61 protein-coding genes and 1 tRNA gene (1 of these 62 only partly in view) are annotated in these 54952 nt (G+C 68.0%); 41 read left to right on the top strand and 21 right to left on the bottom strand.

From position 1 onward, the window contains the following. From hrcA to AL072_RS04910, 3 genes are all read left to right on the top strand, one after another. On the top strand, positions 1 to 403 hold the end of the coding sequence (hrcA, locus tag AL072_RS04920; RefSeq protein WP_045581274.1) for a heat-inducible transcriptional repressor HrcA. The gene continues 638 nt to the left of window position 1, outside the view; 403 of the gene's 1041 nt are visible here — the last part of the coding sequence; its start codon lies off the left edge, out of view; it ends in the stop codon at positions 401 to 403. Between the two features lie 49 nt (positions 404 to 452). Next, positions 453 to 1055, top strand: coding sequence for a nucleotide exchange factor GrpE (gene grpE / locus AL072_RS04915; protein WP_052709940.1), 603 nt, complete (start codon positions 453 to 455; stop codon positions 1053 to 1055). Positions 1056 to 1210: 155 nt separating this feature from the next. Then, positions 1211 to 1576 (top strand): response regulator, encoded by a 366-nt coding sequence (locus tag AL072_RS04910; RefSeq protein WP_045581275.1) that lies wholly within the window; start codon positions 1211 to 1213, stop codon positions 1574 to 1576. A 25-nt stretch (positions 1577 to 1601) separates the two neighbouring features. Here AL072_RS04910 and AL072_RS04905 read toward each other — a convergent pair whose 3' ends face one another. From AL072_RS04905 to AL072_RS04880, 6 genes are all read right to left on the bottom strand, one after another. Further along, complete coding sequence (locus AL072_RS04905) at positions 1602 to 2480, bottom strand: DUF1848 domain-containing protein (protein ID WP_045581276.1); 879 nt, start codon at positions 2478 to 2480, stop codon at positions 1602 to 1604. A gap of 54 nt (positions 2481 to 2534) precedes the next feature. Beyond that, positions 2535 to 3092: a NifU family protein gene (locus AL072_RS04900; RefSeq protein WP_045581277.1), complete on the bottom strand. Its 558-nt coding sequence runs from the start codon at positions 3090 to 3092 to the stop codon at positions 2535 to 2537. Positions 3093 to 3320: 228 nt separating this feature from the next. After that, a complete protein-coding gene (locus AL072_RS04895) occupies positions 3321 to 3851 on the bottom strand; it encodes a universal stress protein (RefSeq protein WP_045581278.1) in 531 nt (176 codons plus the stop codon). Between the two features lie 17 nt (positions 3852 to 3868). Then, positions 3869 to 4636, bottom strand: a complete 768-nt coding sequence (locus AL072_RS04890) for a TIGR02186 family protein (RefSeq protein WP_045581279.1) — start codon at positions 4634 to 4636, stop codon at positions 3869 to 3871. Further along, positions 4636 to 5553, bottom strand: coding sequence for a sulfite exporter TauE/SafE family protein (locus tag AL072_RS04885; protein ID WP_045581280.1), 918 nt, complete (start codon positions 5551 to 5553; stop codon positions 4636 to 4638). The genes AL072_RS04890 and AL072_RS04885 overlap by 1 nt, the downstream gene beginning before the upstream one ends. An 88-nt stretch (positions 5554 to 5641) precedes the next feature. Beyond that, positions 5642 to 6187 (bottom strand): hypothetical protein, encoded by a 546-nt coding sequence (locus AL072_RS04880; RefSeq protein ID WP_245636759.1) that lies wholly within the window; start codon positions 6185 to 6187, stop codon positions 5642 to 5644. Between the two features lie 107 nt (positions 6188 to 6294). Between AL072_RS04880 and AL072_RS04875 the strand changes: the two genes are divergently transcribed. Next, on the top strand, positions 6295 to 6774 hold the full coding sequence (locus AL072_RS04875) for a hypothetical protein (RefSeq protein ID WP_045581281.1): 480 nt from the start codon (positions 6295 to 6297) through the stop codon (positions 6772 to 6774). Between the two features lie 71 nt (positions 6775 to 6845). Here the strand turns inward: AL072_RS04875 and AL072_RS04870 are convergent, their stop codons facing one another. Next, positions 6846 to 7841, bottom strand: coding sequence for an adenosine kinase (locus AL072_RS04870; RefSeq protein WP_045581282.1), 996 nt, complete (start codon positions 7839 to 7841; stop codon positions 6846 to 6848). Between the two features lie 241 nt (positions 7842 to 8082). Here AL072_RS04870 and fabF point away from each other — a divergent pair, with 241 nt between their 5' ends. From fabF to AL072_RS04855, 3 genes are all read left to right on the top strand, one after another. Further along, positions 8083 to 9339, top strand: coding sequence for a beta-ketoacyl-ACP synthase II (fabF, locus tag AL072_RS04865; protein WP_045581283.1), 1257 nt, complete (start codon positions 8083 to 8085; stop codon positions 9337 to 9339). 99 nt (positions 9340 to 9438) lie between these two features. After that, positions 9439 to 10134, top strand: a complete 696-nt coding sequence (locus AL072_RS04860) for an EI24 domain-containing protein (protein WP_045581284.1) — start codon at positions 9439 to 9441, stop codon at positions 10132 to 10134. A 135-nt stretch (positions 10135 to 10269) separates the two neighbouring features. Then, the gene (locus AL072_RS04855) at positions 10270 to 11124 is read left to right on the top strand and encodes a bactofilin family protein (RefSeq protein ID WP_045581285.1); all 855 of its coding nucleotides are present in this window, start codon (positions 10270 to 10272) and stop codon (positions 11122 to 11124) included. A 107-nt stretch (positions 11125 to 11231) separates the two neighbouring features. Here AL072_RS04855 and nth read toward each other — a convergent pair whose 3' ends face one another. Next, a complete protein-coding gene (nth, locus tag AL072_RS04850; protein WP_045582485.1) occupies positions 11232 to 11867 on the bottom strand; it encodes an endonuclease III in 636 nt (211 codons plus the stop codon). A 261-nt stretch (positions 11868 to 12128) separates the two neighbouring features. On the opposite strand from nth, the gene AL072_RS04845 reads away from it, so the two are divergent. Then, on the top strand, positions 12129 to 12593 hold the full coding sequence (locus AL072_RS04845) for a hypothetical protein (protein ID WP_144428148.1): 465 nt from the start codon (positions 12129 to 12131) through the stop codon (positions 12591 to 12593). A 52-nt stretch (positions 12594 to 12645) separates the two neighbouring features. Then, on the top strand, positions 12646 to 13233 hold the full coding sequence (locus tag AL072_RS04840; RefSeq protein WP_082108853.1) for a DUF2244 domain-containing protein: 588 nt from the start codon (positions 12646 to 12648) through the stop codon (positions 13231 to 13233). A 73-nt stretch (positions 13234 to 13306) separates the two neighbouring features. Here AL072_RS04840 and AL072_RS04835 read toward each other — a convergent pair whose 3' ends face one another. After that, a complete protein-coding gene (locus tag AL072_RS04835) occupies positions 13307 to 15679 on the bottom strand; it encodes a mechanosensitive ion channel domain-containing protein (RefSeq protein ID WP_052709941.1) in 2373 nt (790 codons plus the stop codon). Between the two features lie 249 nt (positions 15680 to 15928). Here AL072_RS04835 and AL072_RS04830 point away from each other — a divergent pair, with 249 nt between their 5' ends. Further along, entirely contained in the window at positions 15929 to 16642 is a 714-nt protein-coding gene (locus AL072_RS04830) for a sulfite oxidase-like oxidoreductase (RefSeq protein WP_082108854.1), read from the top strand. 98 nt (positions 16643 to 16740) lie between these two features. Next, positions 16741 to 16817 (top strand) — tRNA-Arg (locus tag AL072_RS04825). A gap of 20 nt (positions 16818 to 16837) precedes the next feature. Here the strand turns inward: AL072_RS04825 and ybaK are convergent. From ybaK to apaG, 3 genes are all read right to left on the bottom strand, one after another. Then, positions 16838 to 17320 carry a Cys-tRNA(Pro) deacylase gene (gene ybaK, locus AL072_RS04820; RefSeq protein ID WP_200909781.1) on the bottom strand — a complete coding sequence of 161 codons (483 nt, stop codon included), beginning with the start codon at positions 17318 to 17320 and terminating at the stop codon, positions 16838 to 16840. 97 nt (positions 17321 to 17417) lie between these two features. After that, positions 17418 to 18083 (bottom strand): GTP cyclohydrolase I FolE, encoded by a 666-nt coding sequence (gene folE, locus AL072_RS04815; protein ID WP_245636758.1) that lies wholly within the window; start codon positions 18081 to 18083, stop codon positions 17418 to 17420. Between the two features lie 350 nt (positions 18084 to 18433). Beyond that, on the bottom strand, positions 18434 to 18826 hold the full coding sequence (gene apaG / locus AL072_RS04810; protein WP_045581288.1) for a Co2+/Mg2+ efflux protein ApaG: 393 nt from the start codon (positions 18824 to 18826) through the stop codon (positions 18434 to 18436). 456 nt (positions 18827 to 19282) lie between these two features. Here apaG and AL072_RS04805 point away from each other — a divergent pair, with 456 nt between their 5' ends. The 9 genes from AL072_RS04805 (at position 19283) to trmB (ending at position 28757) form a co-directional block, all read left to right on the top strand. Next, positions 19283 to 19954, top strand: a complete 672-nt coding sequence (locus AL072_RS04805) for a GNAT family N-acetyltransferase (RefSeq protein ID WP_045581289.1) — start codon at positions 19283 to 19285, stop codon at positions 19952 to 19954. Positions 19955 to 20134: 180 nt separating this feature from the next. Continuing rightward, positions 20135 to 21544 (top strand): tRNA (N6-isopentenyl adenosine(37)-C2)-methylthiotransferase MiaB, encoded by a 1410-nt coding sequence (gene miaB, locus AL072_RS04800; protein ID WP_082108855.1) that lies wholly within the window; start codon positions 20135 to 20137, stop codon positions 21542 to 21544. A 56-nt stretch (positions 21545 to 21600) separates the two neighbouring features. Beyond that, complete coding sequence (locus AL072_RS04795) at positions 21601 to 22647, top strand: PhoH family protein (protein WP_063840345.1); 1047 nt, start codon at positions 21601 to 21603, stop codon at positions 22645 to 22647. Then, the gene (gene ybeY, locus AL072_RS04790; RefSeq protein ID WP_045581291.1) at positions 22644 to 23150 is read left to right on the top strand and encodes an rRNA maturation RNase YbeY; all 507 of its coding nucleotides are present in this window, start codon (positions 22644 to 22646) and stop codon (positions 23148 to 23150) included. Before AL072_RS04795 ends, ybeY begins: the two co-directional genes overlap by 4 nt. Then, positions 23147 to 24103 carry a hemolysin family protein gene (locus AL072_RS04785; protein WP_045581292.1) on the top strand — a complete coding sequence of 319 codons (957 nt, stop codon included), beginning with the start codon at positions 23147 to 23149 and terminating at the stop codon, positions 24101 to 24103. The genes ybeY and AL072_RS04785 overlap by 4 nt, the downstream gene beginning before the upstream one ends. 167 nt (positions 24104 to 24270) lie before the next feature. Continuing rightward, the gene (gene lnt, locus AL072_RS04780; RefSeq protein ID WP_045581293.1) at positions 24271 to 25872 is read left to right on the top strand and encodes an apolipoprotein N-acyltransferase; all 1602 of its coding nucleotides are present in this window, start codon (positions 24271 to 24273) and stop codon (positions 25870 to 25872) included. Between the two features lie 129 nt (positions 25873 to 26001). Continuing rightward, positions 26002 to 26496, top strand: a complete 495-nt coding sequence (locus AL072_RS04775) for a helix-turn-helix domain-containing protein (RefSeq protein ID WP_045581294.1) — start codon at positions 26002 to 26004, stop codon at positions 26494 to 26496. A gap of 220 nt (positions 26497 to 26716) precedes the next feature. After that, complete coding sequence (gene metK, locus AL072_RS04770) at positions 26717 to 27898, top strand: methionine adenosyltransferase (RefSeq protein ID WP_425388576.1); 1182 nt, start codon at positions 26717 to 26719, stop codon at positions 27896 to 27898. A 124-nt stretch (positions 27899 to 28022) separates the two neighbouring features. Then, the gene (gene trmB, locus AL072_RS04765) at positions 28023 to 28757 is read left to right on the top strand and encodes a tRNA (guanine(46)-N(7))-methyltransferase TrmB (protein ID WP_045582491.1); all 735 of its coding nucleotides are present in this window, start codon (positions 28023 to 28025) and stop codon (positions 28755 to 28757) included. A 27-nt stretch (positions 28758 to 28784) separates the two neighbouring features. Here trmB and AL072_RS04760 read toward each other — a convergent pair whose 3' ends face one another. Further along, complete coding sequence (locus AL072_RS04760; protein WP_045581296.1) at positions 28785 to 29114, bottom strand: antibiotic biosynthesis monooxygenase family protein; 330 nt, start codon at positions 29112 to 29114, stop codon at positions 28785 to 28787. A 276-nt stretch (positions 29115 to 29390) separates the two neighbouring features. Here AL072_RS04760 and rimP point away from each other — a divergent pair, with 276 nt between their 5' ends. The 8 genes from rimP (at position 29391) to pnp (ending at position 39854) form a co-directional block, all read left to right on the top strand. Beyond that, complete coding sequence (rimP, locus tag AL072_RS04755; RefSeq protein WP_045581297.1) at positions 29391 to 29891, top strand: ribosome maturation factor RimP; 501 nt, start codon at positions 29391 to 29393, stop codon at positions 29889 to 29891. A gap of 117 nt (positions 29892 to 30008) precedes the next feature. Further along, positions 30009 to 31574, top strand: a complete 1566-nt coding sequence (gene nusA / locus AL072_RS04750; RefSeq protein WP_045581298.1) for a transcription termination factor NusA — start codon at positions 30009 to 30011, stop codon at positions 31572 to 31574. A 74-nt stretch (positions 31575 to 31648) separates the two neighbouring features. Continuing rightward, complete coding sequence (locus AL072_RS04745; protein ID WP_052709943.1) at positions 31649 to 32410, top strand: RNA-binding protein; 762 nt, start codon at positions 31649 to 31651, stop codon at positions 32408 to 32410. Positions 32411 to 32431: 21 nt separating this feature from the next. Continuing rightward, entirely contained in the window at positions 32432 to 35284 is a 2853-nt protein-coding gene (infB, locus tag AL072_RS04740; RefSeq protein WP_045581299.1) for a translation initiation factor IF-2, read from the top strand. A 241-nt stretch (positions 35285 to 35525) separates the two neighbouring features. Then, complete coding sequence (rbfA, locus tag AL072_RS04735; protein WP_045581300.1) at positions 35526 to 36164, top strand: 30S ribosome-binding factor RbfA; 639 nt, start codon at positions 35526 to 35528, stop codon at positions 36162 to 36164. After that, on the top strand, positions 36154 to 37092 hold the full coding sequence (gene truB, locus AL072_RS04730; protein WP_045581301.1) for a tRNA pseudouridine(55) synthase TruB: 939 nt from the start codon (positions 36154 to 36156) through the stop codon (positions 37090 to 37092). Before rbfA ends, truB begins: the two co-directional genes overlap by 11 nt. Positions 37093 to 37109: 17 nt before the next feature. Beyond that, positions 37110 to 37379, top strand: coding sequence for a 30S ribosomal protein S15 (rpsO, locus tag AL072_RS04725; protein ID WP_045581302.1), 270 nt, complete (start codon positions 37110 to 37112; stop codon positions 37377 to 37379). Between the two features lie 363 nt (positions 37380 to 37742). Further along, positions 37743 to 39854: a polyribonucleotide nucleotidyltransferase gene (gene pnp, locus AL072_RS04720; protein ID WP_045581303.1), complete on the top strand. Its 2112-nt coding sequence runs from the start codon at positions 37743 to 37745 to the stop codon at positions 39852 to 39854. A 79-nt stretch (positions 39855 to 39933) separates the two neighbouring features. Here the strand turns inward: pnp and AL072_RS04715 are convergent, their stop codons facing one another. Continuing rightward, on the bottom strand, positions 39934 to 40668 hold the full coding sequence (locus tag AL072_RS04715; RefSeq protein WP_045581304.1) for an SDR family oxidoreductase: 735 nt from the start codon (positions 40666 to 40668) through the stop codon (positions 39934 to 39936). 116 nt (positions 40669 to 40784) lie between these two features. On the opposite strand from AL072_RS04715, the gene AL072_RS04710 reads away from it, so the two are divergent. The 13 genes from AL072_RS04710 (at position 40785) to AL072_RS04650 (ending at position 50592) form a co-directional block, all read left to right on the top strand. Then, positions 40785 to 41474, top strand: coding sequence for a helix-turn-helix transcriptional regulator (locus AL072_RS04710; protein ID WP_045581305.1), 690 nt, complete (start codon positions 40785 to 40787; stop codon positions 41472 to 41474). 117 nt (positions 41475 to 41591) lie between these two features. Continuing rightward, positions 41592 to 41996, top strand: coding sequence for a VOC family protein (locus AL072_RS04705; RefSeq protein WP_045581306.1), 405 nt, complete (start codon positions 41592 to 41594; stop codon positions 41994 to 41996). Further along, complete coding sequence (locus AL072_RS04700; protein ID WP_045581307.1) at positions 41993 to 42439, top strand: EVE domain-containing protein; 447 nt, start codon at positions 41993 to 41995, stop codon at positions 42437 to 42439. Before AL072_RS04705 ends, AL072_RS04700 begins: the two co-directional genes overlap by 4 nt. 251 nt (positions 42440 to 42690) lie before the next feature. Next, on the top strand, positions 42691 to 43452 hold the full coding sequence (locus AL072_RS04695) for a heme ABC transporter permease (protein WP_045581308.1): 762 nt from the start codon (positions 42691 to 42693) through the stop codon (positions 43450 to 43452). Positions 43453 to 43457: 5 nt separating this feature from the next. Beyond that, positions 43458 to 43691 (top strand): heme exporter protein CcmD, encoded by a 234-nt coding sequence (ccmD, locus tag AL072_RS04690; protein ID WP_045581309.1) that lies wholly within the window; start codon positions 43458 to 43460, stop codon positions 43689 to 43691. Continuing rightward, on the top strand, positions 43688 to 44152 hold the full coding sequence (gene ccmE, locus AL072_RS04685) for a cytochrome c maturation protein CcmE (protein ID WP_045581310.1): 465 nt from the start codon (positions 43688 to 43690) through the stop codon (positions 44150 to 44152). Before ccmD ends, ccmE begins: the two co-directional genes overlap by 4 nt. A 7-nt stretch (positions 44153 to 44159) precedes the next feature. Then, the gene (locus AL072_RS04680) at positions 44160 to 46166 is read left to right on the top strand and encodes a heme lyase CcmF/NrfE family subunit (RefSeq protein WP_045581311.1); all 2007 of its coding nucleotides are present in this window, start codon (positions 44160 to 44162) and stop codon (positions 46164 to 46166) included. 13 nt (positions 46167 to 46179) lie between these two features. After that, on the top strand, positions 46180 to 46722 hold the full coding sequence (locus AL072_RS04675; RefSeq protein ID WP_045582493.1) for a DsbE family thiol:disulfide interchange protein: 543 nt from the start codon (positions 46180 to 46182) through the stop codon (positions 46720 to 46722). After that, on the top strand, positions 46722 to 47207 hold the full coding sequence (locus tag AL072_RS04670; protein WP_045581312.1) for a cytochrome c-type biogenesis protein: 486 nt from the start codon (positions 46722 to 46724) through the stop codon (positions 47205 to 47207). Before AL072_RS04675 ends, AL072_RS04670 begins: the two co-directional genes overlap by 1 nt. Then, complete coding sequence (ccmI, locus tag AL072_RS04665) at positions 47207 to 48601, top strand: c-type cytochrome biogenesis protein CcmI (RefSeq protein ID WP_045581313.1); 1395 nt, start codon at positions 47207 to 47209, stop codon at positions 48599 to 48601. Before AL072_RS04670 ends, ccmI begins: the two co-directional genes overlap by 1 nt. 29 nt (positions 48602 to 48630) lie before the next feature. Continuing rightward, positions 48631 to 49467: a shikimate 5-dehydrogenase gene (locus tag AL072_RS04660; protein WP_045581314.1), complete on the top strand. Its 837-nt coding sequence runs from the start codon at positions 48631 to 48633 to the stop codon at positions 49465 to 49467. Between the two features lie 125 nt (positions 49468 to 49592). Next, positions 49593 to 50168, top strand: coding sequence for a Smr/MutS family protein (locus AL072_RS04655; protein WP_045581315.1), 576 nt, complete (start codon positions 49593 to 49595; stop codon positions 50166 to 50168). A gap of 25 nt (positions 50169 to 50193) precedes the next feature. Further along, positions 50194 to 50592: a helix-turn-helix domain-containing protein gene (locus AL072_RS04650; protein WP_045581316.1), complete on the top strand. Its 399-nt coding sequence runs from the start codon at positions 50194 to 50196 to the stop codon at positions 50590 to 50592. Between the two features lie 147 nt (positions 50593 to 50739). On the opposite strand, the gene AL072_RS04645 is transcribed toward AL072_RS04650, so the two are convergent. The 7 genes from AL072_RS04645 to hisB form a co-directional block, all read right to left on the bottom strand. Further along, the gene (locus AL072_RS04645) at positions 50740 to 51108 is read right to left on the bottom strand and encodes a histidine triad nucleotide-binding protein (RefSeq protein WP_045581317.1); all 369 of its coding nucleotides are present in this window, start codon (positions 51106 to 51108) and stop codon (positions 50740 to 50742) included. Between the two features lie 33 nt (positions 51109 to 51141). Further along, positions 51142 to 51513: a phosphoribosyl-ATP diphosphatase gene (locus AL072_RS04640; protein WP_045581318.1), complete on the bottom strand. Its 372-nt coding sequence runs from the start codon at positions 51511 to 51513 to the stop codon at positions 51142 to 51144. Next, positions 51506 to 52291, bottom strand: a complete 786-nt coding sequence (gene hisF / locus AL072_RS04635; protein ID WP_045581319.1) for an imidazole glycerol phosphate synthase subunit HisF — start codon at positions 52289 to 52291, stop codon at positions 51506 to 51508. The genes AL072_RS04640 and hisF overlap by 8 nt, the downstream gene beginning before the upstream one ends. Next, on the bottom strand, positions 52291 to 53037 hold the full coding sequence (hisA, locus tag AL072_RS04630) for a 1-(5-phosphoribosyl)-5-[(5-phosphoribosylamino)methylideneamino]imidazole-4-carboxamide isomerase (RefSeq protein ID WP_045581320.1): 747 nt from the start codon (positions 53035 to 53037) through the stop codon (positions 52291 to 52293). The genes hisF and hisA overlap by 1 nt, the downstream gene beginning before the upstream one ends. A 31-nt stretch (positions 53038 to 53068) precedes the next feature. Beyond that, positions 53069 to 53611, bottom strand: coding sequence for a GNAT family N-acetyltransferase (locus AL072_RS04625; RefSeq protein WP_045581321.1), 543 nt, complete (start codon positions 53609 to 53611; stop codon positions 53069 to 53071). Between the two features lie 4 nt (positions 53612 to 53615). Next, positions 53616 to 54260 carry an imidazole glycerol phosphate synthase subunit HisH gene (hisH, locus tag AL072_RS04620; protein WP_045581322.1) on the bottom strand — a complete coding sequence of 215 codons (645 nt, stop codon included), beginning with the start codon at positions 54258 to 54260 and terminating at the stop codon, positions 53616 to 53618. A gap of 61 nt (positions 54261 to 54321) precedes the next feature. After that, on the bottom strand, positions 54322 to 54945 hold the full coding sequence (gene hisB / locus AL072_RS04615; protein WP_045582494.1) for an imidazoleglycerol-phosphate dehydratase HisB: 624 nt from the start codon (positions 54943 to 54945) through the stop codon (positions 54322 to 54324). Between the last annotated feature and the right edge of the window lie 7 nt (positions 54946 to 54952).

The following is a 54952-nucleotide window of genomic DNA, read 5'->3' as shown; positions in this document are numbered from 1 at the left end:
GTCGCGCAAGGTGGTCGCCGCCGGGCTGGCAACCTGGGCCGGCAGCGGCGGGTCGAACGCCGGCCAGCTGATCGTCCGCGGCCAGTCCCGGCTGTTGGAGGACGTCACCGCGCTGTCCGACCTGGAGCGCGTCCGCGGCCTGTTCGAGGCGCTGGAAACCAAGGAGACGATGCTGCGCATGCTGGACGCCACCGGGCGCGGCGACGGCGTGCAGATCTTCATCGGCGCGGAGAATGTGCTGTTCAACCACTCCGGCTGTTCGATGATCATCTCCCCCTTCCAGAATAGCCGCGAACGGGTGATCGGCGCCATCGGCGTCATCGGTCCGACCCGCATCAATTATGCCCGCATCATTCCGCTGGTGGACTACACCGCCAAGGTGGTCAGCCGCCTGATCGGCTGACCGCATCCATCCCCCCGCCTCACTCGACGAAGCAAGAATTGAGAAAACCATGAGCGAAGAGCAGAACAAGCCCGCCGACGCCGCAGTGGAGCCGACCGAGGCCACCGCCGAGACCGCTACGGCCCCGGAGAGCGCATCGCCGGAGGACCGCGTCGCCAAGCTGGAGACCGAGGTCGCCGGCCTGAAGGACCAGCTTCTGCGCGCCATGGCGGAGACGGAGAACACCCGCCGCCGTGCCCAGCGTGACCGCGAGGATGCCAGCAAGTTCGCCGTGTCGAGCTTCGCCAAGGAGTTGGTGACGGTCGCCGACAACCTGCGCCGCGCGCTGGACGCCGTCCCGGCCGAAGGCCGCGAGCAGGACGAGATGCTGAAGGGCCTCGCCGTCGGCGTCGAGGCGACCGAACGCCAGCTCCTCGCCGCCTTCGAGCGTGCGGGCATCAAGAAGATCGACCCGGCCGGCGAGCTGTTCGACCCGAACTTCCATCAGGTGATGTTCGAGATCGAGAACACCGGCAAGACCGCCGGCACCGTCGTCCAGGTGCTGCAGCCCGGCTACACGATCCACGGCCGCCTGCTGCGTGAGGCGATGGTCGGCGTCGCCAAGGGCGGCCCGAACGAGGCCGGCGGACAACACGTCGATACAAAGGCGTAATGACCGAACCCCGGCAAGGCTCCGGCACCGCTATCCGCGTGCCCGGGGCCTTGCCTGCGGTTCATGGGACCGGGGACGCTATCGGTTGACGGTCGGCGGGAAATTTCCTACGCCTACGATCCGATCCAATCGGCCGAGCAACCGGAGCCGTCCCAATGCCCAAGAGCGTCCTGACCGTCGACGATTCCAAGACCATCCGCGACATGGTCGGCTTCACGCTGAAGAATGCCGGCTATGAGGTGGCGGAGGCGTCGGACGGCAATGCCGGGCTGGCGTTGGCCAGCCAGCGCAAGTTCGATTGCATCATCACCGACCTGAACATGCCGGGCCTGGACGGGCTTGCCCTGACCCGTGCCATCCGCGCATCGGCCGTCAATCGCGCGACCCCCATCCTGCTGCTGACCACCGAGGCCGACCCCGGCAAGAAGACCGCCGGGCGCGAAGCCGGAGCCACCGGCTGGCTGGTCAAGCCCTTCAACCCCGAAAAGCTGGTCGAGACGGTTCGTAAGGTCTGCCCGTAAGGATGCGCGCTCCTGATCGGTGGGATCAGGAACTCCGCCGCGCCACCAGGAACTCCCCCTCCGGGTCGTGCGCGGCGAAGCGGCGCCGGGCCGTGGCACGGTCGGCGACGGCGTAACAATAGACGCAGCCATGCGGGCAGCTGTCGTAATCGCCGATATCGCGGCTTTCGGCACACAGGCAGCCGGGACGGTTGCCCTTCTCCCGTGCGGCGACGGGATACCCTGCGACATCGGACAGGCGAGCGGCGTGGATGCAGCGGGCCGCTGCCGTGCCGGGCGTGTCCGTCAGGTCGGGCTGGGTGCAGAGGGTGAGCGCCATCCCCTCCCCCGCCGCGATGGATGCGAGGTCGGACAGCAGGACGCGCTTCTCCCCGGCATCCGGATCGTGCCAGCCGATGCCGGCGGCGGCGAGGTTGCGGGCTGTCTTGCGGTAGGGCTGGAGGAAGGACACCGCCACCTCGTCGGTCATGCCATGCAGCCTGCGGGCGATGCGGGCGAAAATCTCCCGGTGCCATACGGGCGGTGTGGCGTCGGTCACGACGATGGGGTCGTAGCGCCAGACCGCGGCACGCGGCCCCCAGCGGTCGCGCACCCGCTCCATATGGCCGGCCGCCGTCTCCCACTCGGGAACCGAGCGTTCCAGCGCGGTGGGCAGGCCGGTGACGCTGTACTGCACGACGAAGGGAAAGCCCTGCTCCGCCACGCTGTCGAGCGCGCCGAGGAAGGGTCCGAGATTCTTGGTCCAGAAGACAAAGCCGTCGACCGCCGGACGGGTCAGGTCGATGCGGTATGTCTGGCCGCCATAGGGATTGACCATCCGGCAATGGCCGGCCTGGAGCCGGTTCAGGAACCAGCGTCCATAGAAGGCGGGAATGTCGGTCTTGTAGCTGGCGGAGATGATCATCACCCCAGCATGGGAATGCCGGCCCGCCCCATCAAGGGACGGGCCGGCACAGGGCTATTGGACCGAACGGACCTCGACCACTTCCGGGATGTAGTGGCGCAGCATGTTCTCGATGCCGTGCTTCAGCGTGGCGGTGGAGCTGGGGCAGCCGGAACAGGCCCCCTTCATCGCCAGGTAGACCACGCCCTTCTCGAAACCCTGGAAGGTGATGTCGCCGCCGTCCTGCGCCACCGACGGGCGGACGCGGGTGTCGAGCAGTTCCTTGATCTGCTCGACGATCTCCTCGTCGTCAGCGTTGGCCGCGGCGGCATGGCCGTCGCCGCCATCCTCCAGCAGGACCGGCCGGTCGGCGGTGAAATGCTCCATGATGACGCCGAGGATCGACGGCTTCAGCAGGAACCAGTCGCGCGCATCGGTCTTGCTGATGGTGATGAAGTCGGTCCCCAGGAACACGCCGACGACGCCCTCGATCTCGAACAGGCGCTGGGCGAGCGGTGAGCGGGCGGCATCCTCGCGGCTGGTGAAGTCGGCGGTGCCACGTCCGAGCACGTCACGCCCCGGCAGGAACTTGAGAGTCGCCGGGTTGGGCGTCTGCTCGGTCTGAATGAACATGGTCTGGTCCTCCTTCGGCGCCGGAACGAAACTGCCGGCGCGCCCGGGATTGGGCTGCGGAACGATCGGATGGAAATCTGGGCCGAATCGCCGGAGGTATCAAGGACCCGATCCGTATGGGTATTCGGCAGGTAAGGATACCCTGGCAGCTTCCGGCATGGAAATGGCGCACCCCGGCCGGACACAACGACCGGCGCCCGTCCATCCTTACCTGGTCGCTATCCTTACTTACGTGATCGCGTCCAGCGCCTCGTTGCTCAGCCCGCCGGGGACGATGGTCAACGGAATGTGCAGGCGGCCCAGGCCGCGGCCGGTGTAGTAGGAGATCAGCGGGCCGGGGCCTTCGGGATCAGTGCCGGCAGCCAGCACCAGGATGGAGATGCTCGGCTCCTCCCCGATCAGGGCCAGCACCTCCTCGGTGCGGTTGCCCTCGCGGACATAGAGCGCCGGCAGGGTGCCGGTCAGTTGGTTGACCTCCCGCGCCAGCTTCTGAAGCTTCTGTTCCGCCTCGGCGCGCTGTTCCTCGCGGATCAGGTTCTCCACCGCCAGCCAGTGCTGCATCTCGCCTTTCTCCAGCACGGTCAGCAGCGCCACCTTGCCACCCGACTTGCGGGCGCGCAGGCAGGCATAGCGCAGCGCCACCTTCAGCTCCGGGCTGTCGTCGACCACCACCAGGAAGATGCGCACCGGTTTCGCCGGCTGGGGAGCGGGGTTTTCCGGCGTCGGAGCCGGCGTCGGGAATTGCGTCGCGTCGGTCATCTCAAAACACCTCTCGGCTAGACCCGGCGGAAGGCGGCACCGGCCGCCCAGCCGGCCGCGATGGCGCCGACGACGGCCGCCACCCCGTAAACGACCGGGCGATTGCGGGCGAAGTCCGACACTTCGGCGCTGAACCCGATCTTCGACACCACCAGCGGCGTGGTCTGGGCGCTGACAACGTCGCCGTCCCGGATCAGCAGGGCTTCGACATTGTACAGCCCGGTCGGGACATTGGCGGGGAAATAGATGTTGGTGCGGAACAGCCGTTCGCCCAGGAAGGCGACCTGCCCCGACGCGATGGCGTAAAGCCCCTGTCGCTGCTTGTTGCGGATCAGCGCTGAGCGGAAGGCCGCCTGCTCGTCCGGCGGCAAGGCGGCATCGGCGGCCAGTTGCAGCTGCGGCAGGCCGAGCTGGTGGCGCTCCAGCACCGGACGGCCGACCAGCTGGTCGAGCGGCCGGCTGACCGCCACCGTGTAGAAGCCTGGAACCTGATCGAAACGCAGGCTGTCGGTGTTCATCCACATGCCGGCCACCCGTTCCTTGCGGCGGACGGTGGCGGAGCCGCGCGGGCCGGTGACGACGATGGCGACGTCGCCCGCCCCGTCGGTGGTGCCGAACAGCACGACCTCCGTCCCGGTGAAACCGGTGGTGATGGCGATCAGGTGGCTCGACAGGTCGGCGACCAGCTGCTGCGCCCACACCGTCGCCGCCACCGTCCCGCCCAGCAGCAGCCCGGCCAGCCCCGCGGCCCCCTGCACCAGACGGCGTTTGGCCAAGGCACCCATCACCGCATCCCCATCGTCAGGGTGAACAGGTCGTCGGGGCGGGAGAACAGGTCCCAAGCCAGCTTCAGCGCCACCGCCACCACGATCGTCGACAGCGCCAGCCGAGCGGTCTCGCCGCGCAGGCGGCTGCCGGCCCTGGTGCCGAACTGCGCGCCGATCACGCCGCCGACCAGCAGCAGAAGCGCCAGCATGGCGTCGACCGTCTGGTTGGTGGCGGCCTGCAGCAGGGTTGCCGCCGCGGTGGTGAAGATGATCTGGAACAGCGATGTTCCAGCCACCAGCCCCGCCGGCATGTTCAACAGGTAGATCATCGCCGGCACCAGCAGGAAGCCGCCGCCGATGCCCATGATCGCCACCAGCATGCCGCCGACCGCCCCGATCCCCGCCGGCAGCAGGGCGGAGATGTAGAGCTTGGAGCGCTGGAACCGCATCTTGAAGGGCAGGCCGTGCAGCCAGATATGGCGGTGCAGCTTGCCGCGCTTGGCGGTCGGGGCGCGGCGGCGCAGGATGGCGCGGCTGCTCTCCACCAGCATCATGCCGCCGATGGTGCCCAGGAAGAAGACGTAGGACAGGGTGATCGCGATGTCGATCTGGCCCAGCCGCTGGAGGATGCCGAAGATCCATACCCCTACCGCGGTGCCGACGACGCCGCCGGCCAGCATCACGACGCCCAGCTTGACGTCGACATTGCCGCGCCGCCAGTGCGCCAGGACGCCCGACACGCTGGCCGCGACCAGTTGGTTGGCCTGGGTGCCGACGGCGATGGCAGGGGGAACGCCGATGAAGATCAGCAGCGGCGTCATCAGGAAGCCGCCGCCGACCCCGAACATCCCCGACAGGAAACCCACCAGCCAGCCCATGCCGAGCACCAGCAGCGCGTTGACCGACATCTCGGCAATCGGCAGATAGACTTGCATGGGAAGCGTGTCGGTCGGCTGCGGCGGGTGCGGCAGCTTACCCGACGCGGCGCGCCCTTGAAAGCTGGAAGGGGAAAGCCGGAGCCGGTCAATGGACGGGGGCGTGGAAGTAGACCTTGTATCCGGCCTTTTGCGGAAAGGCATGGTCGGCCTCGCGCCGGGCCGCCGACAGGTCCGGCGCATGAACCAACACCCGGTTGCCATAGCGCCAGGCCGGATTGACCGGCCGGCCGGCCGCCCGCGCCGCGGTCGCATCGAATTCCACCTCGGCCCGGAATCTGCGCCGGCTGCTGCCGGGCTTGCCCAAGACGTGGAGGAAGACCGGCGGATCCCTGTCCAGCGCCTCGATCTGCCGCTGAATTTGCTGCACGCGTTGTTCGGCGGCACCAAGGCGGTTCTTCGCCTCCTCAAGCCGGCAATTCAGGTCGAGCAACGCTTCGGTATCGGCCTGGTGCCGCTCCTTCAGCGGCACCACCGACTGCCGGAGCCGGTCGAGCCCCGCCATGCGATCCCAGCCGCGCCGGATGCCGATCCAGCACAGGTGACACAGGACCGCCAGCGCAGCCACCAGCGGAACCGCCGAATCGAGAATGCTCCGCACTGTTTCCATCACCGCACCGTCCTTCCCCTTCATTCAATCGCTTCCATGCCGATGGCACGGCGGTTGCTAGCTGGAGACGGCGCAGCAAAGACCATGCCGGAGAGAACAATGGACGAACCAATTCAGCCGATGGCCGGACGATGAGCACCGGGGCTCCGCTGGTCCTGCTGCTGGAGATGGTGATTTCGCTGGCTTGCCTCAGCTGGATCACTGCATCGATCCTGCGGGCCGGAAAGCGGATGGCGGCCGTCCAGCGGCGCCGGCGCCAGTTGAACCGGGGCCGGAAGGAGCTGGCGCAGACCTCGGAGGTTCTGCGCCGCGACATATACCGTCAGGAAATCGAGCTGCGCCAGACGGAAGAGGCCATCTCCGTCCGCCAGGCGGAGGCGGCGGACCTGCAATCGCGGCTGAACGACCTGCGCCGTCAGGGGCCGCGGGAATACACGCTGCTGAACGAACGCTTCGGAGACCGTGACCAGCTGTGGCTTCTGACCATTCCGAAGCCGGAACGACCTGAACGCTGGGCGGTGGCGGCATCCGACAGCGGGACGGCGATGGCGCTCCTGTCCGGTCATGTCGCCGCCGTCGAGCGGCCGGTGCTGGACGGGCAACTCAACTGAACGTGACCGGCCGGCATTGCAAAACGCAACCCGGCCGGCAGCATCTTCGCGATCTGACGTGCGAAATGCAGTTACAGCACGCCCTTGCCCGCGACCAGGTCGCGCAGGTCCACCTCCGGCCGGGCGCCGACATGGCCGATGATCTCCGCCGCGGCGATCGCGCCCAGGCGGCCGCAGACCGCAGGCGCCAGGCCGCGGGTGTAGCCGAACAGGAAGCCTGCGGCATAGAGGTCACCGGCACCTGTGGTGTCCACCACCCGCTCCACCGGCTCGGCTCCCACCTCGACGACCTTGCCGTCGGCGACGATGACCGCGCCCTTCTCGCTGCGGGTCAGGGCGGCGGTCTTGCCCAGGCGCGTCACCGCGGCCAGCGCATCCTCGAACCGGTCGGTGCCGTAGAGCGCGCCGATCTCATGCTCGTTGGCGAAGAGGATGTCGACGTGGTTCTCCACCAAATCGACGAATTCGGCATGATGGCGGTGGACGCAGAAGCTGTCGGACAGCGACAGCGACACCTTGCGGCCGGCGGCATGCGCGATGGATGCGGCCTTGCGGAAGGCCTCCTTGGCGCGGGGAGGATCCCACAGGTAGCCTTCCAGATAGGTCACCTGCGAGCCGGCGATCACCGCCTCGTCGATGTCCTCAGGCCCCAGTTCCACGCAAGCGCCGAGATAGGTGTTCATGGAGCGCTGCGCGTCCGGCGTCACCAGGATCAGGCACCTTGCGGTCGGCGCCCCGGCCACCAGCGGCGCGCTGTCGAACGCGACGCCCGAGGCGCGGATGTCGTGGCGGAAGACGTCGCCCAACTGGTCCTTGGCGACCTTGCCGATATAGGCGCCGCGCCCGCCCAGCATGGCGATGCCCGCCATCGTGTTGCCGGCCGATCCGCCGGAGACCTCCACGCCCGGCCCCATGCGGCCGTACAGCTCCTCCGCCCGGGCGGCGTCGATCAAGGTCATCGCCCCCTTTTCGATGGTGTTGGCGGCGAGGAAGGCGTCGTCGGCGTGGGCGATCACGTCCACGATGGCGTTGCCGATGCCGGTGACGTCGTAGGCGGACGCGGCCATGGGCTCTCCTGACAGGTCTTGTGGTGAAGGCGATGTTGCGGCGCGAGTATAGCCGCGGCTGCGGGCTTCACAAGCGCGGCCCCTGGAATCACCCCCTTGCTCCGGTCTCCCTTGCGTTCGTGACATTGAACCCGACTTGTTTGTTGGCCGGCCGCGAGACCGGCGAGCCGATCCGACCGGACCGGCTGCGCGCCGCGACGGCTTTCCCTTCACAGGATGCAACGGCAAAGGACGCAATGGAATGAGACGAGTCGTGGTCACCGGCCTTGGCGCCGTCACTCCGCTCGGGGCCGGCGTGGGGCCGAGCTGGCGCGCCGTGCTGGACGGGAAAAGCGGCATCCGGGCGGTGGCGGGCGTCGATGCCGCCGATCTGCCCTGCCGCATCGCCGGACAGTTGCCCGGGACCGGGGACGCCCCCTTCGACGCCGACGCGGTAGTGCCGCCCAAGGACCAGCGCAAGATGGACCGCTTCATCCTGCTGGCGCTCGCCGCCGCGGAGGAGGCGGTGGCGGACGCCGGCTGGCGCCCCGCCGACACGGAGGCGCAGGAACGCACCGGCGTGCTGATCGGCTCCGGCATCGGCGGGTTGCCGGCACTGGCCGAAGGGGCGCTGTCCCTGCACGGGAAGGGACCGCGCCGCATCTCCCCCTTCTTCGTGCCGTCGACCCTGATCAATCTGGCCTCCGGCCATGTGTCGATCCGCTACGGCTTCCGCGGTCCGAACCATGCCGTCGTGACCGCCTGCGCGACAGGAGCCCACGCCATCGGCGACGCGGCACGGCTGATCATGATGGACGACGCCGACGTCATGCTGGCCGGCGGCAGCGAGGCGGCGATCTGCCGCCTGGGGCTGGCCGGATTCTGCGCCGCCCGCGCCATGTCCACCGGCTTCAACGACGATCCGGCCCGTGCGTCGCGCCCCTGGGACCGCGACCGCGATGGTTTCGTGATGGGCGAAGGTGCAGGGGTGCTGGTGCTGGAGGAGCTGGAGCACGCGAAACGGCGCGGCGCCACGATCCATGCCGAGGTCACCGGCTATGGCCTGTCGGGCGACGCCTACCACATCACGTCCCCGGCGGAGGACGGCGACGGTGCCTTCCGCGCCATGCGCGCCGCGTTGAAGCGGGCTGGCCTGTCGCCGGACGCCGTCGACTACGTCAATGCCCACGCCACCTCGACCCCTGCCGGCGACCCGGTGGAGATCGTCGCGGTCAAGCGGCTGTTCGGCCCCGCGGCGTCCAGCCTGTCGATGTCCTCAACCAAATCGGCGACCGGCCATCTGCTGGGTGCCGCCGGCGCAGTCGAGGCGATCTTTGCCATCCTGGCGCTGCGCGATCAGGTGGCGCCGCCGACCCTGAATCTGGAGGCGCCGTCGGAGGGCTGCGACCTCGACCTCGTGCCACTGCGGCCGAAGGAGCGGCGCATCCGCCATGTGCTGTCCAACAGCTTCGGCTTCGGCGGCACCAACGCGGCGCTGGTGTTCAGCCCGGTGGCGTGAGGGTGCTTTTTGGACGGTCGGGGGTGGAAGCGGGCAGCCGGTCACCGTAGATATGCGGGCGGCCTTTACCCCTTTCCCCCACCGTTTCACGGACCGCCGATGATACGCGCCCTCGTCCTCGCCTTTGCCCAGCTGTCCGATCCGCGCGTGCGCCGGGTGGTGTGGACCGGCATGTTCGTCTCCGCGCTCGCCTATGGGCTGCTGGCCGGCGGGGCCTGGTGGGCCCTGTCGGTGACGCCGCTGACCGGCTATGGCTGGCTCGACGGCATCATCGACCTGCTGGGCGGGCTGGGAGTGCTGCTTCTCGCCTGGCTGCTGTTCCCGGCCACCGTCGGCATGGTGTCGAGCTTCTTCCTGGACGAGGTGGTGGAACGGGTGGAGGTGCGGCATTACCCCACCCTGCCCGCCCCGCGCCGGGCCGGCTGGCTGGAGGAGCTGGCGACGGCGCTGCGCTTCCTGATCCTGGTGCTGGCCATCAACCTGCTGGCTCTGCCGATCTACCTGTTCGCGCCGGGCCTGAACCTGATCGTCTTCTACACCGTCAACGGCTATCTGCTGGGACGGGAGTATTTCGAGATGGTGGCCCATCGGCGGCTCGACCGCGCGTCGGCCCGGGCGCTGCGGCGGTCGCGACCGCTGAAACCTTTTTTGGCCGGAATCGCCATTGCCTTTCTTTCGTCGATCCCCTTCGTCAATTTGCTCGTCCCGGTCGTCGCCAGCGCCTTCATGGTTCATGTCCTACAGTCCATGTCGGCTCCCCTTGCGGCAGGCCGGACGACCGTGATACGCCGCTAGGCGGCACGGTCGCAGACGGCCTGCCAGAGACCAGCCCGCCAGAGACCCGTCTGCACGGCGGCGCCCTTCCGGCACCGGGCCTCTCGACTTCCGGCTCACTCCGCCACCCGTATGTCCTGATTGGGGGAACCGCTCATGCTGTTCGGACGAAAGACTCCGCCCGCCGCTCCCAAGGCCGACAGCCCCGCCCCACCGCCGCCGGGCGCCCGTCCGTACGGCACGGGCGATGCCGGCACCGTCTCGCCGCTCGCCTCGCTGAACACCCCGGCACCGGGCGCCGAACCGGTATCCGCCGTCACGGCCGGAGCAGCCGCACCCAGCATGGCCCACGCCCTGGCCGACGCGCAGCACGCCGCACCGGCTTATCCCGCTATGCCTTCCGCCTCGAAGGGACCCGATATGACCAGCATTCCCAAGCCTCCGACCGCGCCGTCCGTGCCCGGCGCCGGCTTCAAGACCGATGTGCCGCGCCGCGTGGTCGATATGCCGGGCTCGGCCCCGCGCCAGCCGTCCATGCCCATCGCCACCCCGTCGGCCGCACCGATGGCAGCCGCCCCCGCCCCTGCCCCGGCGGCTCCGCTCGCCCCGGCGATGCCGGAGCAGCGCCGCCTGACCGTCGGCCGCGACATTTCCCTGTCGGGCGAGATCGGCTCCTGCGACGTCCTGGTGGTTGAAGGCAACGTCGAGGCCAAGTTGCGCGAGGGCCGGTCGGTCGAGATCGCCGAGACCGGCCTGTTCAAGGGCTCGGTCGAGATCGAGGAGGCCGACATCGCCGGCCGGTTCGAGGGCGATATCTCCGTGCGCGGCCGCCTGACCGTGCGCTCCACCGGCAAGATCACCGGCTCGATCCGCTTCGGCGAACTGGCGGTGGATGCCGGCGGCCAGTTGATCGGCGATATCCAGCTCTACAGCACCGGTGTCAAGCCGGCCGCCGCGCCGGTTGCGGTTCCCTCCGCCGAGGCCCCGCTCGCCCCGGCGGAAGCCGTCTGAGCAAGGCCGACCCCGCTCGAACTACCCATCACGGAGAACGCCCGGCTGGCCCCCGCCACGCCGGGCGTTCTCCGTTCCGGTCACGCCAATCGGCGTCGGCCCTCCCGTCAGGCGATGATCTTGTCCTTGAAGGCGCAGAGATCGGCGACCGGGCAGATCGGGCAATCGGGCTTGCGCGCCTTGCAGACATAGCGGCCGTGCAGGATCAGCCAATGGTGGGCGTGGCGGCGGTAGAGCTTCGGCACCACTTTCAGAAGCTTGGCCTCCACCGCGTCGGGTGTCTTGCCCGGAGCGAGGCCGGTGCGGTTTCCGACGCGGAAGATGTGGGTATCGACCGCGATCGTCTCCTCTCCAAAGGCGACGTTCAGGACGACGTTGGCGGTCTTGCGGCCGACGCCGGGAAGCTGTTCCAGCGCCTCGCGGTCGCGCGGCACCTCGCCGCCATGCCGCTCGATCAGCAGCTCCGACAGCCGGATGACGTTCTTCGCCTTGGTGTTGAACAGGCCGATGGTCTTGATGTAGCGGCGAAGCCCCTCCTCGCCCAGCGCCACCATCTGCTGCGGTGTGGTGACGAACTGGAACAGCGGGCCGGTGGCCTTGTTCACCCCGATGTCGGTCGCCTGGGCCGACAGCACGACGGCGACCAGCAACGTGTAGGGATTGACGTATTCCAGCTCGCTCCGGGGCTCCGGATTGGCGGCGGACAGGCGGCGGAAGAATTCCTGGATCGCGGCGGGCTTCATGGCCACCAGCATAACCGCAACGCCCAGGCTTGCGCCAGTGGGTGAGCCTGCCTCCCGATTTGGATCGGCATGTCGCAGTTTGCGACAAAAACTGAAAGAATTCGCATAAATCCAACAGAAATCGACGCAGGAATACGGCTTTGCCGGCGCTTCCCCGGTGGCGTATGATTTGCTTACCGCCAAGACACCGTTTGAACGCCTGTAAATGAACCGCGAACTGTTTGCGGCGGCGGCGTTCGGATTGGATAAGGATGTGTGGAGATGACCGCGTCTTATCTTGTGGAAATACTGGATTGGGGACTGCACTTGCGATTGCAGGGCGCGCTGCCGGTGGAGGTGCGCGACAACATCGCCCGGCAGGTTGAAATCCAGTGTGCCAATCTGGCTGCCCGCTCCACGCCCTGGAGCAGCTTGGTCGAGTTCGACCATTTCGAAGCCGATGGGTTCCGACCCGAAATCGTCGTGGCGCTGATGAAACTGGCCCGTCGATGCGGCCATGTCCGCAGTGCCGTGGTAATGACCGACTGGCATTGGGCTTCGGTGATGGCCGAGACGATGATCGCCGCCGGCATCGACGATCAGGCGCGGATCTTCGTGCAGGCGACCGGTGGACCGGGAGAGGCACTGGCCGGCGAGCGACAGGCCGGCGATCTGGCCGGGCTGGACAGCGCCATGGCCTGGGTGCTGTACGGCGGCGCGGTGCCGATGGTGTCGAAGGCGGCATGACCCGCCTTCCTTGCCGTTTTCAGACAGGCACCGGTCGGTTAGAATAATCGCCATGCCCATCATCAGCCCAGAGAACAGTCCAGATTTGGATGCTCCGTCGGCCGTTCCCACGGCGGGTTCCACCGGAACCGGCGCGGTGCGCGTGTTCTTCGATGCCATCCTCCATCCGCACCGCAGCCTGGGACGCGGCGGTTTCCGGGTGCTGATGGCGGTGGTGGTGGCGATGAACATCATCATCGCCGGCATCTTCGTCGCCAACGGCGCCTGGCCGGTGGTGCCGTTCTGCGGCCTGGACGTGCTGGCCCTGTGGCTTGCCTTCCGCGTCAGCTACCGTTCGGCCCGGCAGTATGAGCGGGTCCGGCTGACCGACAGCGCCCTGACGGTGCAGCGGATCCATTGGAAGGTCCCGGAACGACGCTGGTCCTTCCATCCCTATTGGCTGCGCATCAGCCACGATGAACGTACCCAGCATGACCGCCGGGGCCCCGCCGCCGGTCAGGTCATGCTGAGTTCGCACGGCCAGTCGGTCGGCGTCGGGTCCTTCCTGTCCCCGGACGAACGCTCCGCCTTCGCCCATGCGCTGGGCGACGCCCTGCGCGCCTGGCGCCGGCCGTCCTGTCCGCCGGAACCGGTGGGCTGACGGTTCCGTTGCCATAACGGTGACGCCGGGTGGGCAATACCAGCGGTCATTGATGATGACCGCCGGTTCCCCGTCAGGATCCTTGGCTGAGCGCCTCCGCCAACGCGCGGTCCTGTGCCCGGTGGCCGGCCACCACCTGCATGTGCGGGAACGGAATCTCGATGCCCAGTTCGTCGAAGCGCTTCTTCATCCGCTTGTTGAATGCGCGCTGGACACCCCACTGCTTGATCGGGCGCGTCTTGAAGCGAGCGAGGATCACGATCGCGGAATCGGCGAACTTGTCGACACCCATCACCTCCAGCGGCGCAAGGATGTCGGGGGCGAATTCGGGATCCCCCTCCATTTCCTTGCCCAGCTCGACCAGCGCATCGATCACGTGGTCGGGATCCTCGTGATAGGCGACGCTGACGTTGAAGACGGCGAAGGAATAGTCTTTGGTCAGGTTCTTCACCGTCGTCACCGAGCTGAAGGGGATGGAATGCACTGCCCCTGCAGCATCGCGCAGCCGGATCGACCGGATGGAGATCGCCTCGCACACGCCGGAATGGCCGCCGCCGACATCGACCACATCGCCGACCGAGATCGAATCCTCGAACAGGATGAACAGGCCGGTGATGATGTCCTTGACCAGCGTCTGCGAGCCGAAACCGATGGCCAGACCGACGACACCGGCGCCGGCGAGCAGCGGAGCGATGTTGACGCCCAGTTCCGACAAGGTGATCAGCGACACCATCGTCACCAGCAGGATCAGGAAGGCATTGCGCAGCAACGGCAGCAGGGTGCGCATGCGGGCGCTGCGCTCGATCCTGGCGCCGTTCCTGTCGGTGCTGGTCAGGAAGTGCTCGATCAGCGCGCTCACCACCTCCCAGGCGACGATGGCACCCGCCAGCAGCAGGCCGATGGAGATGACGCTGCCGACGATGCGGCGACCGGCGGCGGATTCGACCAGCCCCAGCGTGTCGATGCCCCAGCCGTTCAGCGCCACGCCCAGGGCAACCAGCCAGATGATGGCCTTGCCGATGCGCTGGACGATGGGAAGATAGTGGAAGGCGCGGATGTGGAGTTGCGGCAGGTTGCCGGCAAGCTCGCGGTTCATGGTCAGTCCGCGGCGCAGAGCCCGGTTCAGCCCGCCCACCAGCAGCCGCGCCACCATCACCGCCAGAACGGTCACGGCGGTGCCGCGGGCCAGATACTCGAAGCCGCCATAGACGTTCAGCACCCAGACGCCCAGCGTCACCACGACATAGAGGATGGCAAGCACATGCCAGATCTCGGCGAAGCGGCGGCGCGCGGTGCGCAGGACCGCACCCTGCCCTTCGGCTTCGCGCCGGGCGGTCGCCAGCGGGTCGCCGTCGCCCGACAGCGGGTTGCCGCGCATCCAGTCGGCGACGCCGACGCGGTTCTGCAGGATCAGCGCGATCATCATGCCGGCGATCACCACGCCCAGCAGCTTCAGCAGCGCGCCGTAGGCGCCCAGCGGCAGGCCCAGCACATAGGCGCCTTCGGCCAGGAAATAGCCGTAGACCGCGACCGCGATCAGGCGCCGCGACCAGACATAACAGCGTTGCGCCCCGACATCGCTGGTCTGGACCAGCCGCAGGTTGCCCGCTTCCGGCGCGAACAGCATGCGCACCACGATCAGCAGGGCCTGGGTGATGACGGTGGCGTTCACCACCGCCAGCGCCACCAGCCGCACGCGCGGCGCCGGTTCGGTCACCGACAGGACGGTGTAGGCGACGACGATGAAGGCGACGATCGGCGCCAGCTCCAGCACCGCACGGCCCAGCAGCATCGGGATGCGCAGCAGGGCCGAACCGACATGGCGGGCGGCCAGCGCTTGGCGCGGCCGCCTCAGCAGCCACTCCACCCCGCCTGCGACCAGTGCGCCGACGCCCAGGATCATCGCCAGCTGGATGCCGATCTGAACCCAACGGTCGCGGGCGGTGTCGTCCTCCACCTGCCGCTGGACCCAGGACAAGGCGCCGGGCAGATCGGCGAAGACGTTGCCGACCTGCACGATCTGGCGGCTGACCACATCCATCCGCGCCGCCAGGAACGCCAGCGCATGGGCGCCGATGGTTTGCGGCAGCGCCGACTCACCCTCCGACTCCTTGGCCTCGGCCAAGCCGCGCTGGGCGGTGATCAGATTGCGCAGCTGGGTGACCAGCTGTGTCCGCGCATCCTGGTTCTCCAGCGTGCCGACCAGCGCTTCGAGCTGCTGGACGGTCGCCTCGTCCACCACCACCGGGGCCGCCCCCGCAGCGGGCACGGCCCCGCCTGCGGCAGGTGCCGGAACGGCGGCGGCGGGCGCGGGCGAGGCGGCCAGGGCGGAAGGTCCAGTCCCGGCGAGCAGGGCCGCGAGCAGCAGGACGGCCAGGCCGCCGGACAGGAACAGACGCCAGGCGCGTGCGACAGGGTTTGCGGCGGGCGTTGCGGACCGGATCATCGGCAATTCACTCGGCTGGTCTTGGGAAAACGGACGGCAAGGACAGGCGGATGCTTTGGACCGCCGGCCGGAACCCTGGCGCGGAACTGTGGCTCCAATATGCCGGGCTTCGGGAAGTTAGTTCTCCCGCTTCCGCTTGCCAACCCGGCCGTCTGTTCCTTTTTTAAGCGGAGCCAATGCCGGGACCGATAGCCACCGGGAAATGCCGGCCCAAAATCGCTGCCCCAAAATCGCTGTTAAGGATATGCCATGAGCGATACCCCCACCGGATCGGACCCGACCGCCATACCGGACGCGGCCCAGGATGTGGAACAGGAGGGTGCCGTCCGCGACAAGCTGGTCGCCACCAAGGAGCAATGGGCCCGGCAAGGCCGCGCCCTGACCGGACAGGCCGCCGACCCGGCGCGCGAGCGGCTGCCGCCCGGCCAGCGGCTGGTGACCGACTGGCCGGTGCTGGATCTCGGCATCACGCCGAAGCTGACGACCGGCAACTGGACCCTGACTGTGGACGGGCTGGTGGAGAACCCGCTGTCCTGGCGTTGGGAGGATTTCCAGGCCCAGCCGCAGGAACGGTTCGTCTCCGACATCCACTGCGTCACCACCTGGTCGCGCTATGACAACCGGTGGGAGGGGGTCAGCGCCCGCCGCCTGCTTGACCTCGCCCGTCCGAAGCCGGAGGCGAGCCACGTCGTCTTCCACTCCTTCGACGGCTACACCACCAACGTCGCGCTTTCCGACTTCGACGACGACGGCGTCCTGCTCGCCACGAGCTGGGAAGGCCAGCCGATCAGCCGCGACCATGGCGGGCCGGTGCGCGTCGTGCTGCCCCGGCTGTATTTCTGGAAGAGCGCGAAGTGGGTGAAGCGGATCGAGCTGCTGGCCGGCGACCGCAAGGGCTATTGGGAGGTCCGCGGCTACAACAACCACGCCGACCCGTGGCTGGAGGAACGCTATTCGGATTGACCGTCCCCTGTGCCCGTCCCCTGTGCCGCCCCCGGCAGCACTTGTCAGCAAAAGCCACTTCCGCCATCGGAACGAAACGGCTAAGGTGCGGCGCAAGTGGCCCCGTAGCTCATCAGGATAGAGCGCGAGTTTCCTAAACTTGAGGCAGCAGGTTCGAGTCCTGCCGGGGTCACCACTCGGTTTTCGCAGCGATGCCTAGTGAGCAACGATGGCGCAGACCATCGCTTTCGTCGCTCCGGCAAGATCGGCGGGCGCCAGCACGATCTGCAGGCCGCGCCGGCCGCCATTCACCACCATTTCCGCCAGGTCTGCGGCGCTCCGGTCGATGAAGGTCGGCAAGGCCTTCTTCTGGCCGAGCGGGCTGATGCCGCCGACCAGGAAACCGGTGGTCTTTTCCGCCAGCGCCGGGTCCGCGAGGTCGGCCTTCTTTGCCTTGGCCGCCGCGGCGATCGCCTTCAGGTCCAGCTTGGCCGCGACCGGGATGACGGCGCAGGCCAGCGCCTTGGGTTCCAGCTGGACGATCAGCGTCTTGTAGACGATGGCGGGGTCGAGCCCGAGCGCCTCGGCCGCATGCAGGCCGATGGCGTCGGCCGACGGGTCGTACTCATACTCCATCAGCCGAAAGGCGACGCCCGCCGCCTTCGCCGCATTGACCGCCGGTGTCACCTTCGCCGCCATGCCCAGCACCCGTCCGCCGATGAATCACGGCGGGAGCTTGGCAGGGCCGGTTGGGAGTGTAAAGCCTCCCCCGGCATCGGCAGCCCTGGATAAGGGATCACTCCATCCCGCGGGAAGACGGGTTGCCGATCATGGTCAGGAATTCACGGCGGGTCGAGGGGTCGGTGCGGAAGGCGCCGAGCATGCGGCTGGTCACCATGGTGACGCCGGTCTTGTGGATGCCGCGGGTGGTCATGCACTGGTGCTGCGCCTCGACCACCACGGCGACCCCCTCGGGCTGGAGGACCTCGTCGATGGTGTTGGCGATCTGGGCGGTCATCTTCTCCTGGATCTGCAGGCGCTTGCCATAGGCCTCGACCAGCCGCGCCAGCTTGGAGATGCCGACGACGCGGCGGCGCGGCAGATAGGCGACATGGGCCTTGCCGATGATCGGCACCATGTGGTGCTCGCAATAGGATTCCACCCGGATGTCGCGCAGCACGACCATCTCGTCGTAGCCGTCGGTCTCCTCGAAGGTGCGCGACAGGATCTCCACCGGATCGATGCCGTAGCCGGCGAAGAACTCCTCATAGGAGCGGACGACCCGGTCCGGAGTGCCGGCCAGCCCCTCGCGCGTCGGGTCGTCGCCGGCCCAACGGATCAGGGTGCGCACCGCCTCCTCCGCGTCCGCGCGGGACGGACGGACGACGGCGGGCGTCTCGGAGCGGGGCCGCCCGAGGCCGCGAAGCACGTTGTCGACGAGCGGGGTCTTGGTAGCCGTCACGGGAGACATCCTTTCCATACCTGGTCCATAACTGGTCGGCATCCTGCGCAGGTCGGCGGCAATCGCGCAAAACACCCATCCTTGTGTGACGTCAGTACGGAGCCGGGCCTTTGGCGGATCAATTCCCCCGGCTCATAAACTGTCGGGCTCGCAAGCTGAACGGGGAACCCCGCCTTTCGGGAGTCCCAACATGGTTCTGCTCCCACCGCCTTCAAGGTACGGACAGCCATGCGGCTTGTCAAAGCCGGTTGTTGAATAATTCTAAATATACACGCATTCTATTGTATTATCTGTCTGGCTCAAGGGCCGGTCCGGATCTGGCCATTTCGCGGCGCCCCGGACCGGACGCTTCAGTTCAAGCGCATCGGCTGGTGCGGACTGTCGAGGGAGAAGGCCGGGATCGTCACGTCGAAGGCACGGCCGCCCGCACCTTCCATTCCGTAGCTGCCGGCCATGATGCCTGACGGCGTGCCGAGCGGCGTGCCGCTGGTGTATTCGAAATGCTCGCCCGGCTCCAGCACCGGCTGCTCGCCGACGACGCCCGGACCCCTCACCTCCTGCACGCGCCCCATGGCGTCGGTGATGCGCCAATGGCGGGTGCGCAACTGCACCGTCTCGTTGCCTTCATTCTCTATGCGGACATGGTAGGCCCAGACGAAACGCCCTTCTGCCGGGGCGGACTGGTCTTCCAGGAACATTGGCTGGACGGTGACGCGGATGTCGTTGGTGACGGCGGTATACATGGCGGGCGATCCGATGAACGGCGCCGGCCGGAAACGGGCCGGCGGCAAGGGTGTCCCGGAGGAGTCCGGGAGGGCCGGGCGACGACTCCCCGCAGAATAAGGTCGCCCATCCGGACTGTCCAGAACCCGGCCGGACAATCCTGCGACATCCACGCACTGCGATGGATACAGTCATGCACAGTCTCCGGGTCTGCACGGTCTTGCGATGGGGGGACGACGATGATATATGCGCAAGTCCCAGCAACGGCCGAAGTGCCTTGTCCATGTCTCGTTCGCACGCCCTTCGCATCCGACGACGGAGCCTCGCACCGCGCATCGCGGTTGCGGCCGTCCTTGGGTCGCGTGCGAACGCCAAAGGCACAACGGGGACCTGACACCCCGGCCTTCCGGCGGCGGCGCGATCCGCCCTTTCAGAAGCCTTCTGAGAAGACCTTCTTCCCGCCGGGAGCCCCACGCATGATCATCACCGTCGAAGAGCCGAAGCACGCCGCCGCCATCGAAGCCCTGCTGGACACGTCCTTCGGTCCCGATCGCTTCACCAAGACCGCCTACCGGCTGCGTGACGGCGTCGACTCCATCCCCGCCCTCAATCTCGTCGCCATCGAGCATGACGAGCATGGGCGCGAGGTGGTGGTGGGCACCATCCGCTACTGGCCGATCCAGGTCGGCGGCACCACCCAATCCATCCTGCTCGGTCCCATCGCGGTCGCCGCGCATCTGCAAGGCAGCGGGCTGGGCAGCAAGCTGATCCGGATGAGCCTGAACAAGGCGGTGGCCCTGGGCCACCAGTCGGTCATCCTCGTCGGCGACGCCCCCTATTACGAGCGGTTCGGCTTCTCCCGCGCCCTGACGCTGGGCATGGAGATGCCGGGTCCGGTCGACATGAACCGGCTCCTGGGGCTGGAGCTGGTCGACGGCGCGCTGGCCGGCGCCACCGGCATGATCGGCCAGCCTCTCAGGGCCGACACGCTCGACCGGCCGATGGCCGGTTCCGCTCCCGTCCTGGGCGGAGACACCGGCGCCCCTTTCGGCATGCTGTTCAACCGGACGGGGACGGAGCGAGTGTGGACTGACCGGGTGCGGACCGACTGGTTCTGGCATGGCGGGCTGCAGGCCGGCGCGGCGTGACGGTTCCGGATCGCGGAAAGGTTCGGTTTGCGAAATGCCTGGGGGCGAAGCGGGATTGACTCGATTCGCCCCACACGCGATACCATCTCTCCAGGAGCGACGCCGGTCGGACGGCGTGCCGCGCGCCACGCATCATCGTGAGCGCGCTATTCGTTTTGGTTCAGAGCGGAAGGGTGCGGGTTGACCAAGAAGCTGTTCATCAAGACCTGGGGCTGCCAGATGAACGTCTATGACTCCGCCCGCATGGCGGACGTCCTGGCACCGCTGGGCTACCGGCCGGTCGATGAGCCGGACGGCGCCGACATGGTGATCCTGAACACCTGCCACATCCGCGAGAAGGCGGCCGAGAAGGTCTTCTCCGAACTGGGCCGGCTGCGCCGGATGAAGGACCGCAAGGCGGAGGCCGAGGACGGCCGGATGATCCTGGCGGTCGCCGGCTGCGTCGCCCAGGCCGAAGGCGAGGAGATCGTGGCGCGTGCGCCCTTCGTCGACATGGTCTTCGGCCCGCAGACCTACCACACCCTGCCGGAGATGGTGGCCAAGGCCAGCCGCGCGGCCGGCAGCGTGCTGAACACCGACTTCCCCGCCGAATCCAAGTTCGACTTCCTGCCGGAGGAGACGGCGAGCCAGGGCGTGTCGGCCTTCCTCGCGGTGCAGGAGGGTTGCGACAAGTTCTGCACCTTCTGCGTGGTGCCCTACACCCGCGGCGCCGAGTTCTCCCGCCCAGCCGCCCAGATCCTGGTGGAAGCGAAGCGGCTGGTCGCCGGCGGCACCCGCGAGATCAATCTGCTGGGCCAGAATGTCAACGCCTGGCACGGCGACGGACCGGACGGGTCGAGCTGGGCGCTTGGCCGGCTGATCCGCGAACTGGCGGAGATCGACGGGCTGGAGCGCATCCGCTACACCACCTCGCACCCCCGCGACATGGCCGACGACCTGATCCGCGCCCATGCCGAGGTGCCGCAGCTGATGCCCTACCTGCATCTGCCGGTACAGGCCGGGTCCGACCGCATCCTGGCGGCGATGAACCGCAAGCACACCGCCGACGACTACCGTCGGCTGGTCGACCGGCTGCGCACGGCCAAGCCCGACCTCGCGATGTCCGGCGACTTCATCGTCGGCTTCCCCGGCGAGAGCGACGCCGACTTCGCCGCGACGCTGAAGCTGGTGAGCGACATCGGCTATGCCCAGGCCTATTCCTTCAAATACAGCTCCCGTCCGGGCACCCCGGCGGCGGTCGACGGCGGGCAGCTGCCGGAGGATGTGAAGGAGGCCCGCCTGTCGGCGCTGCAGCAGTTGCTGAACGCGCAGCAGGTCGCCTTCAACCATGGCTTCATTGGCCGCAGCGTGCCGGTCCTGTTCGACCGCATCGGACGCCGCAACGGCCAATTGCTCGGCCGCAGCCCCTGGATGCAGTCGGTCCATGCCGAGGCGAACGAACGGCTGCTCGGCCGCATCGTCGAGGTGCGGGTCGATGCCGCGCTCGCCAACAGCATGGCCGGCACCGTGGCGACCGGCGAGTTCACAACCGCCTCTTTCCCCCGGAACCCTTCCTTCCCGCCTGCCCAACCTCTGGAGGCCAGCGCTTGAACGGTCTGCCCGAACGGCGTATCGACGTTCAATTCGATGACAACCGGCTGCTGCCGATGCTGTACGGGGAGCATGACCGCCACCTCGCGCGCATCGAATCCCTTCTCGGCGTGTCGCTGATTTCCCGCGGCAACACCCTGACGATCTCCGGCCCGCCCGATGCCGCCGAAACGGCGCAAGCGGCGCTGAACGGCCTCTATGTGCGGCTGACCCGCGGCCAGACCATCGACAGCGGCGAGGTCGACGGTGCCGTCCGCATGGCGAACGCCGCGCCCGTCCTCGCCGCCGCCCCGGGCGGCGAGGAACCGCGCGCTCCCGGCCAGCAGGCGACCGTCATCCGGGCGGAGATCGCGCTGCGCACCCGCCGGCGCGGGCCGATCACCCCGCGGTCCCCCACCCAGGCCGCCTATCTCCAGGCCCTGGCCGAAAGCGAGCTGGTCTTCGGGCTCGGCCCGGCCGGCACCGGCAAGACCTATCTGGCGGTGGCCCAGGCGGTGGCACTGCTGACCACGGGTCAGGTCGACCGCATCGTGCTGTCCCGCCCGGCGGTGGAGGCGGGCGAGCGGCTGGGCTTCCTGCCCGGCGACCTGAAGGAAAAGGTCGATCCTTACCTGCGTCCGCTCTATGACGCGCTGCACGACATGCTGCCGGCGGAGCAGGTGAAGAAGCGGCTTGAATCCGGCGAGATCGAGATCGCGCCGCTGGCCTTCATGCGCGGCCGGACGCTGGGCAACGCCTTCGTCATCCTGGACGAGGCGCAGAACACCACGCCGATGCAGATGAAGATGTTCCTGACGCGCCTCGGCGAAGGCGGGCGGATGGTCGTCACCGGCGACATCTCGCAGATCGACCTGCCGTCCGGCACCCGGTCGGGCCTGCGCGACGCGATGGAGATCCTGCGCGGGGTGGAAGGCGTGCGCTTCGTCCGCTTCACCGACGCCGACGTCGTCCGCCACCCGATGGTCGCCCGCATCATCCGTGCCTACGATCAGGCCGACGCCGTCGAGGCGGCGCGCAGGCAGGCCCGCCGAACCGTGGCAAGTACCCGATCGGATAGCGGAACGATCGCTGATGAGGCAGAGGCCGTTGGGGATCCGAAATGACCAGCGCCGTCGATATCACTGTTTCACGTGAAGCCGGTGCCTGGGCGGAGGATGCCGACTGGCTGGCCGAACGCGCGGCGCTCGCCGCACTGGGGGCCGCCTATGACGACGAGGACGGACCGGCCGAGCTGTCGATCGTTCTCGCCGATGACGAACTGGTCCACAGGCTGAACCGCGAGTATCGCGGCAAGGACAAGCCGACCAACGTCCTGTCCTTCGCTCTGACCGAAGCGGAGGAACCGGAGCCCGAAGACGGCATGCCCGTCATGCTGGGCGACATCATCCTGGCCTATGAAACGATTGCACGCGAAGCATCCGAACAGCGGAAAAACTTCAAAGACCACATGACCCATCTCGTGATGCATGGCGTTCTGCATCTGCTGGGCTATGATCACGAGACGGACGACGAGGCCGAGGAGATGGAGGCGCTGGAAACCCGGCTGCTCGCCACCCTCGGCATCGCTGACCCCTATGCCGACAACCACCAACCACCGGACCGATGAGCGAGATATCCGACAGTCGCACGCCCCGTGATGACCACGGGGCCGAAGACCATTCCCTGGGCCACCTGTTCAAGGGGTGGCTCCGCACCGTCTGGGGCGGCCGCGAGGACACATCCCTGCGCGGCACGATCGAAGAGCTGATCGCCGGCCTGGACGGTGCCGCGAGCGAAGACGGCGAGGATTCGCTGGCCTCCGGCGAGCGGGCGCTGCTGACCAACATCCTCAAGCTGCGCGACCGCACGGTCGCCGACGTGATGGTGCCGCGGGCCGATATCGTCGCCGTCGAGATCGACACCCCCTTCCCCACCCTGGTCCAGCGCGTCGCCGAGGAGGGCCATTCCCGCCTGCCGGTGTTCCGCGAGACGCTGGACGACGTGGTCGGCTTCATCCACATCAAGGATGTGCTGACCCTGCTGGCGAAACAGGCCATCTCGCCGGAGGGTCTGCGCAACAATCCGGACCTGACCGGCATCATCCGCGAGGCGAAGATCGTCGCCCCCTCCATGCTCGTGCTGGACCTTCTGGTGCAGATGCGCCAGACCCGCCAGCACATGGCGCTGGTGGTGGACGAGTTCGGCGGCATCGACGGCCTCGTCACCATCGAGGATCTGGTGGAGGAGATCGTCGGCGAGATCGAGGACGAGCACGACGAAGCGGCTGCGCCACGGCTGGTCCAGCGCCCGGATGGCAGCCTGATCGCCGATGCCCGCTTGCCAATCGAGGATTTCGAATCCCGCGTCGGCCCCGTCCTGACCGAAGAGGAACGCGAGGACATCGACACGCTCGGCGGTCTGGTGGTGTCCATCGCCGGCCGCGTGCCGGGACCTGGCGAACGTCTGGTCCATCCGTCGGGCCTGGAGTTCGAGATCATCGACGCCGACTCCCGCCGCCTGAAGCGCTTGCGCGTCCACAACGTTCCGGCAAACAGCAAGGAACTGACGGAAGCGGTCTAGGAATCGGGTGGGGCGGCGAGAATCCGGCGTCGGCTGGCGTTGCCCCACTCATCTCTCGATGCCACTCCCCTTCGGCAACGCAGCCCCGCCGACATCGGCCTTGGCGCCCCTGGTCGGCCGCATTACCTATGGCGCCGCCCGCCCCTGCCGCTGCCGGAGTTTCCGCCTTGACCGTCACCGAAACGCTGCCCGTCCCGGCCCGGCTGGGCCGCGTCTCCGCGCGTCTGGCTGCGCTGACCGGCTGGCGCCGGCTGGCCGCCGCCGCCGCGCTGGGCGGGCTTGCGACCTTCGCACTGCCGCCGGCCGATGCCCTGCCGCTGCTGCTGATCGCCTTTCCGGGGCTGATCTGGCTGCTGGACGGCATCGAGACGGGGAAAGGCGCCTTCGCGGTCGGCTGGTTCTTCGGCTTCGGCCATCACCTGCTGGGACTCTATTGGATCAGCGCCGCCCTGTTCACCGACATCGGGCGCTTCTGGTGGGCGTTGCCGCTGTCGGCCGTCGGGCTGCCGATCCTGCTGGCGATGTTCACCGGCGGCGCCACTCTGACCTTCCACCTGATACGCAGGCGCGGCTTCGGCGGCGGGCTGGCGCGGCCGATCCTGTTCGCCGCCTGCTGGTGCCTATGGGAATGGCTGCGCGGCCACGTCTTCACCGGCTTTCCATGGAACCTGATCGGCTATGGCTGGGTCGGAGTGCTGCCGGTGCTGCAGACCGCATCGCTGGTCGGCATCTACGGGCTGACGCTGGTGACCGTGCTGGTCGCCGCCCTGCCGGCCGCCCTGCCCGACCCCGGCACGACACCGCGCCGCGCCTGGGCCGGCATCGCCGCCGGGATGGCGCTGCTGGCGGTATTGGGCGGCTGGGGAACCTGGAGGCTGGCCGGCGCGGTCGACGAGCCGGTACCGGGCCTGCGGCTGCGGCTCGTCCAGGCTGCCATCGACCAGCGGCTGAAATGGGCACCGAACGAGCGGGTCCAGAACTTCCAGAGCCACCTTGCCCTGTCCGCCGCTCCGCCGGCAGACCCCTCGGCCCTGCCGCCGAACCTCGTCATCTGGCCGGAGACCGCCGTTCCCTTCTTCGTCGAGGACGATGCGCGGGTGCGGCAGGCGATGGCCTCCGTCACGCCGCCGGGCGGGTTGCTGATCACCGGGGCCCCGCGCACCACTGTCGGCGCCGACGGCGAGCGGCGCTACTACAACGGCATGGTGGCGGTGGACGGCAGCGGTGCGGTGGTTGCCGATTACGACAAGTTCCATCTGGTTCCCTTCGGCGAGTACATGCCATTGCGCCGATGGCTGCCGGTAGGGGCCATTGCCGGCAACGGGGCGGAGTTCTCGGCCGGTCCCGGTCCGCGCACGCTCCATCTGGCCGGCCTGCCTCCGGTCAGCCCGCTGATCTGCTATGAGAGCATCTTTCCAGGCGCGGTGGTGGACGGCACCGACCGGCCGAAATGGTTGCTGAACCTGACCAACGACGCCTGGTACGGCCGCACCGCCGGCCCGCACCAGCATTTCGCCATCAATCAGGTCCGTGCGGTCGAGGAAGGGCTGCCGCTGGTGCGGGTGGCCAATACGGGTATTTCCGGTCTGGTCGACGCGTACGGGCGTGTGCAACAATTGCTCGGTCTGGGTGAGAGAGGTTTCATCGATACCACGTTGCCGAAAGCTCCTGATGGAGCCACAGCCTATGCCCGCATGGGAGACTGGATTTTCGGCATAGTGCTTCTTGGCTGTTTTTTGATGGCCTTGGCCTCGCGATATCACCGTTGACGCAACATTGCGGGCAATCCGCCCACCACCTGTGGAAAAACTCGTGTATCCGGGTCGACCGGAGCGGGCTTGACTGCATACGTGGATATGTCGTAACTAGGTTGCACAACCTATACAGGGATAAACGAGATGCAGACTGAAACTGGAGCGCCGCGCGGGCGCCGTGCGGGCGCCGGCCGTCCGAAGACCGGAAAGCCGAATCCCATCGACGTGCATGTCGGATCCCGCGTCCGTCTTCGCCGCACGCTGCTCGGCATGAGCCAGGAGAAGCTGGGCGAGGCCATCGGCCTGACCTTCCAGCAGGTGCAGAAGTACGAGCGCGGCGCCAACCGCATCGGCGCATCGCGCCTGTTCGACCTGAGCCGCGTCCTGGACGTGCCGGTCTCCTTCTTCTTCGACGACATGCCGGTCGAGGCGGCATCCGCCCGCGTCGACGACGAGGATGAGTCGGGTGCGACCGAAGAGCGCTCCGCCGGCGCCTACGAGCCGGATCCGATGGCCAAGCGCGAGACGCTGGAACTGGTCCGCGCCTATTACAAGATCAGCGATCCGTCGGTGCGCAAGCGCCTGTTCGAACTGACCAAGGCCGTCGCCAGCGCTGCCGTCGCGGAAGCCGCCGAGTAACGCCTGCCCCTGCCGCACGGCATGTGACACCGCCGAAAGGGGGACGGCGCGGCGCGGCTGCGCTCCCCCTTCGTGTGGTGCTATGCTGATCGGTCCGAAGCCCTACCGCCGGTAGTCCGCTTGACCCCGGCCGGATTCCTTGTCAAAACCGGTTTTGGACCGGTGTCTGCGGCCGCTGTACCGGTCTGCCGTTTCGGCTCATGAAATAGCGTGCCGCCGAATGCCGAGGTTTCCCGTGGCAAAGCTGAACTACGTCTTCACCAGCGAATCCGTGTCGGAGGGCCATCCCGACAAGGTGTGCGACCGCATTTCGGACGCCATCGTCGATCTGTATCTCTCGCACGACCCGCATGCCCGCGTGGCCGTCGAAACGCTCGCGACCACCAACCAGGTCGTCCTGGCCGGTGAAGTCCGCGGGCCCGACAGCATCAAGGCCGATCAACTGGTCGAGGTCGCCCGCGCCGCGGTGAAGGACATCGGCTACGAGCAGGACGGCTTCCATTGGGAGAAGATGGACGTCAAGTGCTTCGTCCATTCCCAGTCCGCCGACATCGCCGTCGGCGTCGACGCCGCCGGCAACAAGGATGAGGGTGCCGGCGACCAGGGCATCATGTTCGGCTATGCCTGCCGCGAGACCCCGGCGCTGATGCCCGCCCCGATCTACTACTCGCACGCGATCCTGAAGTCGCTGGCCGAAGCGCGCCATTCCGGTGCCGCTCCCCAGCTGGGCCCGGACGCCAAGAGCCAGGTCACCCTGCAGTATGTCGACGGCCGGCCGACCCGCGCCACCGCCATCGTGCTGTCGACCCAGCACGCCGAGGGGCTGGAGCAGGACGCGGTGCGTGAGATCGTGCTGCCGCACATCGTCAACTGCCTGCCGGAAGGCTGGATGTGCGATGCGCCGAACCTCTACGTCAACCCGACCGGCCGTTTCGTCATCGGCGGCCCGGACGGCGACGCCGGCCTGACCGGCCGCAAGATCATCGTCGACACCTACGGCGGCGCGGCCCCGCATGGCGGCGGCGCGTTCTCCGGCAAGGATCCGACGAAGGTCGACCGCTCGGCCGCCTACGCCGCCCGCTACCTCGCCAAGAACGTCGTAGCGGCGGAACTGGCGGAGAAGTGCACGATCCAGGTTTCCTACGCCATCGGTGTGTCGAAGCCGCTGTCGGTCTATGTCGATACCCACGGCACCGGCCAGGTCGACGAGGACCGTCTGTCCGACGTGCTGCAGCAGCTGGTCGATCTGTCCCCGCGCGGCATCCGCACGCATCTGGGACTGAACAAGCCGATCTATGCCCGCACCGCCGCCTACGGCCATTTCGGCCGCGAGCCGGAGGCCGACGGCGGCTTCTCGTGGGAGAGGACCGATCTGGTCGAGGCCCTGCGCGGCGCCTTCTGACCGCCCGATCGGACGGATCACGGACCTGAACGGGACAGCGGGGGCCGGAAACGGCCTCCGCTGTCTTTTTATGCAGGCCCGTTTTCCGCCGCCACCGCTCTTCAAACCGCCCCTACCGATCGCCATGACCGACAGCAAAACCGACCGACCGAACGACGAATCCCCGCAGACCGACACCGGAAACCGCCTGTTCGGCCGGCGCAAAGGCCGCCCCCTGCGCAAGCGCCGGACGAGCCTGATCGAGGATCTGCTGCCCCGGCTGGAAATTCCGGTCCCGAAGCCGGGCGACCACCTGGACCCCGCCGGTCTGTTCGACGGCCCGAAACGGGAGGTCTGGCTGGAGATCGGCTTCGGCATGGGCCATCACCTCGCCTGGCAGGCCGGACACCATCCGAATGTCGGCATCGTCGGCGCCGAACCCTTCCTCAACGGCATCGCCGGCCTGCTGGGCATGGTCGAGGACGGGGACCTGCGCAATGTGCGCGTCCTGCCCGACGACGCCCGGCCGCTGCTGGACGCCCTGCCCGACGCCTCCATCGGCCGCGCCTTCGTGCTGTTCGCCGACCCCTGGCCGAAGAAGCGCCACGCCGACCGCCGCTTCATCGGGCCGGAAAACCTGCCGCGGCTGGCCCGCGTGCTGAAGGACGGCGCGGAGCTGCGTCTGGCCAGCGACGACATGGGTCTGGTGCGCTGGATGCTCGAACACACCGTCAAGCACCCCGATTTTGAATGGACGGCACGCCGCCCGTCCGACTGGCGCATCCGCCCCGACGACTGGCCGGCAACCCGCTACGAGGAAAAGGCCATCGCCGCCGGCCGCAAGCCGGTCTTCATGCGCTTCGTCCGCCGCCCTCGGTGATGGCGGGCCGATCCGCCGGCCAGTCCCTCAACCGGGCGTGACCGGCCGCATCGGATCCGGCTGCACGACGAGCGGAGCAGCGAAATGCTCCACCACCGGGAACGGGTCGTAGAAGTGATGCAGACGCTTCTTCCACTCCGCATAGCGGTCGGAGCCACGGAAACCCTGGGTATGGTCCTCCAGACGCTCCCACCAGACCAGCAGCAGGTAACGACGGCCATCCTCCAGGCAGGACCGGACTTCCATGCCCCGGAAGCCGGGCGAGGCCGCTATCAGCGGGCGGGCTTCGGCCATCGCCTGCTCGAAGGCCCCCTGTTCGCCCGGCCGGACGCTTAGAATCGCCGCTTCCAGGATCATTCTTCCAGCCCTCCCGCATGTCGCTGACACCAGTTCCGCTTGTAAAGGAACGCATCGAGCCCGAAAAGGCTTGCGGCATCGGATGGAATGACTATATTCACCCTCTGAGAACCCATACGGATCGGCGGCCCGGGCAACCGGGCCGGCGAGACGCTTTGCGGGTGGGCTTTTGCCCACTTATTTTTTTATCAGCGTGCGGCACCGCACGCTTCGTAAACCCAACGTCGTAAAAGCCCCGTCCGGTTCGATCCCGGCCGCAGGCTCAGGTCAGGTGGAATGGACGCTACAGGTCGCATCGAACAGATCATCACGCCGTCAGTCGAAGCCATGGGCTATGAGGTCGTGCGCGTACAGATCTCCGGCGGCCAGCGGTCGGTTCTCCAGATCATGGCGGAGCGCGCCGACGGCGCGCCCATGACTGTCGAGGATTGTGCCGACATCAGCCGCACCGTTTCCGCCCTGCTGGATGTGGAAGACCCGATCCGCGAGGCCTACACCCTGGAGGTCAGCTCGCCCGGCATCGACCGGCCGCTGACCCGTCTGAAGGATTTCGAGCGTTTCGCCGGTTTCGAAGCCCGGCTGGAGACCCGACAGGCCGCCGATGGCCGCAAACGTTTCAAGGGCATGCTGAAGGGCGTCGACGACGGCCTCGTGTGCATCGACACCGAACAGGGAGCCGCCCGGCTGGAGTTCGACAACATCCTGCGCGCCAAGCTGGTTCTGACGGACGAACTGATCCGCGCCAGCCAGGAGCAGCAGGAGGGTCCGCAGAACTGACGGCCCAGCCGCCAGGGCGCCCAGCCAGGACGCCAGGCGACCCCCGCCCGCCCGCCGACCCGACCGGACATCACGCAAGACCGGCATCACGCAAGACCGACTCAGGAAGTGTAACGGATGGAACTGCTGCAAGTCGCTGACGCGGTCGCCCGCGAAAAGAACATCGACCGGGACGAAGTCCTGGAGGCGATGGAACAGGCGATCCAGAAGGCCGGCCGCTCCAAGTACGGCCATGAGCACGACATCCGCGCCCGCATCGATCGCAAGACCGGCGACATCCATCTGACCCGCCACCTGGAGGTGGTCGAGGCGGTGGAGAACGAGGCGACGCAGGTCACCCTGCCCTACGCCCTGCGCCGCAAGCCAGGTGCCAAGCTCGGCGATTTCCTGGTCGACCCGCTGCCGCCGATCGATTTCGGCCGCATCGCCGCCCAGACCGCCAAGCAGGTGATCGTGCAGAAGGTGCGCGACGCCGAGCGCAAGCGCCAGTTCAACGAGTACAAGGACCGCAACGGCGAGATCGTCAACGGTCTGGTCAAACGCGTCGAATACGGCAACGTCACCGTCGACCTGGGCCGCGCCGAAGCGATCCTGCGCCGCGACGAGCTGCTGCCGCGCGAGCATTTCAAGAACGGCGACCGCGTCCGTGCCTACATCTACGACGTCCGCGAGGAGCCGCGCGGTCCGCAGATCTTCCTGTCGCGCACGCATCCCATGTTCATGGCGAAGCTGTTCGCCCAGGAAGTGCCGGAGATCTACGACGGCATCATCGAGATCAGGGCGGTCGCCCGCGATCCCGGCTCGCGCGCCAAGATCGCCGTGCACAGCAACGACAGCTCGATCGATCCGGTCGGCGCCTGCGTCGGCATGCGCGGCAGCCGCGTCCAGGCGGTCGTCGGCGAGCTGCAGGGCGAGAAGATCGACATCATCCCGTGGTCGGGCGAGGCGGCGACCTTCGTCGTCAACGCGCTCGCCCCGGCCGAGGTCGCCAAGGTCGTGCTCGACGACGACAACCACCGCATCGAGGTGGTGGTGCCCGACGACCAGCTGTCGCTGGCCATCGGCCGCCGCGGCCAGAATGTGCGCCTCGCCTCGATGCTGACCGGCTGGGACATCGACATCCTCACCGAACAGGAGGAGTCGGAGCGCCGTTCGGAGGAGATCCACAACCGGTCCGGCCTGTTCATGAAGGCGCTGGACGTGGACGACGTGATCGCCCACCTGCTGGTCGCCGAAGGCTTCACCTCAGTCGAGGAGATCGCCTTCGTCGAGACCGAGGAACTGGCGGAGATCGAAGGCTTCGACGAATCGGTAGCCGACGAGCTGAAGCAGCGCGCCCTCGCCTTCCTGGAAGTGCAGGACGAGCAGGCGAACGAGCGCCGGCTGGAGCTGGGCGTCGAGGACATCGTTGCCGAGCTGACCGGCTTCTCCGCCATGCAGCTGGTGAAGCTGGGCGAGAACGGCGTCAAGACGCTGGACGATCTGGCCGATCTGGCCGGCGACGAGCTGGTCGAGATCCTTGGCAAGGACGGGGCCAAAGATGCTCCTTCGGAAGAGGAGGCGAACGCGATCATCATGGCCGCACGCGCCCACTGGTTCGAGGGTGAGGAACAGGGCGGTGACGCCGCCGCCGCGGCTCCGGCCGTCGACGGCAAGGGTGACGGGCACGGCGCGCAGGCCTGACCGGCTTGGATGCCGGTTGGATCCGCCGCCGACTGGAACGATGATTTGGGACCGCGCGAGCGGATGACGATCGGATGACCGAACGGAACGACGAACGGACACCGACCGCCGCCGCGGATGCGGTGCCGGATGAGGAATTGGCACAGGACGAAAGTCCCGGGATGGACCATCTGCCGGCCGACGACGAGAAGGGGCCTTTGCGCCGCTGCATCGCGTCAGGCACGGTCGGGCCGAAGGAAGGCATGATCCGCTTCGTGATCGGCCCCGACGGCGAGGTGGTTCCCGACCTGGAGGAACGTCTGCCAGGCCGCGGCCTTTGGGTCACGGCCGACCGGGATGCCCTGGCGAAGGCCATGGGCAAGTCCGTTTTCGCCAAGGCGGCACGACGGGCGGTCAAAGTACCGCCCGATCTCGCCGAAAGGCTGGAACGGCTGTTGGAACGGCGCTGTCTGCACGGATTGGGCCTTGCCCGCCGTGCCGGCCACGTCTTGGCTGGGTACGAGAAGGTGCGCGAGGCGTTGAAGGCCAACCAGGTCGGCCGTGCGGGTCCCCCGCCGGCCCTGCTGGTCGAGGCCGCCGACGGCTCGCTGGACCAGCGTGGCAAGGTGACGGCGCTTGCGCCGTCGCTGCCGGTGATTGATCTGTTCGTGTCCTCGGCCTTGGCCGCGGCGCTCGGACGCGATCATGCGGTGCATGCAGTGGTGGCGCGGGGCAGGCTGGCCGTTGGGCTGGCCCGCGATGCGGCACGCCTGAGGGGGCTGAAGGGTCCCCAAGGGCAACAGGATTTTGATAAGGGCTTGGGAGTCGGCGATTCGGCCGGCCGGCCTGCGATGTAACGTCTGACCATTCGGGAACCGATGACCGACAGCAACGACCAGGACCAGAAGAAAGTCTTGCACCTCAACTCCGGCGCCGGCAAAGGAAAGCTGGAGTCGAAGAAGCCGGTCGAGACCCAGGTCCGGCAGAGCTTCTCCCATGGCCGGTCCAAACCGGTGACCGTCGAGGTCAAGCGCAAGCGTCATGTTGAAAAGGGCGCCGTCCCCGGCGTGGCCGATGGCGGCGCTGCCGCCCGTCAGGCCGCCCAGGGGCTGCCCATCCGCGGCGCGTCGGGCCAACGGCCCCGCGGCGGCAGTGCCCCTGCCGGGCGCCAACTGACCCGTGAAGAGCTGGAATCGCGCCTGCGCGCACTTCGTGGCGCCGCTGCGTTCGAAGAACAGCGCCGCGTCGAGGCCGAGGAAGAAGCGGCCCGCGCCGAAGCCCGCGCCGTGGAAGCGGCCGAGCGCGCCGCCAGCGAACCGCCGCCCGCCGAAGCCTCCGCTCCAGTCTCCGCCGACGCTCCTGCGACGGCCGAGCCGGATATGCCGCCCGTCATCCTCGACGCCGATACCTTGCGCCAGCGCGAGCTGGACGAGATGCGCGCCATCCAGGAGGAGGAGCGCAAGATCGCCGAGGAGGCCGAACGCCGCCGCAAGGAGGAAGAGGCCAAGCGCAAGGAAGCCGAGGAGGCCAAGCGTCGCGACGCCGAACCGGCGCCCCGCCGTGACGGCGCCCGTGACGGTGCCGGCCGCGATGGTGCGCGTCCGGGTCCGGCCGGCACCCGTTCGGGGACCGATCAGCGCCCCGGCGGCGCTGCTTCCGCCCGCCCCGCCGCCGAGGCCGCTCCCGGCCGGCCGCAGCCCGGCGCCGGTGCGCCGCCTGCCCGTGCCGTCGAGGAGGAAGAGGACAACCGCCGCAAGGGCGGTCGCAGCGGCGCCCCCGCCAAGGCCGCGCCGGCCCGCCCCGCCGCCAAGGCTCCGGTCGGCGCCGACCGCCGCAAGGGCTCCAAGATGACCGTGTCGCAGGCGCTCAGCGACGACGGCAGCGACCGCACCCGGTCGCTGGCCGCCGTCCGCCGTGCCCGCGAACGCGAGCGTCTGCGCCAGATGAGCCGCCAGGAGACGGCCAAGGTCACCCGCGACGTCGTGCTGCCGGAAGTCATCACCGTCCAGGAACTCGCCAACCGCATGGCCGAGCGCGGCGCCGATGTCATCAAGTCGCTGATGCGCATGGGCGTGATGGCCACCATCAACCAGACCATCGACGCCGACACCGCCGAGCTGCTGATCACCGAGTTCGGCCACCGTGTCCGCCGCGTGTCGGAGTCCGACGTCGAGATCGGCCTGCGTGCAACCGAGGAAGAGGGTGCGGTCCTGATCGCCCGTCCCCCAGTCGTCACGATCATGGGCCACGTCGACCATGGCAAGACCTCGCTGCTCGACGCGCTGCGCCAGACCGACGTGGTGTCGGGCGAGGCCGGCGGCATCACCCAGCACATCGGCGCCTATCAGGTGCAGCTGGAGTCGGGTGCGAAGATCACCTTCATTGACACGCCGGGTCACGCCGCCTTCACCGAGATGCGTGCCCGCGGCGCCAACGTCACCGACGTCGTCGTGCTGGTGGTCGCCGCGAACGACGGCGTCATGCCGCAGACGATCGAGGCCATCCGCCACGCCAAGGCGGCCAAGGTTCCGATCATCGTCGCCATCAACAAGTGCGACCTGCCGGATGCCAAGCCGGAGCGCGTCCGCCAGGAACTGCTCCAGCACGAGCTGGTGGTCGAGGAGATGGGCGGCGACGTGCTCGACGTCGAGGTGTCGGCGAAGGCCAAGCGCAACCTGAGCAAGCTGGAGGAGGCCATCCTCCTGCAGGCCGAAATCCTGGAACTGCGCGCCAACCCCGACCGTGCCGCCGAAGGCGTCGTCATCGAGGCGAAGCTGGAGCGTGGCCGCGGTTCGGTCGCCACCGTGCTGGTCCAGCGCGGCACGCTGAAGGTCGGCGACGTGTTCGTCACCGGGTCCGAATGGGGCCGTGTCCGCGCCCTGATCAACGACCGCGGCCAAACCGTCAACGATGCGGCCCCGGCCGTCCCGGTCGAGGTCCTGGGCCTGAACGGCACGCCGATGGCCGGCGACGACTTCACCGTCGTCGAGTCCGAGGCCCGTGCCCGCGAGATCGCCGAGTTCCGCCAGCGCAAGAAGCGCGAAGCGGCGGTGGCGGCCTCGGCCCGCGGTTCGCTGCAGGACATGTTCAGCCGCATCCAGGCCGGCGAGGCCAAGGAACTGCCGGTCGTCATCAAGGGCGACGTGCAGGGCTCGATCGAAGCCATCGCCAGTTCGCTGGAGAAGCTCACGGCCGAGAACACCGAGGTCAAGGTCCGCGTCCTGCACAACTCGGTCGGTGCGATCAACGAGTCCGACATCACGCTGGCGAATGCCTCCAACGCGATGATCATCGGCTTCAACGTCCGTGCCAACCCGCAGGCCCGCGACCTCGCCAAGCGCGACGGCGTGGAGATCCGCTACTACTCGATCATCTACAACGTGATCGATGACGTAAAGGCGGCGCTGACCGGTCTGTTGTCTCCGACGCTGCGGGAACGCTTCATCGGCTACGCGAACATCCGCGAGGTGTTCAACATCACCAAGGTCGGCAAGGTCGCCGGCTGTATGGTCACGCAGGGCACCGTCAAGCGTGGCGCCGGCGTCCGCCTGCTGCGCGACAATGTCGTCATCCACGAGGGCACGCTCAAGACGCTCAAGCGCTTCAAGGACGAAGTCAAAGAAGTGCGCGAGGGTTACGAGTGCGGTATGGCCTTCGAGAATTACGACAACATCCAGGCCGGCGACCAGATCGAAGCCTTCGAGATCGAAGAAATCGCTCGCGAGCTGTAACCTGTTCGGTTCGTCCGGCCCCATCCGGTTTACCACCGGAGCGGGCCGGGCGGATTTCTTCGCTTGAAAGGGCGCGGGATCCGTCCTGCGCCCTGTTCCTATTGTGCAGTGATCTCCGCAACCCAGCCCACGACCATGCCCTGGCTGGCATGAGTGGGATTGGACGGACAGCTCCCATATATGTGATCGGCCGGAGAGCTGAAGCAGCCCCGGCACAAGACATCGACGAAAGACATCGACCATGGCCAGCAAGAAGCGCGGCGCGTTCACCGCCGGCAAGCCCCCGTCCCAACGGCAACTGCGCGTCGGCGAGGAATTGCGCCATGCGCTCGCCGACCTGTTCCGCCGCGGGGACTTCTACGATCCGGAGCTGGCCTCGCTGAACGTCACCATCACCGAGGTGCGGGTCAGCCCCGATCTGTCCAACGCCACCGTCTTCTACAGCACGCTCGGCGGCGAGCGGATGGAGGAAGCCCAGGTCGCGCTGCGCCGGGCCGCCGCCTTCCTGCGCGGGCAGGTCGCGCGCATGGTCAATCTGCGCCACGCCCCGACGCTGAGTTTCGAGGCGGACACCTCCTTCGACTACGCCCACCACATCGACAACATCCTGCACAGCCCGGAGGTCGCCCGCGACCTGAGCGGCCACCCGCTGGGCCGCGTCAATGGCGACGACGACCATGACGAGGATGAGGACGATTCCTGGGACGAGGATGAAGAGGACGACCTCGACGCGGACGACGATGCCGACGAAGCCACTTCCGACGAGGCGGCCCCCGACGAGGCGGATGACGACGAGCTCGGGGAAGATCGCGCGATGCTCGACGACGAGGACAAGGGCGAAGCCAAGGACGAGAGCCGGGGCAGCCGCCGTGGCTCGTAAGCGCAAGGGGACGCCGATCCATGGCTGGATTGTGCTGGACAAGCCGGAGGGCATGACCTCCACCCAGGCGCTGTCCAAGGTGCGCCGCCTGCTGAACGCCGAGAAGGCCGGCCATGGCGGCACGCTCGACCCGCTGGCGACCGGCATCCTGCCGATCGCGCTGGGCGAAGCGACCAAGACAGTCTCCTATGCCATGGACGGCGCCAAGACCTACCGTTTCACCATCCGCTGGGGCGAGCGCACGACCACCGACGACCGCGAGGGCGCGGTGATCGACCGGTCCGACTTCCGCCCGGCGACAGAGGCGATCCGCGACGCGCTTCCCGCCTTCCTGGGCGAGATCCAGCAGGTGCCGCCGCAGTTCTGCGCCATCAAGATCGACGGCGAACGCGCCTACGACATCGCGCGCGAGGGCGATGCGGTCGATCTGGCCGCCCGCACCGTGCGCATCGACCGCTTCGAACTGGTTGAGGAACCCGACGCCGACCACGCGATGTTCGAGGTCGATTGCGGCAAGGGCACCTATGTCCGCTCGCTCGCCCGCGATCTGGCCCAGGCGCTGGGCACGGTCGGCCATGTCGGTCTGCTGCGCCGCCTGCGGGTCGGTTCCTTCACGCTGGACCGCGCGATTTCCCTGGACGAACTGGCTGCCATGGATCAAGGTGCGGCCGTCGAACGACTTCTGTTGCCGATCGAGACCGCGCTGGACGACATCCCGGCGCTGGCCCTGACCGAGACGGAAGCGCACCGACTGAGGCATGGCCAGACGGTGGCTCTCCTCACCCGGCAGGACCGTGAACGCCTGATGGCGATCCAGGGTCCCGGGGGTGGGGATGGCACCGTTATTGCGCTTTTCGGCGGAACGCCGGTTGCGTTGGCCCGTGTCGAGGGGGCGGAGGTCCGTCCGGTGCGCGTGCTCAACCTCTGAAGATTTAGGAGACCCCGATGTCGATTACGCCCGAGCGCAAGCAGGAGCTGATCAAGGAATATTCGCGCGGTGAGGCCGATACCGGCTCGCCCGAGGTCCAGGTCTCGATCCTGACGGAGCGGATCAGCAACCTGACCGAACACCTGAAGAGCCACAAGAAGGACTTCCACTCCCGCCGTGGTCTTCTGGTGATGGTCGGCCAGCGCCGTCGTCTTCTTGACTATCTCAAGAAGAAGGACAATTCCCGCTACGCCACGCTCATCGAGCGTCTGGGCCTGCGTCGCTGATCGGCCATCGCTGATCGGCACGCCGTTCCCGTGACGGTATTGGAACCCCCGGTCGACCGCCGGCCGGGGGAGTCCAAGCCGGATGCGCAGGACCATCAGGATTTTCGTCCACCTGTATCGTTTCGGAACATCTCATTGGTTAGTGGCAATAGAAACTCGATCTTGAGCGTTTCGTGACGGACAGGCCGGCCCGCTTATTCGGGGACCGGCCTTTTTTGCATCCGCCGCGCCTCCATCTTGATCAGCTTATTCCTGTTGTCGAACACCATATCTCCTGTTTTCTCGCGGGGTCCTACGACCGATGGCCCCGGCCTTGGGCGGCAATCCGGCCGTTTCAGGGTGTCGGATGGAAGGAAAGAATCCATGTTCACTGTTCATCGCAAAGAAATCGAATGGGGCGGGCGCAAGCTGGTCCTGGAGACGGGCAAGATCGCCCGCCAGGCCAATGGCGCGGTTCTGGTGACCTACGGGGACACCACCGTCCTGTGCACCGCCGTCGCCGCCAAGGCGCCGAAGCCGGGCATCGATTTCTTCCCGCTGACCGTCAATTACCAGGAAAAGGCTTTCGCGGCCGGCAAGATTCCCGGCGGTTTCTTCAAGCGTGAAGGCCGTCCGACCGAGAAGGAAACGCTGGTCAGCCGCCTGATCGACCGCCCGATCCGTCCGCTGTTCGCCGACGGCTTCCGCAACGAGACGCAGGTCGTCTGCACGGTGCTGAGCCATGATCTGGAGAATGATCCGGACATCGTGGCGATGGTCGGCGCGTCGGCCGCGCTGACGATCTCCGGCATCCCGTTCCTGGGTCCGATCGGCGCCGCCCGCGTCGGCTACAAGAACGGCCAGTACATCCTGAACCCGACCATGGACGATGTCGACGACAGCGACCTCAATCTGGTCGTCGCCGGCACCGTCGATGGCGTGCTGATGGTCGAATCGGAAGCCAAGGAACTGACCGAAGAGGTCATGCTGGGCGCCGTCATGTTCGGCCACACCAACTTCCAGCCGGTGATCAACATGATCATCGATCTGGCCGAGGACGCGGCCAAGGAGCCGTGGGACCTGCCGGAGCCGGCCTATGACCGCCCGGCCCTGAAGGCCCGCCTGCGCGCCACCGTCGGTTCGGACGTCGAGGCTGCCTACACCGAGACGGTCAAGCAGTCGCGTTACGAGAAGGTTGGCGCCGCCAAGGCGAAGGCCCTGCAAGCCCTGGCCGAGGAATTCGACGCGCAATCGATCGGTTTCGAGTTCAAGGAGCTTGAGGCCGACATCCTGCGCGGCGCCGTCCTGAAGACCGGCCGCCGCATCGACGGCCGCGACACCAAGACCGTGCGCTCGATCGTGTCGGAAGTCGGCATCCTGCCGCGCGCCCACGGTTCGGCCCTGTTCACCCGCGGCGAGACCCAGGCGCTGGTCGTGACCACGCTCGGCACCAGCCAGGACGAGCAGATCATCGACGCGCTCGAAGGCGAGTACCGCGAGCACTTCATGCTGCACTACAACTTCCCCCCGTACTCGGTGGGTGAAGCCGGCCGCATGGGCAGCCCGGGCCGCCGCGAGATCGGCCACGGCAAGCTGGCATGGCGCGCCATCCATCCGCTGCTGCCGAAGAAGGAGGACTTCCCCTACACCCTGCGCGTGGTGTCGGAAGTCACCGAGTCCAACGGCTCCTCCTCGATGGCCACCGTCTGCGGCACCTCGCTGTCGCTGATGGACGCCGGTGCGCCGCTGGCCCGTCCGGTCGCCGGCATCGCCATGGGCCTGATCAAGGAAGACCACGGCTTCGCCGTCCTGTCCGACATCCTGGGCGACGAGGATCACCTCGGCGACATGGACTTCAAGGTGGCCGGGACGGAAGTCGGTGTCACCGCGCTGCAGATGGACATCAAGATCACCTCGATCACCGAGGAGATCATGAAGATCGCGCTGGGCCAGGCCAAGGACGGCCGCCTGCACATCCTGGGCGAGATGTCGAAGGCGCTGACCGGCGCCCGTGAAGGCGTCAACGAGAACGCCCCGCGCATCACCGTGATCAACATCCCCAAGGAGAAGATCCGCGACGTGATCGGCTCCGGCGGCAAGGTGATCCGCGAGATCGTCGAGCAGACCGGCGCCAAGATCGACATCGACGACGACGGCACCGTCAAGGTGTCGGCGGTCGACCAGAAGAAGTCGGACGCCGCCATCGAGTGGATCAAGGGCATCGTCGCCGAGCCGGAGATGAACGTCGTCTACACCGGCAAGGTGGTGAAGGTCGTCGATTTCGGCGCCTTCGTGAACTTCCTGGGCTCGCGCGACGGCCTCGTCCACATCTCCGAACTGGCGCAGCAGCGCGTCGGCAAGGTGTCGGACGTCGTCTCGCAGGGTGACTCGGTGAAGGTCAAGGTCATCGGCTTCGACGACCGCGGCAAGGTCAAGCTGTCGATGAAGCAGGTCGACCAGGCGACCGGCGAGGACCTGACCAAGAAGGCGGAGTGATCCGTCCCACCCGGCTCGGGTAGCGGAAAGGCCCCGGTTCGCAGGAACCGGGGCTTTTTCTTTGCCGCCCGTGAAAGCGTCAGCGCCCGCCGGACACGTCGAGGATCGCCCCGGTCGTGTAGGACGCCGCGTCGCTCAACAGCCAGACGATGGCCTCGGCCACCTCCTCCGTCCGGCCGGCCCGGCCGAGCGGGGCATTGACGCCCAGGCGCTGGGCGCGGCCGGGCTGCCCGCCGCTGGCATGGATGTCGGTGTCGATCAGGCCGGGACGGACCGCGTTGACCCGGACGCCCTGCGGTCCCAATTCCTTCGACAGCCCGACCGCCAGCGTGTCGAGCGCCGCCTTCGAGCCGGCATAATCGACATACTCGAAGGGTGAACCGAGCCGGGCCGCGGCCGAGGACACCAGGACGATCGATCCGGCCCCACGCAGTGCCAGCCGGCGCGCACTCTCCCGCGCACACAGATAGGCACCGAAGACGTTCACCTCGAAGACGCGGCGCATGCGCTCGGCCTCCATCTCGGCCAGGGTACGGGAGGGTGCGACGATGCCGGCATTGACCACCACGCCGTCGAGCGGCCCGAGCTGCTCTTCCGCCGCCTGGAACATGCCGATGACGTCGGCTTCGACCGCCACGTCGCCGCGCAGCGTCACCGCCCGCCCGCCGGCCGCCTGCACCGCATCGGCCGTTTCACGGGCGGCGGCTTCGTTGCCGACGTAATTGATGCCGACCGACCAGCCGCGGGCGCCGGCCAGCAGCGCGGCGGACCGCCCGATGCCACGCCCGCCGCCGGTGATAAGGATCGTCTTCATGAGGTCCTCCCTTGGTTGAGCCGCAAACTTCACGACACTATGCTCGGCCGGCTGGGACAAACAACGCAAGCCGGCCGTCGCCTCCACTCCCTTCCCTCAATCCCGTTGGTCCCTCCATGTCTCGTGCAGAACGGCTTCTCGACCTGATGCAGGTGCTGCGGCGGCATCGCCAACCGGTCAGCGGCAAGTCGCTTGCAGGCGAGTTGGGGATCAGTCTGCGGACGCTCTACCGCGACATCGCCACGCTGCAGGCGCAGGGCGCGATGATCGACGGCGAGCCGGGTGTCGGCTATCTGCTGCGCGCCGGCTTCCTGCTGCCGCCGCTGATGTTCACCGAGGAGGAGGTGGAGGCGCTGGTGCTGGGTTCGCGCTGGGTGGTGGACCGGGGCGACAGCCGGCTCGGCGGGGCGGCGCGCAACGCGCTCGCCAAGATCGCCGCGGTGCTGCCGCCGGACAAGCGGGAGGGGTTGGACAGCTCGGCCCTGCTGGTGGGGCCGGGCGAGCCGATCCCGGCCGGGGATGCCGAACTGGCGAGCATCCGAAGCGCCATCCGCGCCGAACGCAAGCTGGAAATCGCCTACCGCGACCGCGACGGCTCGGAAAGCCGGCGGATCGTCTGGCCCTTCGCTCTGGGATTCTTCGACCGTGCCCGCGTGATGGTGGCGTGGTGCGAACTGCGCCAGTCATTCCGCCATTTCCGCACCGACCGCATCCTGGCGCTGACCCCGAGCGAAACCCGCTATCCCCGGCGGCGGCAGGCCATGCTGAAGGAATGGCGGGAGGCGGAGGGCATTCCGCAACGGTGACGGCGGCTGCCACCATGCTGACGGAAACTGTCAGCATGAGAGCCTAACCTCGGGCTTGCCGGTGAGGGCGGCACGCCAAGCGAAACGCCCCACCCTACCCCATCGGAGCCAGTCGCCATGACCGCCATACCGACCGCCGCACTCGCCCTCGATTTCGTCCTGCTCTACGTCGACAGCCCCACCGCCAGCGCCGCGTTCTACAGCGATCTGCTCGGCAAGCCCCCGGTGGAGGCGTCCCCGACCTTTGCCATGTTCAAGGCCGGCGAGGGGCTGATGCTCGGGCTGTGGTCGCGCCATACGGTGGAACCGGCAGCGACCGCACCCGGCGGCGGCGAGATCGCCTTCACCGTCGCCGATGCGGCAACGGTGCGCGGCCTCCACGCCGATTGGAGCGCCCGCGGCCTGACGATCCTGCAGCGGCCGACGACGATGGATTTCGGTCATACCTTCGTTGCACGCGACCCGGACGGCCATCGCCTGCGCGTTTTCGCCCCCATCCGCGATGAAGGGGTGCAACCGTGAGCGGCGCCGGCAGAGCGACGGCCGCCTGGATCGCGGTGGCCAGCGCCGAGCATGTGCGGCGCGGCCGGGCGGGCGGCTTCATGCAGGTCTGCCACGGCAAGGCCGCACCGCTGCGGCGGGTTCGGCCGGGCGACCGGGTCGTCTACTACTCCCCCACCGACCGCTTCGGCGGGTCGGACCGGCTGCAGGCCTTCACCGCCATCGGCAGCGCTCTTCCGGGCGAGCCCTATGCCTTCGACATGGGCGGCGGCGTCATCCCCTTCCGGCGGGACGTCGCCTGGTGGCCGGCCGACGAGGTGCCGATCCGGCCGCTGCTCGACCGGCTGGACCTGACGGCCGGACTGCGCAACTGGGGCCATCCCTTCCGCTTCGGCCTCGTCCAGGTCAGCGCGGGCGACTTCGAGCGGATCGCCCGGGAGATGAAGGCGGCGGCGATGGAATGAGTGGAAAAAAAGTGATACCGGCGATGGGATGAAAACGCCCGCCGCCGGCGTCAACAGCACGGGAACGGCGAGCGCTCCCGGTGGTCCCGGTCGTCTCATACCTTGGTGTCAGAGTCTGAACGAACGGCCGCGCTTCCTGACCGAGATCAAGGCGAAACCCCTCGCAGTCCGCCATACATGCGCTTATATCGTCCGCAAGCCTGACCAAGGTCGTCCGTAGCCAAGGTCATCCGTACCGGGGCCATCGTCCTATGCACCGTTTCGCCAACCCCGCCCGCTTCCTGCGCCTGTCAGCCGTGCTGCTGCCGTGGTGCGCCGGAGCGACCGTGATCCTGACGATCCTCGGGCTGTGGTTCAGCCTGTTCGGCTCGCCGCCGGACTATCAGCAGGGCGAGACGGTGCGGATCATGTACATCCATGTGCCCGCCGCCTGGATGAGCCTGTTCGTCTACACCAACATGGCCATTGCCGCCGCGGTGGGGCTGGTGTGGAAACACCCGCTGGCCGACCTGTTCGCCAAGGCCGCCGCCCCCATCGGCGCCGGCTTCACCTTCGTATGCCTGGTGACCGGGTCGCTGTGGGGGGCGCCGATGTGGGGAACCTGGTGGGTGTGGGACGCGCGGCTGACCAGCGTGCTGATCCTGTTCTTCCTCTATCTCGGCTACATGGCACTGGTGAACGCCTTCGACGATCCGCAGCGCGGCTTGAAGGCCGGCAACGTCCTGCTGCTGGTCGGCATCATTAACGTGCCGATCATCAAGTTCTCGGTCGACTGGTGGAACACGCTGCACCAGCCGGCCAGCGTGGTGCGGATGGGCGGCCCCAGCATCGATCCCAGCATGCTGGCACCGTTGCTGGTGATGGCCGGCGCCTTCACCGCCTATTTCCTGGCGGTCGTCCTGCTGCGGGTGCGGACCGAGATCGCCCAGCGCAAAATCCAGACGCTGCGTCTGGCGGTTGCCGGCGGCGGAATGGCCGGCGATGGAGCGGCGGCGGACGGGATGCGGGGGTAAGGACGATGAACGAGTTTCTCCATATGGGCGGCTACGCCGCCTATGTCTGGCCGGCCTACGGCATCGCGGCGCTGGTCCTGCTGGGCCTGCTGGTCGCGACCTGGAAGGGGCTGCGCAACGCCGAGGCGACGCTGAAGGCACTGGAAAATTCCCGCCCGACCCGGCGCCGCCCCCGCAACGCCGGCCGCAAGCCGGCCGACCAAAGCGCCGGAACGCCGGCGGAAGCGAGCGAAGGATGACCCGCAAGAAACGCCGCCTCTACATGCTGGGCCTCGCCCTTCTGGGGTTGGGCACGGCGACCGCCCTGGCGCTGACCGCCTTCCAGGACAACATCGTCTTCTTCTACAGCCCCAGCCAACTGCAGACGCAGCAGATCGGCGACCGCAACTTCCGCCTGGGCGGGCTGGTCGAGGAAGGCAGCGTGCAGAAACAGCCGGACGGCGTCACCACCGCCTTCCGCGTCACCGACACCGCCCACACGATCGATGTCCGCTATCGCGGCCAGCTGCCCGACCTGTTCCGCGAAGGACAAGGCGTGGTGGCCGAGGGCCGGATGACCGGCGGCGTCTTCGTCGCCCGCGAGGTGCTGGCCAAGCATGACGAGAACTACATGCCGCCCGAGGTGTCCGAGGCGCTGAAGCAGGCCGGCGTCTACAAGAACCCTGCCGAATCCGCGACCAAGACCGCGAAGAAGGAGTAGCGGGACCGTGATCCCCGAACTCGGCCATTATGCGCTGGTGCTGGCGCTGTTCGTGGCGCTGGTGCAGTCCGTGCCGCCGCTGGTCGGCGCCGCCACCCGCAATGCCGCGTGGATGAACGTCGCGGTGCCAGCAGCGCTCGCCCAGATGCTGCTGGTGCTGCTCGCCTACGCCGCGCTGACCTGGGCGCATGTGGTGTCCGATTTCAGCGTGCTGAACGTGGTGCAGAACAGCCACTCGGCCAAGCCAATGCTCTACAAGGTGTCGGGCGTCTGGGGCAACCACGAGGGCTCGATGATGCTGTGGATCGTCATGCTGACGGTCTTCGGCGCCGCCGTGGCCCTGTTCGGCCGCAACCTGCCGCCGACCTTGAAGGCGCGCGTGCTGGCGGTCCAAGGGCTCATCGGGGTCGGCTTCCTGCTGTTCATCCTGGCCACGTCCAACCCCTTCATCCGCGTGGTGCCGGCACCGCTGGACGGCAACGACCTGAACCCGCTGCTGCAGGATCCGGGACTGGCCTTCCACCCGCCCTTCCTCTATGCGGGCTATGTCGGCTTCTCCATGGCCTTCTCCTTCGCCGTCGCGGCGTTGATCGAGGGACGGGTCGATCCCGCCTGGGCGCGCTGGGTGCGGCCCTGGACGCTGGCCGCCTGGTCGACCCTGACCATGGGCATCGCCATGGGCTCCTGGTGGGCCTATTACGAGCTGGGCTGGGGCGGCTGGTGGTACTGGGACCCGGTGGAAAACGCGTCCTTCATGCCCTGGCTGGCCGGCACCGCGCTGCTGCACTCCGCCATTGTGGTGGAGAAGCGCGACGCACTGAAGAGCTGGACCATCCTGCTGTCGATCGTCACCTTCTCGCTGTCGCTGATGGGCACCTTCCTGGTGCGCTCCGGCATCCTGACCTCGGTCCATGCCTTCGCGGTCGATCCCAAGCGCGGCGTCTTCATCCTCGTGCTGCTGGCCATCGCCACCGGCGGCTCGCTGCTGCTCTACAGCCTGCGGGCGCCGTCGCTGAAGGCCGGCGGCCTGTTCGCGCCGATCAGCCGCGAGGGTGCGCTGGTGCTGAACAACCTGCTGCTGTCGACAGCGACGGCGACGGTGTTCATCGGCACGCTCTATCCGCTGTTCCTCGACATTCTCAACCTGGGCAAGGTGTCGGTCGGCGCCCCCTTCTTCAACGCCACCTTCGTACCGGTCGCCATCCCGATGATCGTCGCCATGGTCGTCGGTCCCTTCCTGTCCTGGAAGCGGGCGGATCTGGCGGCGGCGCTGAGCCGGCTGTGGATCGCCGGCGTCGCCGTCGTGATCGCCGTGGCCGTCACCGCCTATGTCAAGGCGGGTGGCGGACCGCTGCTGGCGCTGGTCGGCGTCGCGCTCGCCGCCTGGGCCTTCGTCGGCTCGCTGGTCGAGTTCGCCGAGCGCATCGGCCTGTTCCGCACCTCGTTCCGGAACAGCTGGAACCGTGCGGTGCATCTGCCGCGCAGTGCCTGGGGCATGACCATCGCCCATGCCTGCATGGGCCTGTCGATCCTTGGCATGACCGGGACATCGGCCTGGCAGACCGAGTCCATCAGCGCGATGAAGCCGGGTGACCGTGCCGCCGTCGCCGGCTACGAGTTCCATTTCGACAGCGTCGGGCTGGTCGACGGTCCGAACTTCAAGGCAGAGCGCGGTGTCTTCACCGTCACCGAAAACGGCCGGTTCGTCGCGACGCTGACGCCGGAGCGCAGGAGTTACAGCACCACCCGGATGACGACGACGGAATCCTCCATCCACACCACGGTCTTCTCGGACCTCTATGTGGCGCTGGGCGATCCGACGCAGAACGGCACCGCCTGGATCGTCCGCATCTACCACCACCCGCTGGTGCCGTGGATCTGGATCGGCGGCGTCGGGATGATGCTGGGCGGGCTGGTCAGCCTGACCGACCGCCGCCTCCGCATCGGCGCACCGGAACGCCGCCGGGCTGGCGGCAAGACCGGCGGCAAGATTGGCCCGCTTCCGGCCGAATGAGGACCAAGACACCATGCGCCGCCTTCTGTACCTGCTGCCCTTCCTGCTGTTCATCGGGGTGGGCATCGCCTTCTATCTCGGGTTCCAGCGTGACCCGCGCGACATCCCGTCGGCCCTGATCGACAAGCCGGCACCGACCTTCGACCTGCCGCCGATACAGGGCCAGCCCGCCGCCACCGGCGGTTTGTCCTCGGCCAAGCTGACGGGCGAGGTGACGTTGGTGAACGTCTTCGCCTCCTGGTGCATCCCCTGCAAGGCGGAGCATCCCGTCATCACCCGCCTGTCGCGCGAGCAGGGAGTGATGGTCTTCGGCATCAACTACAAGGACAAGCCGGAGGACGCGCTGACCTGGCTGTCGCGCAACGGCAATCCCTATGCCGCCGTCGGCGCCGACCTGGATGGCCGGGTGTCAATCGACTGGGGCGTCTACGGCGTGCCGGAAAGCTACCTGATCGACCGCCAGGGCCGGATCCGCTTCAAGCATGTCGGCCCGCTGACCCCGCAGGTGGTGGAGGAGCAGATCCTCCCCATGGTCAAGCATCTGAGGCAGGGCTGATGAAGCGCATCCTTCACCCTGCCCTCTTGGCTGCCGCCCTGCTGGCCCTGCCGGTCTCCCTCCCCGCGCGGGCCGTCCAGCCCGACGAGGTGCTGCCCGATCCGGCGCTGGAGTCCCGTGCCCGCGCCATCAGCCAGGAGCTGCGCTGCCTGGTCTGCCAGAACCAGTCGATCGACGACAGCAACGCGCCGCTTGCCCGCGACCTGCGGGTGCTGGTGCGCGACAGGCTGAAGGCCGGCGACAGCGACACCAGGGTGATGGAGTACGTCACCGACCGCTATGGCGACTATGTGCTGCTGCGCCCGCCCTTCAAGGCGACCACACTGGTGCTGTGGGCCGGACCCTTTGCCGTGCTGCTGTTCGGCGCCATCGGCACCTTCCTGTTCCTGCGCGGACGGCGTGGTGTCGCCGCCGGCACCGACACCGCTCCCTTGAGCGCGGATGAGCGGCGGCGGCTGGACGCCCTGCTGCGGAAAGACGACTGATGCTGTTCTGGATTTTCGCCGCCGTCCTGACCGCGGCCGTGCTGCTGCTGATCGTGCCGCCGCTGCTGCGTTCGGCCGGATCCGCCCCGGACCGTGAGGACTTCGACCGCGAGGTCTATCGCGACCAGCTCGACGAGCTGGAGCGCGACCGTGCCCGCGGCCTGATCAACGAGGCCCAGGCCGAAGCTGCCAAGGCGGAGATCGGGCGCCGGATGCTGGCGACCGTGGAGAAAGGCGACGCGGAGACCGCCGCACCGACGACGACGCGCAGCGCGCGGGTGCTTGCCATGCTGCTGGCGCTGGTGCTGCCGGTCGGCGCACTCGCGGTCTATGGGACGTATGGCAGCCCGGATCTGCCGGCGCAGCCGCTTGCGTCCCGCAACCTGGAACAGGAGCGCGGCGGCCCGCCAAAGACCGTGCTGGCGGCGATGGACAAGCTGAAGGCCCAGCTGGCCGAGAATCCCGGCGACCTGCAAGGCTGGCTGATCCTGGGGCAGGCCTATGCCAAGATGGGGCGCAACGCCGACGCAGCCGACGCGCTGCGCCATGCGGTCGCCCTGAACAAGGACGATGTCGAGCTGCAGGGGCTGTTCGGCGAGACCCTGGTCTCCGCCAACGACGGCATGGTGCCGGAAGAGGCTGCCCTGGCTTTCGACGCCGTGCTGGCGAAGGAGCCCAAGGACCCGCGCGCCCGCTTCTTCGCCGCCCTCGCCCGCTTCCAGGCCGGCGACCAGAAGGGCGCGCTGGAGCGCTGGAGCACATTGCTGGCGGAGTCCCCAGCCGATGCACCGTGGGTTCCGGTGCTGCGCGACCAGATCCGCGAGGCCGCGGTGGCGCTGAATCTCGATCCCGCCACGGTGACGCCGCAGCCGCTGCCGGCGGCATCGAAGGATGCCGGGCCAGTGGCGGGGCAGGCTGGCCAGGGGCAGAACGGCCAAGGCCAGGACGAGATGATCCGCGGCATGGTTTCCAGCCTCGCCGCAAAGCTGGACGCCAACCCTTCGGACGTCGATGGCTGGCTGAAGCTGGCCCGCTCCTACGGCGTGCTCGGCGAGCCGGCCCAGGCGCTGGACGCTGCCCGCAAGGCGCGGGAACGGGCGCCGGAGCGGGCCGACGTGCAGGTCGCCTATGCCAATGCGGTGTTGCAGACCCAGCCGCGTAACGAGACGCCCAAACCCCTGCCGGAGGAGGCCACCGGGGCGCTGCGACAGGCGCTGAAAGCGGAGCCGGAGAACAAGGACGCCTTGTGGTTGCTCGGCCTCGACGCGATGATGTCGGGCCGCAAGGACGAGGCCGCCACCCATTGGGGCAAGCTGATCGCCCAGTTCAAACCGAGCGACCCGGAATACACCCTGTTGAAGGGACGTCTGGATGCGTTGAAGGCGGGCGGCTGACCCGCGAAAGCCGGCAAGGAGAGGCCCCGTTGCCCCACAGGATCGACAGAGACACCCGCCTGTGCATCTCGCTCTCGGGCCGTCCGAGCAACATCGGCACACGGTTTCACAATCACCTCTACGAGGCCCTCGCTCTCAACTACGTCTACAAGGCGTTCACCACCGACGATCTCCCCGGCGCGATCGCCGGCATCCGGGCGCTGGGCATCCGTGGCTGCGGCGTGTCGATGCCCTTCAAGGAAGCCTGCATCCCCTTCCTCGACGATCTCGATCCGTCGGCTGCCGGCTTGCAGTCGGTCAACACCATCGTCAACGACACCGCAGCCGATGGCCGTAGCCTGCTGCGCGGCTACAACACCGACTATCTCGCGGTGCGCACATTGCTGGACCGCCACGACGTTTCGCCCGGCCTTCCCTTCGCGCTGCGCGGCAGCGGCGGCATGGCACGCGCCGTCCTGTGCGCGCTGCGCGATTCCGGCTTCACCAACGGCACGCTGATCGCCCGCAACGAGGCGACGGGGCGACGGCTGGCCGACGAGTACAGCCTGCCCTGGCAACCGGACACGACCGGACTCGCCGACGGGTCGTTGCTGGTCAATGTGACGCCGCTCGGCATGGCCGGGGGTCCGGACGTCGACACCCTCGCCTTCGAACCGGCGCTGATCGCGACCGCCGCCCAGGTGTTCGACGTGGTCGCCATGCCGGCCGAAACCCCGCTGATCCGCGCCGCGCGCGAGAGCGGCAAGCCGGTCATCACTGGTGCCGAAGTCATCGCCCTGCAGGCGCTCGAACAGTTCGTGCTCTACACCGGCATACGTCCGACCGACGAACAGGCCGCGGCGGCGGCGGCCTATTCGCGGGCCTGATCGGGCGACCTTTTCGCCCACGCCCTTTTTCTTCGCACCGCGGCAACACACATTGACAGGGGCACGCCAACCGGCTTTATCGGTTGGCCGCCCCGTTTCCAGTTTCCGCAGAAGGTTCCGCGCCGATGACCCGCAGACGACTGCCCACGCCCGACGAGCGGCGCCTGTGGCGGATCGCCATGCGCGACGCCGAACCGATGCCCGGCCGCGGGATCGAAGCGGAGCCGGAACCGGTGGCGACCATGGCGGAGCTGGTGGAGGAGCCGGTGGCGACCAGCCTCGCCCCGCCGCCGAGCGCACGCCGCAATCCCTCCCAGCCGGGTCCGGTCCGGCCGGTGCATCCGCCGCTGACGCCGGGGTCGACGGCCAACATCGACCGCCGCACCGGCGACCGCTTCCGCCGCGGCGAGCTGTCCATCGACGGACGCATCGACCTGCACGGCATGACCCAGGCGCAGGCGCACCACGCGCTCGCCGGCTTCGTCCACCGTGCCTGGAACGAGGGGCGCCGCTGCGTGCTCGTCATCACCGGCAAGGGCAGCTTCGGCAGCCTGGGCGTGCTGCGTCAGGCGACGCCCCGCTGGCTGGCGGATCCGGCCCTGCGCTCGATGGTGCTGGCGATCCAGCCGGCCCAGCCCAAGGACGGCGGCGACGGCGCGCTCTATGTCTTGATCAAACGGCGGCGCGACCGTAAGGACTGAGCACCACTCAACCCAGGGACTTCCCATGACCCCGTTCGGCGAACGGGTCCGGTCGCTGCGCGACGCCAAGGGCGTGACGCTGAAGCAGATGGCGACGGACCTGTCCATCTCGTCCGCCTATCTGTCGGCCCTGGAACATGGCAAGCGCGGCCAGCCCTCGCCGCAGCTGGTGCGGCAGATCTGCGCCTATTTCGGCATCATCTGGGACGAGGCGGAAGATCTCGAACGGCTGGCGGATCTGTCCCACCCGCGGGTGACGGTCGACACCGGCGGGCTCAGCGCCAAGGCGACGGAGCTGGCCAACCGGCTGTCGGAACGGATCGCCGACCTGGAGGAGGCGCGCATCGAGGCGCTGCTGGCAATTCTGGACGCGGTGCCGCCGAGGAAAGGCGTGCGGCGCCGGTCGGGGGTGCGGCGGCGGTAGGTTTGTGGTGGGAGCGTCGGCTTACGATTGCCCCCTCCCCGACCCTCCCCCGCTTTGCGGGAGAGGGAGTTGAGCATCTGAACGGCAGAGTTCCCTCTCCCGCGGAACGCGGGGGAGGGTTAGGGAGGGGGCAAAAGCTCCCCGCCCTCAAGCCTTGCCGATCATCCGCCCCAGGTCGCGCCCGGCGAACAGATGGATGTGCAGGTGGGCCACTTCCTGGTGGGCCGCCTCGCCGCAGTTCGACAGGATGCGATAGCCGGGGCCGTCCGCGCCGACCATACGGGCGACGTCGCCGACCGCCCGGAACAGGCCGGCGATCTCGGCCTCGGACGCCCTGGCGGTGAAATCGTCCATGTCGACATAGGCGCCCTTCGGGATCACCAGGACATGGGTCGGCGTCTGCGGCTCGATGTCGTGGAAGGCAAGCGCGTGTTCGGTCTCATGCACCTTCCTGCACGGAATCTCACCGCGCAGGATGCGGGCGAACACATTGCCGTCGTCGTAGGTCTTGGCCATCGCATGCGTCCTCTTCTTTGGGCGAGATCCCGCTCAGGACTTGCGGGACTTCTTCTCGTCGATGCCGCTGATGCCCTCGCGCTGGGCGAGCCTGGTCCAGACCTCCGCCGGATCCAGCCCGAGGTCGGCCCACAGCACCAGCAGGTGATAGAGCAGGTCGGCGGATTCCGCCGCCAGCGCCGTCTTGTCGCCGCGCACCGCTTCCAGGATCGCCTCCACCGCCTCCTCGCCGACCTTCTGGGCGATCTTGGCGGTGCCGCGGCTGAAGAGCTTGGCGGTGTAGGAGGTTTCCGGATCGGCGCCCTTGCGCGCCTGGACGGTGACGAAAAGCCGGTCCAGCACCTCGGCGGACGGGAGGGCGGGCCCCTTCTCGGCGGACTTGTCTGCCGTCTTCTTCTCAGCCATGGGCCGTCTCCATCGTCTTCGCCGGCCGTACCGGGATGCCGGCGGCGCTCAGCGCCGCCTTGGCCTGGCCGATGGTATAGGTGCCGAAATGGAAGATCGAGGCGGCAAGCACCGCGGTCGCATGCCCCTCGCGGATGCCTTCCACCAGATGATCGAGCGTGCCGACGCCGCCGGATGCGATCACCGGGATGCGGATGCTGTCCGCCACCGTGCGCGTCAGTTCCAGGTCGAACCCGCTCTTGGTGCCGTCACGGTCCATCGAGGTCAGCAGGATCTCGCCCGCCCCCAGCGATTCCATCCGCCGGGCCCACTCCACCGCGTCGATGCCGGTGGCGTTGCGGCCGCCATGGGTGAAGACCTCCCACTTGCCGGGAGCCGTCTTCTTGGCGTCGATGGCGACGACGATGCACTGGGCGCCGAACTTCTCGGCCCCCTCGCGCACGAAGTCGGGACGATGGATCGCCGCGGTGTTGATCGACACCTTGTCGGCGCCGGCCAGCAGCAGCTTGCGGATGTCGTCCACCGTGCGCACGCCGCCGCCGACGGTCAGCGGCATGAAGACCTGTTCCGCCGTCCGCCGCACCACGTCGAAGATGGTGTCGCGGTTCTCGTGGCTGGCGGTGATGTCGAGGAAGGTCAGCTCGTCGGCGCCTTCGCGATCGTAGACGCGGGCCTGTTCGACCGGATCGCCGGCATCGACCAGGTCGACGAAGTTGACCCCCTTCACCACCCGGCCGTCCTTGACGTCCAGGCAGGGGATGACACGCATCTTCAGCATCAGTCGGCGTCCTCGACGGCGGGGGCGGAAAGCAGGTCCAGCGCCTCTTTCGGGTCGATCCGGCCATCATAGAGGGCACGGCCGCAGATGACGCCCTCGATCCCGGTGTCCTCCTCCGCCTTCAGCGCCTTCAGATCCTCGATGGAGGAAACGCCGCCCGACGCGATCACCGGCGTGGTCAGGTGGAAGGCGAGGTCGGAGGTCGACTCCACGTTGACGCCGCCCATGGCGCCGTCACGGTTGATGTCGGTGTAGATGATGGCGGCGACGCCGCAATCCTCGAACTTCAGCGCCAAGTCCAGCGCCTTGATGTCCGAGGTCTCGGCCCAGCCTGCCACCGCGACATAGCCTTCGCGTGCATCGATGCCGACGGCGATCCTGCCGGGGAACTCGCGGCAGGCCGCCTTCACCAACTCCGGATCGCGCAGGGCCACCGTGCCGAGGATGACGCGGCTGATGCCCTTCTCCAACCACATGCCGATGGTGCCGAGGTCGCGGATGCCGCCGCCCAGTTGCACCGGGATGGTCACCGACTTCAGGATGCTTTCCACCGCTGCGCCATTCACCGGCTTGCCTTCGAAGGCGCCGTTGAGATCGACCAGATGGAGCCATTCGAAACCCTGGCTCTGGAACAGGCGGGCCTGTTCGCCGGGATCGGTGTTGAAGACGGTGGCCTGGCTCATCTCGCCGCGCAGCAGGCGGACGCAGGCACCGTCCTTGAGGTCGATGGCGGGGTAGATGATCATCGCGGGCGTCTTCCTATGGCGTTGCTGGCGGTTATTGGGCTGGCAGCTGTTGGGCGGGCTGGAGGTCTTTGCAGAAGAAATGTCCGGCGAGCGGCTTGCCCTGCACCAGCGCATAGAAGGGATGGGTGCCCCAGCGCTTGAAGCCGAGCGATTCATAGAGCGCGATGGCCGCATCCTGCGTCACGCGGACGTCCAGGTTCAGCACCCGGAAGCCGACGGCGCGGGCCTCTTCCACCACGGCCATCGTCAGCCGGCGGGCAAGCCCGTGGCCGCGCGCCCAGGGGGCGATGAAACTGGTGGTCAGCTGGGCGGCGTGGGCCTGCGCCTCGTTGTTGCGCGGCGGCTTGACCAACTGGGCGGATCCCGCCACCACTCCGTCCAGGCGGGCGACGAACAGGATGCGTTCCGGCACCACCAGCACGCCCTTCCAATAGCGCTCCATCACGTCACGGGGCGGCGGCTCGACCCAGCCGAAGCCGCCGCCGGCGCGGATGGCATCGTCGGCCGCATCGCACAGGTCGTGCAGGTCGGCGGTCTTCAGCGCATCGATCTTGTCGACGGCGATCTCGGCCATCGGCTCAGACCTTCCAGCGCAGGAAATTGGCGATCAGGGCCAGACCGGTCGCCTGGCTCTTTTCGGGATGGAACTGGGTGCCGACCAGATTGTCGCGCCCGACCACCGCGGCGAAGGCTCCGCCGTAATCGGCCGATGCGATCAGCGTGTCCGGATCGGCGAGCCGGAACTGGTAGGAATGGACGAAATAGGCGTGGCAGCCCTCCGGCAGGCCGGCCAGCACCGGATGGGGATGGCGGATGTTCAGTTCGTTCCAGCCCATGTGCGGGATTTTCAGGGCCGGATCCGCCGGCTCCAGCTTCACCACCTCGCCCCGGATCCAGCCCAGCCCTTCGGTCACGCCATACTCGCGCCCGTGCTCCGCCATCAGCTGCATGCCGACGCAGATGCCGAGGAAGGGACGGCCGCGGCGGTGCACCACCTCCTCCAGCGCGTCGAGCATGCCGGGAACCTCCGACAGGCCGCGCTTGCAGTCGGCGAAGGCACCGACACCCGGCAGCACCACGCGGTCGGCCCGGCGGACCGCATCGGCATCCGAGGTGACCAGGACATTGTAGGAGGCTTCCGCTTCGCCGGCCGCGCGCTCGATCGCCTTGGCGGCGGAGCGCAGGTTGCCGGAGCCGTAATCGATCAGCGCGACCGTTTCCATGGACGTGACAAACCTTCCGATAGGACGGCGGAGGGGGTGGTTGGACCTGGGGTCCCCGCCGTCAGAGCGATCCGCCGAGCGTGCCCTTGGTGGAGGGCACCGCATCGCGCTTGCGCGGGTCGATCTCCACCCCGGCGCGCAGCGCGCGGGCAAGCGCCTTGTAGCAGCTTTCCACGATGTGGTGGTTGTTCTCGCCATAGAGATTCTCGACGTGCAGGGTCACGCCGGCGGCCATGGCGAAGGCCTGGAACCATTCGCGGAACAGCTCGGTGTCGAAATCGCCGATCTTGTCGCGGGTGAAGGCCACCTTCCAGATCAGGTAGGGCCGGTTGGAAAAGTCCAGCGCCACCCGGGTCAGCGTCTCGTCCATCGGGATGTAGGAATGGCCGTAGCGCTGGATGCCCTTGCGGTCGCCAAGCGCCTTCGCCACCGCCATGCCGATGGCGATCCCGCTATCCTCGGTCGTGTGGTGGTAATCGATGTGCAGGTCGCCGTCGGCCCGGACCGTCAGGTCCATCAGGCTGTGGCGCGACAGCTGCTCCAGCATGTGGTCGAGGAAGCCGATCCCCGTCTTGACGTCGTAGACGCCGGTGCCGTCCAGGTCCAGTGCAACCTGGATCCGGGTTTCGGTCGTGTTCCGCTCGATCGAGGCGCGGCGGCCGCCGTTGATGGGGGTCTGGTCCATGGCGGTT

Origin of the sequence: Azospirillum thiophilum, from assembly GCF_001305595.1 — a bacterium.
Taxonomy (GTDB): Bacteria; Pseudomonadota; Alphaproteobacteria; order Azospirillales; family Azospirillaceae; genus Azospirillum; species Azospirillum thiophilum.
This window is presented reverse-complemented; position numbering and strand designations above follow the sequence as displayed.

Coding starts and splice junctions, on each gene's coding strand:
- grpE (WP_052709940.1), top strand. CDS start 453: ATGAGCGAAGAGCAGAACAAGCCCGCCGACGCCGCAGTGGAGCCGACC.
- AL072_RS04910 (WP_045581275.1), top strand. CDS start 1,211: ATGCCCAAGAGCGTCCTGACCGTCGACGATTCCAAGACCATCCGCGAC.
- AL072_RS04905 (WP_045581276.1), bottom strand. CDS start 2,480: ATGATCATCTCCGCCAGCTACAAGACCGACATTCCCGCCTTCTATGGA.
- AL072_RS04900 (WP_045581277.1), bottom strand. CDS start 3,092: ATGTTCATTCAGACCGAGCAGACGCCCAACCCGGCGACTCTCAAGTTC.
- AL072_RS04895 (WP_045581278.1), bottom strand. CDS start 3,851: ATGACCGACGCGACGCAATTCCCGACGCCGGCTCCGACGCCGGAAAAC.
- AL072_RS04890 (WP_045581279.1), bottom strand. CDS start 4,636: ATGGGTGCCTTGGCCAAACGCCGTCTGGTGCAGGGGGCCGCGGGGCTG.
- AL072_RS04885 (WP_045581280.1), bottom strand. CDS start 5,553: ATGCAAGTCTATCTGCCGATTGCCGAGATGTCGGTCAACGCGCTGCTG.
- AL072_RS04880 (WP_245636759.1), bottom strand. CDS start 6,187: ATGAAGGGGAAGGACGGTGCGGTGATGGAAACAGTGCGGAGCATTCTC.
- AL072_RS04875 (WP_045581281.1), top strand. CDS start 6,295: ATGAGCACCGGGGCTCCGCTGGTCCTGCTGCTGGAGATGGTGATTTCG.
- AL072_RS04870 (WP_045581282.1), bottom strand. CDS start 7,841: ATGGCCGCGTCCGCCTACGACGTCACCGGCATCGGCAACGCCATCGTG.
- fabF (WP_045581283.1), top strand. CDS start 8,083: ATGAGACGAGTCGTGGTCACCGGCCTTGGCGCCGTCACTCCGCTCGGG.
- AL072_RS04860 (WP_045581284.1), top strand. CDS start 9,439: ATGATACGCGCCCTCGTCCTCGCCTTTGCCCAGCTGTCCGATCCGCGC.
- AL072_RS04855 (WP_045581285.1), top strand. CDS start 10,270: ATGCTGTTCGGACGAAAGACTCCGCCCGCCGCTCCCAAGGCCGACAGC.
- nth (WP_045582485.1), bottom strand. CDS start 11,867: ATGAAGCCCGCCGCGATCCAGGAATTCTTCCGCCGCCTGTCCGCCGCC.
- AL072_RS04845 (WP_144428148.1), top strand. CDS start 12,129: ATGACCGCGTCTTATCTTGTGGAAATACTGGATTGGGGACTGCACTTG.
- AL072_RS04840 (WP_082108853.1), top strand. CDS start 12,646: ATGCCCATCATCAGCCCAGAGAACAGTCCAGATTTGGATGCTCCGTCG.
- AL072_RS04835 (WP_052709941.1), bottom strand. CDS start 15,679: ATGATCCGGTCCGCAACGCCCGCCGCAAACCCTGTCGCACGCGCCTGG.
- AL072_RS04830 (WP_082108854.1), top strand. CDS start 15,929: ATGAGCGATACCCCCACCGGATCGGACCCGACCGCCATACCGGACGCG.
- ybaK (WP_200909781.1), bottom strand. CDS start 17,320: ATGGCGGCGAAGGTGACACCGGCGGTCAATGCGGCGAAGGCGGCGGGC.
- apaG (WP_045581288.1), bottom strand. CDS start 18,826: ATGTATACCGCCGTCACCAACGACATCCGCGTCACCGTCCAGCCAATG.
- AL072_RS04805 (WP_045581289.1), top strand. CDS start 19,283: ATGATCATCACCGTCGAAGAGCCGAAGCACGCCGCCGCCATCGAAGCC.
- AL072_RS04795 (WP_063840345.1), top strand. CDS start 21,601: ATGCTGTACGGGGAGCATGACCGCCACCTCGCGCGCATCGAATCCCTT.
- ybeY (WP_045581291.1), top strand. CDS start 22,644: ATGACCAGCGCCGTCGATATCACTGTTTCACGTGAAGCCGGTGCCTGG.
- AL072_RS04785 (WP_045581292.1), top strand. CDS start 23,147: ATGAGCGAGATATCCGACAGTCGCACGCCCCGTGATGACCACGGGGCC.
- AL072_RS04775 (WP_045581294.1), top strand. CDS start 26,002: ATGCAGACTGAAACTGGAGCGCCGCGCGGGCGCCGTGCGGGCGCCGGC.
- metK (WP_425388576.1), top strand. CDS start 26,717: ATGCCGAGGTTTCCCGTGGCAAAGCTGAACTACGTCTTCACCAGCGAA.
- trmB (WP_045582491.1), top strand. CDS start 28,023: ATGACCGACAGCAAAACCGACCGACCGAACGACGAATCCCCGCAGACC.
- AL072_RS04760 (WP_045581296.1), bottom strand. CDS start 29,114: ATGATCCTGGAAGCGGCGATTCTAAGCGTCCGGCCGGGCGAACAGGGG.
- rimP (WP_045581297.1), top strand. CDS start 29,391: ATGGACGCTACAGGTCGCATCGAACAGATCATCACGCCGTCAGTCGAA.
- nusA (WP_045581298.1), top strand. CDS start 30,009: ATGGAACTGCTGCAAGTCGCTGACGCGGTCGCCCGCGAAAAGAACATC.
- AL072_RS04745 (WP_052709943.1), top strand. CDS start 31,649: ATGACCGAACGGAACGACGAACGGACACCGACCGCCGCCGCGGATGCG.
- infB (WP_045581299.1), top strand. CDS start 32,432: ATGACCGACAGCAACGACCAGGACCAGAAGAAAGTCTTGCACCTCAAC.
- rbfA (WP_045581300.1), top strand. CDS start 35,526: ATGGCCAGCAAGAAGCGCGGCGCGTTCACCGCCGGCAAGCCCCCGTCC.
- rpsO (WP_045581302.1), top strand. CDS start 37,110: ATGTCGATTACGCCCGAGCGCAAGCAGGAGCTGATCAAGGAATATTCG.
- pnp (WP_045581303.1), top strand. CDS start 37,743: ATGTTCACTGTTCATCGCAAAGAAATCGAATGGGGCGGGCGCAAGCTG.
- AL072_RS04715 (WP_045581304.1), bottom strand. CDS start 40,668: ATGAAGACGATCCTTATCACCGGCGGCGGGCGTGGCATCGGGCGGTCC.
- AL072_RS04710 (WP_045581305.1), top strand. CDS start 40,785: ATGTCTCGTGCAGAACGGCTTCTCGACCTGATGCAGGTGCTGCGGCGG.
- AL072_RS04705 (WP_045581306.1), top strand. CDS start 41,592: ATGACCGCCATACCGACCGCCGCACTCGCCCTCGATTTCGTCCTGCTC.
- AL072_RS04695 (WP_045581308.1), top strand. CDS start 42,691: ATGCACCGTTTCGCCAACCCCGCCCGCTTCCTGCGCCTGTCAGCCGTG.
- ccmD (WP_045581309.1), top strand. CDS start 43,458: ATGAACGAGTTTCTCCATATGGGCGGCTACGCCGCCTATGTCTGGCCG.
- ccmE (WP_045581310.1), top strand. CDS start 43,688: ATGACCCGCAAGAAACGCCGCCTCTACATGCTGGGCCTCGCCCTTCTG.
- AL072_RS04675 (WP_045582493.1), top strand. CDS start 46,180: ATGCGCCGCCTTCTGTACCTGCTGCCCTTCCTGCTGTTCATCGGGGTG.
- AL072_RS04670 (WP_045581312.1), top strand. CDS start 46,722: ATGAAGCGCATCCTTCACCCTGCCCTCTTGGCTGCCGCCCTGCTGGCC.
- ccmI (WP_045581313.1), top strand. CDS start 47,207: ATGCTGTTCTGGATTTTCGCCGCCGTCCTGACCGCGGCCGTGCTGCTG.
- AL072_RS04655 (WP_045581315.1), top strand. CDS start 49,593: ATGACCCGCAGACGACTGCCCACGCCCGACGAGCGGCGCCTGTGGCGG.
- AL072_RS04650 (WP_045581316.1), top strand. CDS start 50,194: ATGACCCCGTTCGGCGAACGGGTCCGGTCGCTGCGCGACGCCAAGGGC.
- AL072_RS04645 (WP_045581317.1), bottom strand. CDS start 51,108: ATGGCCAAGACCTACGACGACGGCAATGTGTTCGCCCGCATCCTGCGC.
- AL072_RS04640 (WP_045581318.1), bottom strand. CDS start 51,513: ATGGCTGAGAAGAAGACGGCAGACAAGTCCGCCGAGAAGGGGCCCGCC.
- hisF (WP_045581319.1), bottom strand. CDS start 52,291: ATGCTGAAGATGCGTGTCATCCCCTGCCTGGACGTCAAGGACGGCCGG.
- hisA (WP_045581320.1), bottom strand. CDS start 53,037: ATGATCATCTACCCCGCCATCGACCTCAAGGACGGTGCCTGCGTCCGC.
- AL072_RS04625 (WP_045581321.1), bottom strand. CDS start 53,611: ATGGCCGAGATCGCCGTCGACAAGATCGATGCGCTGAAGACCGCCGAC.
- hisH (WP_045581322.1), bottom strand. CDS start 54,260: ATGGAAACGGTCGCGCTGATCGATTACGGCTCCGGCAACCTGCGCTCC.
- hisB (WP_045582494.1), bottom strand. CDS start 54,945: ATGGACCAGACCCCCATCAACGGCGGCCGCCGCGCCTCGATCGAGCGG.